This is a genomic window from Nocardia amamiensis (genome assembly GCF_015477605.1).
GTDB classification, from domain to species: Bacteria; Actinomycetota; Actinomycetes; order Mycobacteriales; family Mycobacteriaceae; genus Nocardia; species Nocardia amamiensis_A.
On sequence record NZ_JADLQX010000045.1, the window covers coordinates 1 to 44,056 of the forward strand.

The following is a 44,056-nucleotide window of genomic DNA, read 5'->3' on the forward strand; positions in this document are numbered from 1 at the left end:
AGCCGGAAAATTAGCTGACAAAAAATGCCCGACCCTCCACACGGGGAGCGGAAGGCCGGAACCAAAAAATATTTGGCACTGACATTCATCGACACACTATTGAGTTCTCAAAGAACACACGCACACACATTCACTCCGGATTTCACCGGACTTTCAGTGAGGCAACCTATCCAGGTTAGCCCAGCCGTTCACCCGATCAAAATCGGGGTCCCGATCAAGCTAGTGTGATCGCCAGGCGCTCCTCGTCCTACCTCGTTTCCCGGTCCCTCCACTCGGCGTTTCCGCTTCGCTTCTCGGCTCCGGGTCGGTGTCCGTGTCGCTCTGACTTGGAATAAGTTACGCGGCGGATTTCACTTCGTCAAATCGCCTGCGCAGCGCGAAATTTCGCAGGTCAGAGAGGTGCGATCGCCGGAACGACGGGCTGGATGGCACGAATGTGATCCAAGCCACCACAAGATCGTTCCGGAGCGCTCGCGGCACTCGCTCAGTTCGCGAGGGCGTGGGCGGCGCCGCGGTGCAGCGGTACGGGAGCGGTATCCCTCGCGGTCTGCCTGCTGATACCTTTCGCGGCCGAATTGGCCTGTTCCAGTTGGGTTTTGCGGTCGAACAAGGTCTTGGTCAGCACGCACGCGAGATCGGCGTCCAGGTCGTCGCGGACGAGCAGGACGTTCGGGACGACGATCGTCCTCACCTCGGCGGGCAGGCCGTACGCGGCGGCGGGAATGGTTCCCGCTTCGTAGACGGGATTGATCTTGCGCAGGCTGTTCAGCTGATCGGTGACGTCGAGGAATCGCATGCGGTCCCCCGCCACGGTGAACAGATCGGTGATTCCCGGCGTTGGCAGGCCGCCGGAGAAGAACATGGCGTCGATCGACCCGTCCTTCATGCCGTCCACGGTCTTGGTCAGATCCAGCCGCTGGGCGGAGATGTCGCGATCGGGGTCCAGACCGGCGGCTTGCAGTATCCGCTGCGCGATCACCTCGGTGCCCGACTTCGGCGAGCCCGTGGAGACCCGCTTGCCACGCAGGTCGGCCACCGAGCTGATGCCCGCGTCCCGGCGCACGACCACCTGGGTGTAGTTCGGATACAGCCGCGCGAGCGCCTGCACCGGCTGTTTCTTGCCCTCGAAACTTCCGGTGCCGAGCACGGCGTCGGCGGCGCTGTCGGCCAAGGAGAACGCCACCTGATAGCTGCCCGCGACGACCTGCTGGATGTTCTGCACCGATGCACCGGTCTCGGCGGCGGTCGCCTTCACCTTGCCGTCGGTGGCCTGGGCGACCTGGTCGGCGTAGGCGTTGCCGAGCGCGAAGTAGACCCCGGTGGCGTTGCCGGTCGCGATGCCGACCCGGGTTTCTCGCTCGAGCGCGCAGGTGACCGCCGCGCCCGAGTCCGTCTGCGGAGCGTCCCTGCGGCCACCGCAGCCCGCGAGCAGTGCCGCCGCGATCGTAATGACGGCGAATACCATTGCGGCTCTTCTCATGTCGTTCTCCTTCGCGACAGCAGAGTGATCCCGGCGGCCGCCAGCAGGGCGCACGCCCCGATGATCAGCGCGGCGGGCGCCAAGTACAGCAGCGTCAACCCGCCGAGGGCGGCCAACGCGCGGGCCGCGAGCGGCGCGGGTCCGATGCCGGGGAACCAGCCGCCGGTGGCCGCTGCCAGCGCGGCGACACCGACGCACGCGACCACCGTGGTCCAGAGGATGCCGAGGATCGGCCCGCGCCCGAGCAGGTATTCGCCCGGACCGGTGAGGACGAACACGATCGGCACCAGGAATGCGGGCAGGGCGTACTTCAGGGCCTGCCACATGGTGGGCACGGTGCGGGCTCCGGTGATCGCGGCGGCGCCCACCGCCGCGAGTGCGGTCGGCGGCGTCACCTCCGAGAGCACCGAGTAGTAGAAGACGAACATCGCGGCCGCGGGCGCGGGCACGTCGAGGGCCAGCAGCGCCGGGCCGATGATCGCCCAGCCGATGATGAACGACGCCGTGACCGGCACCGCGAGGCCGAGCAGCGCGAGCGCGACGGCGGCGAGCGCGACGGTGCACGCCAGCACGACGGTGTGGTTGTCCGACAGCGCCTTCGCTGCGCGCACCAGCAATGCCGCGAGCTGTGCGCCGAGGCCGGTCTTGGTCGTCATCGCGGTGATGACGCCCGCGGCCGCGCACACCGCGACCACCGGCAGCGCCGAACGAACGCCGCTGCCGACCGTGGCGAAAACCAGGCGCGGCGACCGGGCGGCGGCTCTGGTCCGCGCGTCGAAGAACGCCAGGACGAACGCCAGCGCGGTCGCGTAGACCACCGCTCGCGTCGCGCTCATCCCGATGAGCAGCAGCACGACAATCGCGATCAGCGAGAGGAAGTGATAGCCGAACCGCAGCAGGAGCCGACCCGCCGAAGCGCCGCCGATCTCGACCGGTTCGGTGCCCAGCCTGCGCGCATCGATCTCGACGGCGAGCAGGATGCCCAGGTAGTAGAGGAGGGTCGGGATCAGCGCCCAGCCGAGCACGGTGACATACGAGACCTCGAGGTATTCGGCGACGATGAACGCCGCGACCCCCAGCGTGGGCGGCGACAGAATCGCGCCAACGCCCGCCGCCGCGAGCATGCCGCCCGCCTGTTCCGGCGGATACCCCGCGCGCCGCAGGATCGGCCAGGTCACCGCGCCCACGCTCACCGCGGTAGCGGTTCCGGAGCCGGATACCGTGCCGAGCAGGAAACCCGAGGCCACGGCGGTGCGTCCGGCGGCACTGCGCGAGCGCCGGAACGCCGCGACCGACAGATCCACGAAGAACTGCGCCGCACCGGAGAACTCGAGCACCGCGCCGTACAGGGTGAACAGCACGATGTAGGTGGCCGCGACATCGAGCGGGGTGCCGTAGAAGCCGCTGCCGGAATTGAACAGGGCATCGATGATCTGGCCGAAGTCCAGACCGGCGTGCGCGATGCTCCATTCCTGCGGCAGCAGCCCTCCGTAATACCCGTAGGCGAGGAAGACCAGGCACACGGCAGGCAACACCCAACCCGTCGTGCGCCGGCATGCTTCCAGGACGAGCACCAGCAACACCGTGCCGACCGCGACGTCGACGGGATCGAGCAGTCCTTGCCGATCGAGGAATGCGTCGTATCCGCCGCCACCCGAACCGATCGTCATCGGGGCTACGGGATACAGACAGACCGCCAGCGCCACCATCGCCAGCAACCAGTCGACGATGCCTGGGTGGTTGCGCCGATCCAGGAAGCGAAAGCCCGACCCGTAGGCGAGAAAGACCGTGGGCAACGTGCCGGCCAGGAAGATGACCAGGTAGTACTGGCTACCCTGCGGCAACGGCCGGAACACCTGCCACAGCACGAGAATCGCGACAGCGAACGCGGCGGCGGCGACCAATCGCTCCGCCCAGCCGCTCAGTACCCGCGCGGGCCGCTCCTCGTCGTCGAACTCCACGACCGGCGGGCGCTTCTGCTCGTCCACCCGAGCGCCCAGCGTGTCCGACATGGCGAGACGATAGCAACACACGCACGCCTGTGTACCGGCTTTGACGTTGTGCTACCGATATTCTCGCGGGTCGTCCGTCGGCAGCAGCAGCGCGGCTTCGGCCTGTCCAGCGGGTGGATCGTTTGTTCGGTGATGGTCGGTCGGCTCCATCACCTTTGATCGACAGCGCCGGTTCGACGCCGTACCGGGCGGGGATTTCCGGCCGCGCGAAGTAGTTTGGCGCCGAGTGTGCTCAGCAGGTCTTTCATTTCCTGGGGTTCGACGACCTCGAACTCGAGGTCCAAGTGCGCGATGCGGAGGGCGGTCCACTCCAAAGAATCCGCCGATGTGCGCAGCAGGCAGGTCCGCGCGTCCACCGCCTCGATCTCCTCTGCACGAACCCGGAACGATTCGATGAGCATGTCGGCGGAGGCGTGGACGCGCAGGACCACGTGGCGGGCCGGGCGGGAGCGGGCCAGCTGGCTGGTGACAAAGCTTGCCGCGTCTGCGGTGGGCAATGTTCTTGGCGTGCAACGTATTCCGGTGGGATGCGGGGAGGTCACGCGGTCCACGCGGAAGGTGCGCCAGTCGGTGCGGTCCACGTCCCAAGCCACCAGATACCAGCGGCGGCCCGCGGAGACCAGGCTGTGCGGCTCGGCGAGGCGGCTGGTTTCGGCGTCGGCCTTGTCCCGGTAGCGGAAGCGGATCCGCTCGCCGTCGCGCGCGGCGGCGGCCAGGACGACGAGGATCTCGGGGTCGATCACCGGCCCGGCGGCGGGACCGGCGAGCGACACGGTGGCGGAGTCGATCGCGTCGACCCGGCGCCGTAACCGCGACGGCAGCACCTGCTGCAGTTTCACCAAGGCGCGGGCGGCCGATTCCTCGATACCCGCGACCGCGCCTTGGGCCGCCCCGCGCAGGCCGAGCGTGATCGCCACCGCCTCCTCGTCGTCGAGCAGCAGCGGAGGCAGCGCGGCACCCGCTTGCAGCCGGTATCCGCCGACCGCGCCGAGGCTCGCGACCACCGGATACTCCAGCTCGCGCAAGCGCTCGACATCGCGGCGCACCGTCCGCACCGTGACTCCGAGCCGTGCGGCCAGTTCCGGACCGCTCCATTCGCGGCGGGTCTGCAGCAGCGACAGCAGCTGCAGCAGGCGCGCGGCGGTCTGGGTCACGCGATCCAGTATGGCCGCGAACGAGGACAGAAACCGACCTCATGGCCTCCTAGCCTGGGGGCCGTGCATGCAGATCGAGACACCATCAGGATCATCGGGGCCCGCGAGAACAATCTCCGCGACGTCTCGCTGACCATTCCCAAGGGCAGGATCGTGGTCTTCACCGGCGTCTCCGGTTCGGGGAAATCGTCGGTGGTCTTCGGGACCGTCGCGGTCGAATCACAGCGGCAACTCAACGAGACCTTCACCTGGTTCATCCGCAATCGGCTGCCCAAATACGAGCGGCCCGAAGCCGACGTGATCGACAACCTGGCGCCCGCCGTCGTCGTCGACCAGAAGCCGATCGGCGGCAATTCGCGTTCCACGGTCGGGACCATGACCGACATCCAGTCGGTCATTCGCGTGCTGTTCTCCCGGCACGGTGTGCCCAGCGCGGGCGAGGCCACGCGCTATTCGTTCAACGACCCGCTGGGCATGTGCCCGGCCTGCGGCGGGCTGGGCCACGTGGTGCGTCCGGATCTGGACAAGCTCGTCGACCCCGGCAAGTCGCTCAACGAGGGCGCTATCACCTTCGCTCCCTTCGCGATCGGCACCTTCCAATGGCAGCTCTACGCCGAGTCCGGATTGTTCGATCCGGACAAGCCGCTCCGTGAGTTCACCCCGGAGGAGTGGCATTTGTTCTTGCACGGCAACGGTTTCCGGGTACCACGGCGGAACAGGAACGGGTCGGCGGGCAACAATGCCTACGAGGGACTGCTGGAGCGAGTCGAACGGCTCTACATCAAGCGCGATCTCACCGCGCTGTCGGACAAGAACCGTGCGGCCGCGCAGGCGGTGGTCACCGAGGAGATATGCCCGGACTGCGGCGGCGCGCGGCTCAACGCCGCCGCGCTCGCGAGCCGGATCGATGGGCTCGGCATCGCCGACTACGGCCGGCTGGAGATCACCGACCTCATCGAGGTGCTGGCCGCCATCGACGATCCGGTCGCCGAGCCGATCGCGAGCGCCGCGATCGCCCGGTTGCGCCGGATCGAGGAGGTCGGCCTCGGGTATCTCTCGCTCGATCGGGAGACGTCGACGCTGTCGGGCGGCGAGGCGCAGCGTCTCAAGGTCGTGCGGCACCTCGGCTCCAGCCTGACCGGGATGACCTACATCTTCGACGAACCGAGCGTCGGCATGCATCCGCGTGACGTGGGCCGATTGAACAATCTGCTGATCCGATTGCGGGACAAGGGAAATACTGTGCTGGTGGTGGAACACTCCCCCGATGTGATCGCCGTCGCCGATCACGTCATCGACATGGGTCCCGGCGCGGGCTCGCACGGCGGGCGGGTGGTATTCGAGGGCACGGTCGAGGCGTTGCGCCGCGCCGGCACGTCCACCGGCGAGCGATTGCGCCGGGTGCGCCGGGTCAAGGAGCACCCACGGCGGCCGACCGGATGGTTGACCGTCACCGATGTCGACACCCACAACCTGAAGAATCTCACCGCGCGGTTTCCCACGGGCGTGCTCACCGCGGTGACCGGCGTCGCGGGCTCCGGAAAGAGCACGCTGGTCTCCGGCGCGTTCGTCGCGGCGCATCCGCAGGTCATCGCGGTCGACCAAGCGGCGATCGCCGCTTCCCGGCGCTCCAGCCCGGCCACCTATCTCGGCATGATGGATCCGCTGCGTCAGCTGTTCGCCAAGCGGCACGGCGTGCGACCGGGCATGTTCAGCTTCAACTCCGACGGCGCGTGCGACGAATGCGGTGGCGCCGGCGTGATCTTCACCGACCTGGCCTACATGGACCCGGTCACCACCGTGTGCCAGATCTGCCACGGACGCCGGTACCGGCCGGAGGTGCTCGCATACGAGATCCGCGGCGCGTCCATCGCCGACGTGCTGGAGATGACCGCCGAGGAGGCGCTAGATTTCTGGGACGAGCGGGATGACCAGCGGATTCGCATGCCGTTGCGGTCGCTGCTCGATGTCGGGCTCGGCTATCTCACCCTCGGCAGATCGCTCAGCTCCCTTTCCGGAGGGGAGCGCCAGCGTATCAAACTGGCCGATCACCTCCATCGCCGCGGCGAAGTCTACGTCCTGGACGAACCGACCACCGGGCTGCACATGGCCGACGTGGACATCCTTGTCGCGCTGCTGGACCGGCTGGTCGACGCGGGCAACACGGTGATAGTCATCGAGCACGACCTGGACGTCGTCGCCCGCGCGGACTGGGTGATCGATCTCGGGCCGGACGGTGGAAAGCACGGTGGGGAGATAGTTTTCGCGGGAACGCCCTCGGCGTTGCTGGCGGACGGCCGATCCATCACCGCGGACTATCTGCGGCGCAGCGTGGGTGCGTGTGCTGAAATCCGCGAGACCGCAGGTCCCGCGGCGGCATCATGAAGGTATGACGACGCGCGAGGTGGTCCGGGCGGGGGCATTCGCGCGGATCTACGACCCGAGCGTCGGGGAGCCGGATGCGTGGTACATCAACGACCACACGCTGGTTCGCGACCAGGCTGGGCGATGGCACCTGTTCGGGATCACCCATCGGGAGCCTGCGGACCCGTTCGACGAAATCGAGTTCGCGCACGCCTGCGCCGACCGGTTGCACGGGCCGTGGGCCAAGCACCCGTCGGCTTTACGGGTCGATCGAGACTACGGGGAGACACATCTGTGGGCGCCGTACGTGGTCGGCGCGCACGGCCAGTACTACATGTTCTACGCCGCGGGCGGCGCCGACCGCACCGCCGCGGCCATGAACCTGGCCACCTCGACCGACCTGTTCCAGTGGACGAGACTTCCTACCGGTCCACTGTTTCACGACGGCTACGACGCTCGCGACCCGATGGTGGCGCGTGTGGGCGACCAGTGGGTGATGTACTACTGCGCCACCAGCGCCGCCACCGGCGGTCATCACGTCGTCGCCTATCGCACCAGCACCGACCTCGTGCACTGGGGTGAACGCCACATCGCCTACACCGACCCGGCCAAAGGCACCGAAGCGGGCAACACCGAGTCTCCGTACGTCCTGCGGCACGACGGCTGGTGGTATCTGTTCATCGGCCCCCGCCCGGATTACGTCGGCACCGACGTCTTCCGCAGCGACAGCCCATTTCGCTTCCGCATCGGGGACAAGGTCGGCCATATCGCCGCGCACGCGGCCGAAGTGGTCCGCGAGGACGGCCGCTGGTGGATCACGAGTGCGGGCTGGGGTCAGGGTGGTGTCCAGCTGGCGCCACTCGCCTTCCCGCAGTCGTACGTCATCAAAGCTGTTCCGCGATAGTCGCTCCGACGTACCGATCTCCTTCGGAGTCGATGTGCGTGGTATCGGTGCCGGTCCGCAGCGGCGCGAGCGCAGCGCTCCAGGCGACGAGCTGATCCAGCGTCTTGTTCAGGCCGGTGACATGGTGGTCACGTGGTGTGAAGGTGGTGTAGTTTTCGAAATCGGTGAGCAGCGAGATCGCGACCTGATAGCCCACGTCGGCCATGCCCAGCGTGCCGCATACCGTCCGCAGCTGTACTACGGCGCGGGCGCCGCCGCCAGCGCCGTAGGAGACGAATCCGACCGCCTTGTCGCTCCATTCCGCGCACAGGTGGTCGATGGCGTTCTTCAGAACTCCCGGGGCGCCGCCGTTGTATTCCGGGGTTACGATCACGAAGCCGTCGAATGGGGCGATCCGCTCGGCCCAGGCGCGGGTGTGCTCATGGATGGAGGGGCCGAACATCGGCGGCGCGGGCTCGTCCAGATGCGGTAGCGGGTGATCGCGCAGATCGATCAGTTCGAACTCGGCGTCGCCGCGCTGCGATGCCGTGGCCAGAACCCACTGGGCGACCTGCGGACCGTTACGGTTGGGCCGGGTACTGCCGAGGATGATGCCGATTCTGATCATTTTCCCAACTCCTGCTCTGCTGACAGTGTCACGACCTACCGACGACACAGCCGTCCGGAATGTCAGGCCTCCGCACAACTCGGGTCGCTGATTCTTCGATCTCGGTGAGGGACACTGCGGTGTCGAAGAGGTTCCGCGGTAAGCGGTCCGAAGCACCGGCGAGGGACTCGATTTCCGCAAACGCGCCAACGAGCCCGGCCGTGGCTGGTATCTGTTGATCGAGTCGAACTCTCCGACCATCCCCAACGGGAGGGACCGGCATGGCCCGTATCGGCGTTATCAGTGTTTCCGATGGCCGCGACTATGTGCATGCGGGCATCGCCGATTTCATCATCTCGACCGAGGACCGTCTGGTGGCCGCACTCACCGCGGCGGGACACGACGTGGTCCGCGGCGCGGCACCGATCAGCGACAATGCATCGGCGAGCTCGGTGGCGCGCACGGTCGCCGCGGCGGGCGTGGATCTGACCGTGCTGCACTACGCGGTATGGGCGTTCCCGCATTTCACCATGCTGGCGGCGGGCGCGACCCCAGGTCCGCTGCTGCTGCTGTCGAACATCGATCCCGTGCAGCCAGGCATGGTGGGGATGCTCGCGGCTGGTGGCGCACTGGACCAGATCGGGCGCAAGCACAGCAGGTTGTGGGGCGATCCGTCCGATCCGGAGCTGGTCGAAGCCATCGGCGTGCGGGCGCGGGCCGCGGCGGCCGTATCCGGTTTGCGCGGTGCGACATTCGGCCGCTTCGGTGGGCGGCCGATGGGCATGAACACCGCGGTCGCCAACACCGATCAGTGGCAGCGGCGCTTCGGCATCGATGTCGAGGAGATCGATCAGTGGGAGATCGTGCGCCGCGCCGAGCTCGCCGACGCCGGGGAGGCGAAGGCGGCGCGCGAGTGGCTGGAGCGGCACACCGCGGGCGTGCACTACGACGGCGCGAAGCTCACGCCGGAGCTGCTGGAACGCCAGATCCGGTCGTACCTGGCCGTGCGCGAGCTGATCGCGGAATGGCGACTGGATTTCTCCGGCATCAAGGGGCAACCCGAACTCACCCAGTACTTCGCCACCATGGACGTGACGGAGGCGTTCCTCAACGATCCCTACGACTGGAACGGTCCGAAAGAGCCGCACGTCTGCGCCACCGAGGCGGACATGGACGGCGCGCTGACGATGCAACTGCTCAAGCGGATCGCGGGAACCCCGGTGCTGTTCGCCGACGTCCGGCACTATCACGCGGACCGGGACATCTGGGATCTGTGCAATTCCGGTCAGCACGCCACCTGGTTCGCCGCGCGCAGCGCCGACCCCGCGGAGAACCTGGCGAAAGTGCACCTGTATCCGGAGGTGTTCTTCTTCCCGGCGGGCGGCGCCTCGGTGCACCATCTGGCCGCGCCGGGCCGGATGACCCTCGCACGACTCACCCGGCTCGACGGCGAGTACCGCATGCAGCTGATGCTCGGCGACTTCGAAGCCTACGACCAGCAGACCAACGACGCGCTGATGAAGCAGTCGACCTGGGAGTGGCCGCACGCTTTCGCCCGGCTCGACGCGCGAGCCGACGATTTCTTGAACCGCTTCGGCGCCAACCACATCCACGCGATACCCGGCGATCACCGGGCCGCGGTCCGAGCCGCCTGCGAACTGCTGGACGTCACGCTGGACGAGTTCACGCGGTGACGATGTTTCTCGGCATCGATATCGGGACCTCGAGTTCCAAGGGTGTGCTGGCCGACGCCGACGGGACGATCGTCGCCAGAGCCGAACGCGCGCACGACGTCTCCATGCCCTATCCCGGGTGGGTGGAGCACGACGCGGAGACCGTGTGGTGGGCCGACTTCGTCACGCTCGCCCGGGAGTTGGTGCGCGCGGCCGAGGGCGCTGCGCTCGACGGGCTGGCGGTGTCGGGGATCGGCCCGTGCCTGCTGGCCGCCGACGCGGAGGGCAATCCGCTGCGCCCGGCCATCCTGTACGGCGTCGACACCCGGGCCGCCGTCGAAATCGCCGAACTCGCCGAGGAATTCGGGGCGCAAGCGGTGCTCGACCGCGCGGGGTCGCCGCTGACCAGCCAGGCCGTCGGCCCCAAGGCCAGGTGGCTGGCCCGGCACGAGCCGGAAGTCGCCGCGCGCACCGCCATGCTGCTGATGGCGAGTTCCTTCCTGGTGCACCGGCTGACCGGCCGGTACGTTCTCGACCATCAGTCGGCCAGTCAATGCGTGCCCCTGTACGACCTGCGTGCGCGCGCGTGGGCGACCGACTGGGCCGAGCAGGTCGTGCCCGGATGGTCGCTGCCGGACCTGGCTTGGCCGACCGAGATCGTGGGCCGGGTAACCGCCGACGCGGCGGCGGTCACCGGACTACCGACGGGACTGCCGGTCACCGCTGGGACCATCGACGCATGGGCCGAGGCAGCCAGTGTGGGCGTTCGCGCCCCGGGCGATGCGATGATCATGTACGGCACCACGTTGTTCCTGGTGCAGGTGCTCGCCGATCCGCGCCCGCATCCCGGCCTCTGGGGCACCTGCGGCGCCTGGCCGGGCACGTACACACTCGCCGCGGGCATGGCCACCTCCGGGGCGGTCACCGACTGGCTGCGCAAGCTCGTCGGCGGCGAGTTCACCGACTTGGTCGCGGCGGCCGCCGACGTACCGGTCGGCAGCGAAGGGTTGCTCGCGCTGCCGTACTTCGCCGGCGAGCGCACTCCCCTGTTCGATCCCGACGCCCGGGGCATCATCGCCGGATTGACGCTGCGGCACGGGCGCGCCGAACTGTATCGGGCGGTGCTGGAAGGTACCGCCTACGGCGTGCGGCACAACCTGACGGCCATGACCGAGGCAGGCGGCCGGGCGGCGCGTCTGGTCGCGGTGGGCGGCGGCACCAAGGGCGGATTGTGGACGCAGATCGTCTCCGATGTCACTGGCTTGGAGCAGCAACTACCCGCCGACACCGTGGGCGCCTGTCTGGGCGACGCTTTGCTCGCGGCCGAAGCCGCCGGTGTCGACACCGCGGGGTGGAATCCTGTCGTCGATACGGTGCGGCCTCATCCCGACCGCACCGCGAAATACGAGGAGTACTACCGGCACTACCGCGAACTGTATGAATGCACGACGAATATCGCGCATTTCCTCGCGGCCGAACACCACCGCACCGGCACATCTTCCTGATCGCGAATATCCATGCGACGATGCAGGGTCAACGCGCAGAACCACTCGAGGATTCCATGCCGACAATCACCTTGACCCAGCACAATTTCGATTCCGTAGTCGCGTCCAACCCGATCGTGCTGGTCGATTGGTGGGCGGGCTGGTGTGGGCCGTGTCATCGTTTCGCGCCCGTGTACGAGGCGTCCTCGGACCGGCACCCGGAGATCGTGCACGGCAAAGTCGACACCGAGGCCGAAGTCGCGTTGAGCGCCGGCGCACAGGTCACCCAGTACCCCACGCTGATGGCGTTCCGGGAAGGGTTGCTGGTGTATTCCGAGGCGGGCGCGTTGACGCCGGACGCGCTGGAAGACCTGGTGCAGCAGATTCTCTGGCTGGACATGGACCAGATTCGCCGTCGACTGGCCGAGCAGGACGCGCGAGAACTCGCCACCACAGGAGCCTCCGCCACCGCACGCCGGGCCGGACCCGCGCCCGTCTCGCCCCGATACGGCTGGCCAGGGCTGTGACCACGCCGGGCGCGGATCTGTGGCGGCTGGACGGCGCGCGAACGCGGTCGGTCAGCGCCGAGAACCCGACCGGCGCCCGGGGCGCAGGCGCACGTGCGATCGATGGCACCGGCGCGCACGCGGCTCGATTGCTGGGCGCCGGGTGGAAGGTCTCGCCCTCGATCGCGCTCGCCGACGGCGAAAACGCCACGCTGGCCGATGTTTCCGGCCCGGGAGTGATCCGGCACTTCTGGTTGACCACCGAACGCTCCGTGTTGTGCTCGCTGACGCTGCGCATGTACTGGGACGACGAGCCGCGGCCCGCGATCGAGCTGCCGCTCGGTGATTTCTTCTGCAACGGATGGGGCGAGCTGGCGCTGCTGGCCTCGGAGATGGTAGTGGTCGCCCCCGCGGGAGGACTGAACAGTTACTGGCCCATGCCGTTTCGGCACCGGGCGCGGATCACGCTGGAGAACCGCTGCGGCCGGGAAGTTCCGGTCTACTACCAAGCGACCTACACCGAGGAGGATGTTCCGAACGCCGCCGGTTGTCTGCATACCCGGTGGTCGCGTACGGCTCGCTTGGGCAATCCGGCCGTGCACACGATTCTGGACACGGTCCCGGGGCCCGGCCGCTACGTCGGCACCTACCTCGCCATTCGCCCCAGCGCGCCGGGATGGTGGGGCGAAGGCGAAGTCAAGTTCTATCTCGACGGCGACGCCGAGCACCCCACTATTTGCGGCACAGGCACCGAGGACTATTTCGGCGGCGCCTGGAATTTCGACCTCGACGGGACATATCGGACATATTGCACCCCGTATCTGGGGTTGCATCAGATCCTGCCGCCGGACGAAATCTATCAACCGGACCAGCGCTTCGGAATGTACCGCTGGCATGTGCGCGATCCGATCTGTTTCGAGCGCGATGTGCGCGTCACCGTGCAGGCACTCGGGTGGCGGGACGCGGAAACCTATCTGCCACTGGAAGAGGCCGAGATCGCGACGACCGCGTGGTGGTATCAGTCGTGAGCCGATGATTCCGGCGGATCGGGTTCCAGCGCCAGCAGCTCGTCGGCGCGGGCCAGTGCCGCGTCCATGCCCGCGGTCAGATCGCCCATCGCGGTGAGGCCGTCCAGCAGTCCGGTGAGTTCGTCCCGCATGGCACGCAGTTCCGCGATCGCCGGATCGACCGGGTACCACGCGACCGCCTCGTGCCACCACGGATCGTCGGACAGCCAGGCCCACAGCACGTCGCGCACCAGCACCGGGTCGGAGGTGTACATCTGGAAGGACTCGGTCGCCGACCCGGCCCGGTGCTCCAGTTCGTAGAGGCCGTCGGGCAGGCGCGTGGCCCGGATGTCGTGTAGGTCGGCGCGGCTGAGCTCGAGAATGGCCTGGTCCTCGCGGGGCGGTTCGTCCAGCATGTTGCCGAGCGCGTCCTCGGTGAGTTCCGGCAGCGGTGTCCCGTCTCCCGCGCAAATGCGCACGTCGGTGGGGTCGATGCTCATCGCGACAGTCTGCACGATGGCGCGGCCGTTTCCGCGAAATGCTGCGTGGCGCGGCGATTCGGGTGCAGGGTGTGGAGATGTCTGTGCTGCGAACGGTCGGCAGGTTTCCCGTCGGGATCGGCGATATCGGCCGAAACGGATCAAGGCTGGACGCATGACGACGGTCGCGGGAGTGGACAGCTCCACCCAAGCGTGCAAAGTGGTCGTCTGCGACGCCGAAACGGGTACCATCCTGCGCCAGGCGCAGGCGCCGCACCCCGCCGGGACCGAGGTCGACCCCACCGCTTGGTGGGACGCCTTGCGCAGCGCCGGGGCTGGATTACTCGACAGCGTCGACGCGATCGCCGTCGCGGGGCAGCAGCACGGCATGGTCGCCTTGGATGCGACGGGCATCCCGGTGCGTGCCGCGTTGTTGTGGAACGATGTCCGCTCCGCCGAGGCGGCCCAGGAATTGATCGCGGAGCTGGGCGGACCGCGGGCCTGGGCAGACGCGGTCGGCAACGTACCGGTCGCGGCGTTGACCGTCGCCAAGCTGCGCTGGATGGCCGATCATGAGCCCGAACTCGCCGACCGCTCCGCGCGGGTCCTCCTGCCGCACGACTACTTGACTTGGCGGCTGCGCGGCGGGGAGCCGGGACGCATGCCGGAGCCGACCACCGACCGCGGTGACGCTTCCGGCACCGGGTACTGGTCACCCAGCGACGGCGCTTACCGCGAAGACCTGCTCGCCATGGCCTTTCGCGGACGCACGCCCGCGCTCCCCCGAGTGCTCGATCCGGCCGAACCGGCGGGCAGGACGCCATCGGGTGCGCTGGTCGCGGCGGGAACAGGGGACAACGCCGGGGCCGCACTGGGTTTGGACATCGCCGAAGGTGACGTAGTGGTCTCCCTCGGCACCAGTGGTACGGCCTACGCCCGCACCACTCGCGCGAGCGCGGACCCGAGTGGCGCGGTCGCCGGATTCGCGGACGCTACCGGCGCATTCCTCCCGCTGGTCTGCACGCTCAACGCGGCCCGCATCCTGACCTCGACCGCGGATCTGCTCGGCGTGGACCTTCCCACCCTCGAATCGCTTGCCGCACAGGCCCCGGCCGGCGCGGATGGCGCGGTCCTCGTGCCCTATCTGGCAGGTGAACGTACACCCAACTTGCCGCACGCCACGGGCAGCCTGCACGGATTGCGCCCGGACGCCATGCGTCCCGCCACCGTCGCCCGCGCCGCCTACGAAGGCATGCTCTGCCATCTCGCCGACGCGCTGGACCATCTCACCGGCATCGGCGTGACGCCACGACGCGTGCTGCTCATCGGCGGCGCGGCTCGCTCGCCACTGGTCGCTGCGATCGCCGCCCAGGTTTTCGGCGTCACGGTGACGGTGCCGGAACCGGCCGAGTACGTCGCACTCGGCGCCGCCCGGCAAGCGGCGTGGGCGCTCAGTGGTGCGCCCCGACCGCCGACCTGGAAGGCGCGCAAGGCCGCGGAGATACCCGCTCCCGCCGACGCCGCGGTCGGGCAGCGAATCCGCGCACAGTACCAGCAGGCACGCCAGGCGCTCTACGACTGACGCGCCGGCCGGATCATCGACGCCAGTCTCTGAATCTCTCGCTACACGCGGCTTTCGGCTTCCTGCGCGACGGAGGCAGTGCGAACGATCGAGGAGTGCGCCAGCCACAACGGCCACGCCGACCTGCTGCGCGAGCGGATCGATGGATTCACCGGCGACCGACGGCCCGGCCTCGTGATCGCGGCGCCATCGATGCCAGGGGCCGATTCACCAGATCCGCACGAGAGCGGCCTGGTGGTTCCGCGGCCGTCTGATTCGATGCGACAGTAGTGAACTGCACGCCACCGCCCCGGCCTCGCGTGGACATAGGAACCGCCGCCAGCTCGCGCAGATATGCCTCGGTTTTGTCGTCGGCGGGAAAGTAAGCCTCCACCGCGACCTCGTCGAGCGTGATGTCGAAGACCGCTCCGAACGTGGTGACCGTGCTGAAGAAGGACAGTTCGGCGTCGCGGTGGCACAACCGGATCGGCAGCATGATGGCGCCGGGTTCGATGTCGGCGCTGCCCGGGACGCCGTAGCACCGCAGCTCCTCGTGCAGCGCGGTGAGCTCGGGATCGCCGGTGGCCATGACTTGGCGGGCGAGCCGGGGCAGCAGGAAGCCGCGCACCTGCTCCAGGTTGCGGAGCCGGGATGCGAATCCCCTGGGGTGCAGACCGAGTCGCATCATGTTGATCGGCGGTTCGAGCAGGCCGGGATCGACGTCGTCGAAGAAGACTTGCACGCAGTCGTTGGCTTGCACGAGGTTCCAGTGCCGGTCGACAGCCAGCGCCGGATACGGCTCGTGCAGGTGCAGCACTCGCTGGACCGCGTCGCGGGCGCGCCGCAGTGCGGGAGCGGTCCAGTCGCGGCCGTGGAACTCGGGAGCGTATCCGGCGGCGATCAGTAGGCGATTGCGTTCGCGGAGTGGAACATTCATCTGCTCGGCCAGGTGCAGCACCATGGAGCGGCTGGGCGTCGTCCGCCCCGTCTCGACGAAACTGACATGCCGGGCGGACACATCCGCCTGAATAGCCAGATCCAGCTGGCTCAACTTCCGCCGATGCCGCCACTCCCGCAGCAGCTCGCCGACTCCCCGATCACCGGTCATCGGCCCAGTATCGCGGCGGTGTTGTCGCGTCCGCCATTACATGGCTGGTAATCGACGCCGCCACCGGCCGCTGCGAGTCTCGTCGCCATGACGGACAACAACCTGGCAGTACGCAACAAAGAACTGGCTCTGCGCGGATTCACGGAGTTCGCGGCCGGCGACATCGAGATGCTCCGCGACCTCCTGCACGACGACTTCATCGAGCACAGTCCCGGAAATCCCTCCGGCAAGGATGCTTTCCTCGAGTTCATCGCGCAGGCTCCCGTCGCCGGTTCGCGGCTCGAGCTGGCCAGGGTGATCGCCGACGACGAGTACGTGGTCATGCACTACCGCATGGTTCCGCCCGGCGACGTACGTGGCATGGCCGTCGCCGACATCTGGCGATTCGCCGACGGGAAGATCGTGGAGCATTGGGACGTCGTTCAGCCGGTGCCCGAACCCGCGGAGGTACCACACGGCATGTTCTGAGGCCTGTGTGCTCTGGACACGATCAGAAGCCGCACCACGGTGGTAACGCCGCTGTAATCGCCACACCGCAAACGCGTGTGAGCATGCAACGAAATCGCCTACCACCGAAGGGAATCCGGCTCCGTGTGGCAGCTCTATCGAGCGGTACTCTGCACCGAAGACCATCGCCTGCTCGGCTATGTCGAGGCGGGCGCGAAACTCATGGAACACGCCAGGATCGGTCACCATGTCGTCCAAGGAGTCGAGCGGCTGCTCGATACGCCCGCCCGGGTGGTGTGGGCGGGTCAGGCCGCGCCGCGAGGTCAACCGGACAGCGAAAACCTTTACCTAGCCGCGAATTCCGTCGCGGCACTGGCGGCACCCGAGCACGGTGCCGTCGGCCGGTACCTGCTCAATCACGACCTGCGAGTCTTCGTGGACAAGGCGACCGTGCTGGAAAACGACGCACGCCATCGCATCCATCCGCTGCCTGTGCTCACCGCGGAACCCGCACCGGACACCAGCCGCACTGCCGGCGACCACACCCTCCTCGGCTCTTGGGCGTATGCGTTGGTGTCGGTGCGCGACATCGTGCCGGATGGATTCGAACAACTGAAGTTCGACCTGGTCGAACGGCGCAACTGATCGTTCAGTGCCGAGCCGTGTCCTCCGGCGAGCTGGAGCGGTATTCGGCCTCGGCGAGCTCCTTCAGGTTCAGCAACTGCTTGCGCATCATGATGACGTCACCGAGCGCCAGCGCGACGGCGATGGGTTTCGGTCCGCCGAAGCGAATCCGCGCCACCAACCTGGTCCCCGTTCCTTCGGGACGCACCGCATAGGTGACGCAGATCTTGCCGGTGATCAGCGTGATATGCCGCCCGAGGACGAAGGAGTCCAGATCGAACTGGGACATGAACCGCTGTCCCACTGCCAATTCGGTCAGCTGCGGATCGCGCAGGCGCGGGCTGGGCTTGCCGAAATTGTCCAGCAGATCGTAGCTGTAGGGAGCGATGCGCAATTGGCACAGCCAGGCGAAAACGAGCGCGGGCGGCGCGGCGATGCTGATCGCGCGATCGGCCTGAAAGCCGCCCGGCTGCCGGTCGTCGCACGGTAGCGGGGCCTCGCGCTCGGCTTCGGTCGCGCCCCATACCGCCCCGGGAATCATGCCGCCGCCGCGATTCGGCGCAGCATCCAGCGCACGGTCATCCGGTGGCCGCCGGTGCCGATGACCAGCGCGCGATAGATCTTGCCGGGCAGCCCGGGGAACTCGGCGAAGCTACGCGCGCGGACACGCGTCCGGCTCGGACCCTCCTCGTCCAACTCGAAGACCAACTGATACTTCGAGAACCAGTGCTCGCCCCGAATCGCCAAACGATGCGGCTCCTCCGCGGATTCCAGGGCGAATCCATTTCCCACCGATGATGGATCGTGCGGATCTTTGCAGACCACTTTCAGCACCGCTTTCCACGCCCGATCCCGGTTCGCGTCGACCGATCTGGCATGCTCATCTATATAGGGCAACCGCTCCATATAGAAGGAACGTACTAGTACATGGCCCCACCACGCAAGCACGACACCGACGTGATCCTCGACGCAGCACGCTCCCTGGTGCTCGCCGACGGACCCCGCGCGGCCAGCGTGTCGGCGATCGCCGAGGCCAGCGGCGCTCCAGTGGGCACGCTGTATCACCGCTTCGGCAACCGCAACGGTGTGCTCACCGCCGCGTGGTTGCGCGCGCTGCGGCGTTTCCAGGACCGCACCCTGGCCGCGGCCGAGGAGTCCGACCCGGTCGATGCCGGTGTCGCGATGGCGCGGGCCGCCCTGCGGTTCGGGCGCGAATTGCCCCAGGACGCGCGGCTTCTGCTCAACCTGCGGCCGAGCGATCTGCTCGACGGCGGCCCCGACGTGGAGTTCAACGCCACCTTGGCCGAGATGAACGCACCCTTGATCGAGCATCTGCGTCGCATCACGGACGCGTTGTTCGGCCGCGCAGGCGAGCGCGAGATCGACGCGGTCACCCGTGCGATAGTCGACCTTCCTTACGCGGCGCTGCGTCGCCACGCCCACGCCCCGTCGCTGCCCGGCTGGCTGGAAGACGACGTGACCGCCGCCGCTCGCACCCTGCTGACCTCCTACCGGGGCTGACCCCAGCTACTCCGGCGGCTCAACCGGTGATCAGCGCGGGCGTGAGTTCGTCGAGACCGGAGATCACCCGGCAGGCCAATCGCATGGCGTCGGGGGCAGGCGGGTATTCCGGTCGCGGGGCCGCGATGACGCGCATCCCCGCCGCATGCGCCGAGCGCAGCCCGTTGCTCGAATCCTCCACGGCCACACAGTCGGTGGGCCGCTGACGCAGGAACGTCGCGACCGTCAGGTACACGTCCGGCGCGGGCTTGCCCCGATCGACCTCCTCGGTGGAGAACGTGACGGTGAAGAACTCGATCAGACCGGTGCGGCCGAGCACGCTGTCGATCAGGGCACGCGGCGACGAGCTGGCCAGCCCGAGCGGCCAGTGCTCGCTGATCCGCTGCACGGCCTCGACGGCGCCCGGCAGCAGCGGGACGGCCTCGCCGTAGCGTTCGGCCATCCGCTCGACGACCTCACGGGCGACGGTCTCCGGCGACTCCCCGACGCCGAGTTCGCCGCTGAGGTACTCCGACCATTCACCGGTGCTCATCCCCATCAGCCGCCGCTGGGTGTCGGGCAGCCACTGACCACCCTTCTCCGCGACGTACGCCCGCCGCACCCGCTCCCACACCGGCTCGGAGTCGATCAGGACGCCGTCCAAGTCGAAGACGACCGCCGTAATTCCCATGCACACAAAGCCTTTCACCAGACGAAGACGTCGATCGACGCCGAATCCCGTACTCGACCGCCGGAACCACACCGGGTCACCAGCAGGTACGCGATAGCCGATCGCGTTCCAGCCTAGGCGGCTGCCTCTCCTTCGTTCGGCTGGCACGCGGTGACGACGGACCAGGTCCTGTCTCCCAATAGCCCGAGCTGTCCGGCCCCGCCGCGTGGGGCTGGTCGCGAATCATGTTCCCCGTGGCGACGCCGGCGAGTGATCGGTATCAGGCGTTGACAGACAAGCAGCGGGCTCCTACCCGATATCGACTACTCGGGCCCATGCGGGCGGCGCGTCCGGAACGTAATCGGGATCGTGTTCGCGCCAGGAAGCGGCGTGCTGCCGACGAAACAGGCCAAACCACCGTCCGGCACGGTGGCCGTCTGGTCGGCCAAGGTGTCTGGCCGTCGGTCAGGATCACGAGCACATCGGGGCGGTGTTGGGCTCGCAACGCCTTGGCGATGTCCGTGCGCAGGTCCGTGCCGCCGCCGCCAACCAGCGGAATTCGCCCGGCGCGACACAGCGGGTGCACGATCCTGGCCGCCGCGTCGCACGGCGGCACGGTGACCAGGTCGCGGCGGCCGCCCACGGCACGGGAGCGCGACTCGACCACGCACAGGGCGTACACGGCAGTCGCCAGATAGGGCCGGGCCCTGGCGGCGTGCGATCGGGCGGCGAAGAGCTTGTCGCGGTCCAGTGTCCCCGGCACATTCGCGGTCATCGGCCTGCCTTCGCGGCGACACGCCCGGGGTGCCTGATCCGCTTCCCGAGACACCGATACCACTCCGGCGAGTTCCTCGTGGACGGCGATCGATTCGGCGCGCCGCGGGCGCATTTCCCCACACTCATCCCCCGCCCAGCGAGCATTCACCGGGCAACCGATAACGTGTTCTCATGAACGAACCGCAGACCGGCGACGCGCTGCCGAGCAAGGAGCACCACGAGGGCGGTTTCCGCCCGATGCCGGAGCTCATCGCCGCCCACGAGGCCGCCAAGGACGACATCTCCCGCGGCGGGCCGCACTACGGCCAGTTCATCGAACAGGTCCGCGGCCTGATGGACCGGGTCCGCCTGGCCAGCCCCTCCGACGACCTGGCAGTAGAGGCGATCGGCCTGCTCAAGCAGCTGAACGACAAACTCGACGACGCCCTCGTGGACGAATGGTCGACCCCGAACTGGACCCGCTTCGACCTGCCCGCCCGCGGCAACATCACCCTGCCACCGTTCGTCATCGACCATGTCGGCGAACGCGGCGTCGACGCCCGCGTCACCTTCCGCACCTACCACCTCGGCGGCAACACCGCCGCCCACGGCGGCCAGATCGCCATCGCCTTCGACGACCTGCTCGGCATGGCCGCCGCCGTCCACGCCGGCGCGGTAACCAGAACCGCCTCCCTCACCGTCGACTACCGCTCCATCACCCCGCTGAACACCGAACTGAAGGTGCGCACATGGGCCGAACGCCAAGAGGGACGCAAAGTCTACGTTCGCGCCACCTTGCACGACGGCGAGCGCCTGTGCGCCGAGGCGAACGGCCTGTTCATCGTCCTCAAACCTGGTCAACCCTGACTGGTCTCGGAGGACCATTTCGTCGGATGACCGCCGGTTAGGAGTCTCCCACCTACTTCATCAGTCTCAGCAGGCCGAGTTGCGGTTCGAGTGCGCCGTCCTGGCCGAGCGCCAGGAAATCTGCCTCTACAGCCGAGCGCTCGAGCTTCCCAGCGCGTACCGCGCCGTAGCGGACGAACGACCAGAGGAAGACATCGAGATTGTCGAAGCGGGTGCCGCCTTCGAGCACCTCCTCCTCGTGAAACCACACCGCCACTTGTCCATTGGTGAGTACGACATACAGATTGCCGCCCCCGTCCGCACCGATCGAGTAGACATCCTCGTCGGTGAGCTCTGTCGTGTAATCCGAATCGACGATGCCGCAGTCGTTTCCGGCGAAATCGAACCCATAGGACCAGTCGAAGATGTCCAAGAACTGCGGCAACCGGCCCGAGCGCACCCGGCGGTCCAGCGCGGCCAGCGCCGCAGCGTCCGCGGGAGCCAGACGCGCGAGAAACGGCGCCACCGGCCGGGTCTGCTCGGGAAGCTGGACGGGTGCGGTATCAGGGAACCAACGCGCCAGGTCGGTGTCGAGGTCGCGATCGGTGTAGCCAACCAGGTCGGCGAGGGTGAGCGTCACGCGAAGATTGTAGAAGTAGCTCAGCACATGCCGTACTGCCGATAGACGAGAACCTCCGCTGCGCAAAACATCCGGAAAGCGGTATACCACTCTGTCAGCAATGTTCACCCGGCACTGGCCGTGAGACGAGAGCCGATGCGGCCCAGGGCATCCTGTAATACCGAATACCGTGCATGGCGGTGCTTCGTTTGTCACCCGATGTTGGCGCAGTGACTGCTGGTATCGGGCAGGTTACTGGCCCTGAAGCGAGGTACGCGGGCGCATGGCCTTGGATCGACCGTGGCTGCCCAGTCTTCTGGTGATTCACTTCATGGGCCGAGACGACCTCCGTCCGGCCGCCTCGACCACCGCGTCCGCGGCTCGCTCCGCTCTCTCGCGGTGCTTCGGGCCGGCCCGGAACGCGATGATCGAGAACATGGCCAACAGGAACCCGATCAGGATGAATTCGAGCACGTACACCGTCCGATCCAGGCCAGTCCATGTGCTGGTGGCGTCCTCGTTCCACACGCCATCGATCCCTAGTCCCACGACCGCGGAGCTGAAGCCGAAAACTACCGCGGCAGCCAACACGTAATAGCCCTTCAGGAACCAGCTGTGCCATTTGTTCGCCCGGTCGGTGTTGTAGAGCAGTTCAGTGGAATGCAGCCCCAAAGCCACATGGCGCAGGTCGACGCCCTTGCCCTCGCGGAAGTGCCGGGGATCCAGCTCAGGCTTACCGCCATCGGGATGGTGGGCCGGAACGTAGGCCGACAGCGCTGGGTAGAGAAGCCGCTCCAACGTCCTGCCCGAGGTGGCGCGAAGCCCCTGGTTGTAGCCATGGATGGTGTAGGTGAGCAGCAACAGCAGCGCGGGAATCGGGAGTGCTGTGAGGATGATTGGTGCATCGACCTCGTTCTTGCCGATCAAGGTCGTCACCACACCTAGGTAAGCCATGAGTGCAACGACCTGTGCGAAACCAGAATTCATCATGGCCGCCGAATCGGAACGCTCTGCGGCATACATCCCCAGCAACACCTTCAGCGCATCCTCATCTGGTTGCGCCGCAGACGATTTCCACTCCGCCATGAGCAAAGTATTCACCGTCGTTGAGCCTGCGGGGTGGCAATCGGGTGTCGCCGGTCGAGCGAAGCCGGTCAGCAGTGAGATCAGCGATCGGTCCGCAGGGCCTCCCCCAGGCAAGTCGCTGCCCACCGAATCGATCCGGTAACGGCGCGAGGCGCGCGCCGTTCGAAGCGGCCACGGAGCACCCTCGAACCTCCACGGCGAAGTCCATCTCGGCATCGGCAACGCTCTGCAATGCCGCATAGCGCGCTGCTCGAACCAGCCGGCGCGGGGGCGACCTTCAGGTGGCTGAATCTATTCGAGGCCGACCCGAACACACCGCTGCATGACGATGACCGTGCAGCGGCCCCTTGCTCGGAGACCGACTTGGCTACTCTGCGGCTTTGTCGGTGCTCGATTGTGTAATGAGCCATCGACCAGGCGTTTCGAGGTTGTTGGCAGTCATCTCGTCGAGAGAACCACGTCCAGGATCCCGGTCGCCGACTGGCCCGCGACCTGTGGGTTCGTGCTGAAACCTGGGATCGGTAGGTGGCGCGGGCGGCATCTACTTACCCCATGACATCTTCTCAACCTCCTAGAACCAACCGCGGTCCGCCGGCTTGGACAAAAAGACCAGCGCGATCCTGTCGTACGCGCTGGGGTGGCTCACCGGAATCATCTTCCTATTTGTCGGAAAGAACGATCCCGATGTGAAATTTCATGCCTCGCAATCGATCGTCTTCTTCGGGGCGGTCTCGGTGGTCAATATTGTTCTGAGCATCGTCGGCTCGCTACTCGGAGTCCTGGGGATCATCTTCAGCCTCGCCGGACTCGCGGTAGCGGTCTTCGCAGTCGTCGTCTGGATCATGGCCATGGTCCAGGCGAATAACACCGGCGGTGTACGCACAGAGCTTCCCATTGTCGGAAAATTCACTGCCCCATATGCCGATCAGCTGGCCAACTCGGTCAAGTAGCGGCACGTTCGAAGTCCCCGGCGGGATTTCGTAATCGCGGATGCTGTCGGCACCCCAGCCGGCGGCCAGATGCGACAGTCCGAAGACCAACGGCCCGAGGCTATCTCGGGCCGTTGGCGTCCGCGCGGTACGTCCGATAATGGCGATGTGCGAGCAATACCGGGCAACCTCCGGTGACAATGTCATCAGCCGCGCTGGTTGGCAACAGGATCTGGGGCGAAATGCAATCGATGGTGGTCCCGGCCGATGATGGGGCTTTGCTGCACGTCGGTGTCACGGGGCGTGGACCGGATGTCGTCGTCTTGTCCGGTGGACCAGGCTGCGTGCACTACCTCGAGCATGAGCGGTTGGCGCCTCGCGGGATGCGGTCCTGGTATCCCGAACCCCGGGGTGTCGGACGCTCCCAGGGCGGCCCGCACGACCTCGGCCAGGCAGTGGCCGATCTCGAGGCGGTGCGGCGCGCCGCAGGTGCCGACAGTTGGGTGGTGCTGGGCCATTCCTGGGGTTCGGATCTGGCGGTGCGCTACGCGCTGGACCATCCTGACCGTGTTCGATCCGTGGTCGGCGTCGCCGGGCACGGATTGCACAAAGACCGCACTTGGTCCCAGGCATACGAGTCCGCGCGGCATCTGGAAGCCGACCTCGGGATCCACTGGGAGCCAGGCGTTCACGCGGCACTGAACGAGTCGTTCGTGCAGTGGATCCACGAACCCGACCTGCTCCGGCGACTGGCCGACACCACCGTCCCCATGACATTCATCGCCGCGCAGCACGACATCCGCCCCTCATGGCCGCTGCGGCAACTCGCCACCCTGGTCCCACACGGCGAGTTCGACGAGCTGCCCGGCGTCGCCCACAACTTTTGGTCAACCGATCCACATCTATGGGTCGACGTCGTCACCGACACCTGTGTGGCACCGAGCGCAACCTCCGCGGCACCGCCGAGGTCTTAATCTCTGTGTCTCTTCGCAGGGAAGCCGCGTCCGCTCATGCCGCTGGTCGAAGCGGCCAGCACGGGGTGCCGGAAGATCGACGGGCAGAGCGCCGGACAGCCGCCTGGCAGTGCACGCTGATGCCAAGGAGCGGGCACCAGCTCACCGCTGTTGCGCTGAGCTCGGGCACGGTCGGCATCGGCGCATGGTACGAGTCAGCTCGTGATCGCCTCGTACGCGGCCAGCAGCACGCCGAGCGACCGGTCGTAGCCGCGGTTCCAGAGCATCTGGTTCGTCACATACGACACCGTCATTCGATGGTCGAAGTCGACGAGCACCAGCGAGCCGCCCCATCCACCCCACGAACACGTGCGGTTCTCCAACCGGTACCCCAGACCCCACCGGATCGGATAGTCCAGGATGCAGTCGGTGCCGCGGAACTGTTCGTCGAACACGCGCTCGCACCCGTCCGCTGACAGCAGCCGCACCCCGCCGACGGTGCCACCGCAGGCCAGCAGCGACTGCACAGCGGCGACCGAGCGGGCATTGCCGTGACCGTTCACGGCGGGGATCTCGGCGCGCCGCCAATGCACCGTGTTCGCGTCGGACACCCCGACCGTGAATCCCGGCGGTTTGTCCCCTTCGGGCGCGGGGAGCAGCGTGGCGACGCGCCGGTCGTGCTCGGCGGCGAGCCCGATATGGAAGTCGGCGCCCAGCGGCCCGGCCACCTCATCGGCGAAGAACGTGCCGACACTGCGCCCGGTCACCCGGGCGATGACCTCACCAACCAGGAACCCGAAGGTGACCGCGTGATATCCGCCCGCGGCGCCCGGTGCCCACCGCGGTGGCTGCGCGGCCAGCCGTGCAGTGACCATCGGCCACTCGTACAAGTCAGCGGCCGTCACCGGATCGTCCCAGACCGCCAGGCCCGCCGTATGACCCAGCAAATGCCGAACCCGCACATCCTGTTTTCCTGCGGCCGCGAACTCCGGCCAGTAGACCGCGACCGGCGCGTCCAGATCGATGTCGCCGCGATCGGCCAGGATCAGCGCACACAGCGCCACCATCGTCTTGGTCGTCGACCACACGGTGACGATGGTGTCGCGCTCCCACGCGACGGTGCCGGCGGCGTCGGCGTATCCGCCCCAGATATCGACCACCGGCGCACCGTCCACGAACACCGCCGCCGCCGCGCCGCCAGCGTCGGAGTCCAGCGAGGCCGCCAGCGCCTCGGCGACCGCGCCGAATCGGTCATCACACCAGCCTTCGATCTGCGCCACCGACGTAACCTAGCCGGACCACGAACATCCGAACCACCCATTTTCCGGCCGAATAGGTTGGCTACCGCAGCGTGCCGTGCTCACGGCCCTGAGTGCCTGTGACGCAACGGATGCAGACCCCATACGTCAGCCGATGTCTTCGGGAACCAGCCGCGGCGACGTCCACATCGGCGAGATCACCTGTGATCGCACGTATTTCCGGAAGCCGAGTTCATCGACGATGCGGATAGGCAATCTGCAGGTTTGCTCACTCGCCGCCAACGACCTTGTCCGACCATGGGACGCGGTCCTCCGCCACCTGTCGAGCGAGTCAGTCGACGTGCGACGGATTGGTTCGGCCTTATCGAATGGATCAGCGGAACAACCTGGCACTGTTGCGTGTTGTGCCTAGTGCCGCTACCGTAGGTGCGGTCTCCATCTTGTGGATGTAGGTGACAATTCCCTCCCACAAGACTCCACCTTCGCCACGACGGTCTCATATGCCGTGCACCGTGTTCGGAGTGGACGGATTCCAGCCACACATCACATCGGCGCGTGCAGCGAGCGTCATTCCAGCAGGCGGCATTCACGGCGACCCGCCGCGTCCACCAACGCATCCCAGGAGAAAAACCATGCAGAACAACACTATTCACCCACGAGACAACGCGACTGGAAAGAGTGCGACGACGTCGGTCACCGGCATTCTCGACTTCAACCACAACCACGCCTCACTGCACGTCGACGGCTATCTGCCCGGACCGCGAGACGCACATGTGCCGACGCGTTTGGTCCGCGAGCACGGACTCCGCCGCGGCGATACCCTCACCGGTGCAGTCGGACCCAAACGTGACGGCGTCGAACTCGCACCACTGGTCCGAGTCGACCGCATCAACGGCCTGCCACCTGGCAATGCCAGGCAGCGACCGCACTTCCCCGACTTGGTCCCGATCTATCCGCAGGACCGCCTGCGGCTGGAGACCGAGCCGCATGAGCTGACCACACGCGCCACTGACCTGCTCATGCCGATCGGCAAAGGCCAGCGCGCCTTGATCGTCGCACCGCCCAAGGCTGGCAAAACATCTGTGCTGCAATCCATTGCACACGGCATCGCCAAGAATCATCCCGAATGCCAGCTGATGCTGGTACTGGTCGGCGAACGCCCGGAAGAAGTGACCGACCTGTCCCGCGCGGTGCCGGCAGAGGTCGCCGCCGCGACCTTCGACCAGCCCGCCCACGAACACATCGCCCTCGCCGAATTGGCCATCGAACATGCCAAACGTCTCGTCGAAACGGGCCACGACGTGGTCGTTCTGCTGGACTCGCTGACCCGGCTTGCCCGCGCCTACAACCTGGCGGCCGCCGGGTCCGGCCGCATCCTCTCCGGTGGCGTCGACGCCGGCGCACTCGCGCCACCGAAGAAATTCCTCGGCGCCGCTCGCAATATCGAGAACGGCGGCTCGCTCACCATCATCGCCACGGCCCTGGTCGAGACCGGCTCACTCGCGGACACCCTGATCTTCGAGGAGTACAAGGGAACCGGAAACGCCGAACTGAAGCTCGATCGGCACCTCGCCGACCGCCGCCTGTTCCCCGCGATCGACATCAACCGATCGAGCACGCGCAAAGAGGAACTGCTGCTCTCCGCCGATGAGCTGACCGCCACTCGATCCCTGCGAAAGACCCTCTCGGGCCGCAACCCGCAGCAAGCGCTCGAGCTGCTGTTGACCGGCCTCGGACAAACCCGAACCAACCCCGAATTCCTGACCCAGATCCGCACCGCAGGCTGAGACGGTGCCCTGTTCGGCACGGCGGGACCAGCTCGCCCACCGCACGTACAAGTCGGCTCGGGCCGACCCACAACCAACGTCCAGCTCATCGCGGATGCAGTCATCCAGCCCGGTGGCGTGTCACGCCTCCAGTCCGGCCGCGGTCAGGGTGAGGTGCCGAGCCAGCGTTTCGGCCGCGACATCGGCGTCGCGGGCCAGTGCCGCCTCTTCCAGGCGCCGGTGTTCCTCGGAGAAGTCGCGGCCGGGGTTGCGGTGGGCCGACCAGCGGCGGGCCAGCTCGCTTGCGGTCCACAGTCGGTCGCAGGTCTCCAGTAGGACCGCGTTGCCGCAGCCCTCGAGCAGGGCGCGGTGGAAGAGCCGGTGGGCTTCGGACCATGCGTCGCTGTAGTACTCGCTCTCCTCGGGCACCCACGCCGGGGTACGGGCCAGACGGTGATGGGCGGCTCGTACACGGGCCTCCCAGTCGACGTCCCCACGCTGGATGGACATGCGCAGCAGGACCGGTTCGATGGTCCGGCGGGCCTCCGCGATTTCCTGCCAGCGGCGATCGGTGAAGGCTGGCACGGCAAAGCCGCGGTTGGGCAGCCGGTCGGCCAAGCCCTCGCCGACCACCCGCACGAGCGCCTCGCGGACGACGGCCAAGCTCACGCCGTGTTCCTTGGCGAGGTCTTGCGGTTTGAGGGCGTCGCCGGGGGCATAGCCCCCGCGCATGATCGCGTCCCGCAGGTGGGTGTAGACCTGCTCGGAGAGCATCTGCTTTCCCGACGAGGGCGAGATAGGAGCGGTCCGGATCATGACCGAAGCATAGACGATCGGAACAATAATCGATTATTCTCGTTATCATCGATTAATGGCGGTGATGTTCGAAGTCATGCCCCCTCCGCGGCGGCATCACCTGCAACCCTCACAGCACGGCCTGAAAGGAACGACGACGAGATGAGCGCCAACGACCCCTTCGCTCGCCTCCCCGAGGCGGCCTCCTTCACCGTCACCAGCACCACCGTCACCGACGGCGCCGCGTGGTCGCCAGAGCAGTTCTCCTCCGGCGTCCCTGGCGGGAAGGACGTGTCTCCACAGCTGTCCTGGAGCGGCGCGCCGGAAGGCACCAAGAGCTACGCCGTCACCGTCTACGATCCCGACGCCCCCACCGGGTCGGGGTTCTGGCACTGGGCGGTCGCCGACATCCCCGCCACCGTCACCGAACTGCCCGAAGGCGCTGGCGACGACACCGGCTCGGGCCTGCCCGAGGGCGCCTTCCAGCTGCCCAACGACGCCCGCGCAGCCCGCTTCCTCGGCGCCGCACCACCAGCCGGACACGGCCGGCACCGCTACTTCATCGTGGTGCACGCCTTGGACATCGAGTCCATCGGTGTCCCGGCCGACGCCACCCCGGCCGTTCTCGGCTTCACCATGGCCGGCCACACCCTCGGCCGCGCGGTCCTGACCGCCACGGCGGAAACGCCGCACGTGGGCGAGCACCCTGCGGGCGAGGGCATCGAACGGATCGAGGTCTCCCGGCTCATCCCCGCGTCCGCCAGCGCGATCTTCGCGGTGCTGACCGACCCGATGGGCCACGTCGACATCGACGCGTCCGGAATGCTGCTCGACGCCGAAGGCGAACCGGTCGAACGGCCCGGCGACCGGTTCCTGGTTCATATGGACCGGGAAGCCCTCGGGGATCTTCCGCTGGGTAAATACGACGTCGAGGTTGTCATCACCAAGCTCACCCCGGACAAGGAAATCGCCTGGACCGTCGAAGGACGGACCCGGCCTCATGTCCGCCACATCTACGGCTACCGGTTGGAACCGACCGCAAGCGGCACCCTCGTCACCTCGTATTACGACTGGTCGGAGATTGATGAGGAGTGGAAGAAGCGCCTTACCTTCCCGGTGGTTCCCGAGTCCGCACTCAAGGCGACCCTCGGGATCCTCGAGCGCACCGTCCGCCGGAGAGCCGCGGCCTGACCAGCCGCCGAGGTCGATTGGGGATTCACGTGCGGGCCCCGCTGCCGACTTCGCCTGCAAGCGCTCCACCCCGTCAAGCGTCGAAGCGGCGACGGGAGGCTTCGATGTGGCCCAGGTGTTCATGGGTCCAATCGCACATGCGGTGGACCGTCTCGCGAAGGGCTTGACCCGGCTCGGTGAGGGTGTAGTCGACTCGCGGCGGCACGGTGGGGTGCACGGTTCGCTCGACCAGCCCGTTGCGCTCGAGCATGCGCAGGTTCTGGGTGAGCATCTTGTGGCTGATGCCCTCGATTTCGTTCCGCAATTCGCCGAAGCGCAAGGTGCGTTCGCCCAAGGCCTCGATGATCAGGAGCGCCCACTTGTTGGCGACGTCGGAGAAGATTTCTCGCGCCAAAGAGTCCGCGCGTGTGAGGTCGGCTTCGTTGAGCGAGCCGCTGAACTGCTTGGTCACCATGTGGTTCCCCAGTCACTGAAAAGTGCGTTCTTCCATGTCATCGAACACTCTCCTACGGTTCCCGAGTAACCACAAGAGAGCGTCAGCGCGCTCTCGCGACAAAGGAGGCAGGCAATGGCCATCACCCTGGTGAACCCGCGCGGATTGCCGCAGATCGATGCGTACCGGCAGGTGTCGATCGCGACCGGGTCGAAGCTGGTCTTCGTCGCCGGCCAGGTTGCCTGGGATGCCGATGGCGTCACGGTCGGCGTGGGTGACCTCGCCGCTCAGGTCGAGCAGTGCTACCTCAACATCGCCACGGCCCTGGCCGAGGTCGGTGGTTCATTCGATGACGTGGCCAAGCTGACCGTCTACGTCGTCGACTGGAATCCCGGCAGAATGCCCCTGCTCCTCGAAGGAATCACTCGCGCGGCCGCGAAGCTGGGGGTCACCCCGGTACCGCCGGGCACGCTGCTGGGCGTTGCGGCCCTGGACATTCCCGAACATCTGGTCGAGATCGAAGCTACCGCGATCATCGACTGAACAATGTTCGTCGCGTCGAGCTTGCGCTCGGCTGCCCCGTCAATTGTCTTTCGAGCGGGTCAGTGGCATGCCGAAAGCGGCGAATAGCGTCGGTTCGAGAAAGACGGTGATGGCGGCGACCCCGTCCACGGCCGTGGTGATGACGTGTATCGAATGGGCTTCCAGGATGCCGTCTGCGCCCCGGCGGTATTCGGCGACAGCGGGTTGTCCGTTCGCAGCCGTCGGGATCAGCATGAGATCGCCCGGCTTGGTGAAGGCGCGCTTGGCAAGGAACCGAGTCACCGCGTCGCGTCCGGTGAACCACAATGGCACCGGCGGCATTTCGAGCCTGACGTCGGCCGCCAGTAGCTCGGTGAGGGCTGCGAGGTCGGCGTTCTCGAATGCCGCGCAGTAGCGGTCGAGCAGTTCGCGACGTTCGGCGTCTTCCGGTTCGGCCACGTTTTCGTCCGTTGGGGCGGCCTCGGCGAGATGGGCACGTGCCCGGTGCAAAGCGCTGTTGACCGCGGCGGGGGTGGTCTCCAGCAGTTCCGCCACTTCGGCGGCGCTGAACTGTGCGACGTCGCGCAGGATCAACACAGCCCGCTGACGCGCGGGCAGCTCCTGCATGGCCGTCACCACCGCCAGCCGGACGCTTTCCCTGGCGACAAGTACCGTTTCCGGTGTCAACGCGTCGGGCAGCGGCTGCATCCATCGGTAAGCACCGGCGTCGCCGTCGAGACCCGAATCGGGATCATCCGAGCCTGCGCCCAGCCCAGCCGGCAGTACCCGGCGAGCGCGGTTCTCCAGTGCGCGCAGGCACGCGGTCGTCGCGATGCGGTACAGCCAGGTACGCAGCGCCGCGCGTTCCTCGAACGCCGCATAGCCTCGCCAACCACGCAGGTAGGTCTCCTGGACCAGATCCTCGGCGTCATGCACCGAACCGAGCATCCGATAACAGTGCGCGATCAGTTCGGCACGGAACGGCGCCGCCTGCTCGATGAAATCCTCCTGGACCGGCACGGTCGTACTCCTAGGTCTCGACGTGGCGGGGATGGGCACCCCTACCAGTACAGATACGTCCGGCGGCGGAAATTCATCGGTCGGTTCGCCAGGGAAAGCGATCGGCTGGCGCCGCACCGATGAATCACGGCGGCGCGACGTATCTGAATTGGTGGGGCCTCGAGCACATCACCAACGAAAGCGAATACGACCGTGAACGAACTACTCGAGCCAAGCGGCCTCGAAGGCACGACCTCGATCGTGACCGGAGCCGGCCGCGGATTCGGCCGCGCCATCGCCAGGGCGCTGTCCGCTGCCGGTGCACATGTCGTCGGCGTCGCCCGGACCAGCGCGCAGCTCGACGCTGTGCGCGACGAACTCGGCGCTACCTTCACCGCGGTGGCCGCCGACGCCGCCGATCCCGCGACGGCCAGGCGACTCCTCGACGAGCATCGACCGCGCACGGTGGTCCTGTGCGCGGGAGCGACTCCGCAGATGAGCCCGTTGCAGGATCAGACGTGGGAGACCTTCAGCCGGAACTGGAATGTCGACGTAGCCCAGGCGTTCCACTGGATTCGCGAAGCGCTGCGGCGCCCGCTGGCACCGGGTAGCTCGGTGATCGCGATCTCCAGCGGCGCCGCGATCAACGGATCGCCGCTGAGCGGAGGCTACGCAGGGGCAAAGGCCACCGTCAGGCTCATCACGAGCTATGCCGCCGTCGAGTCGGAGCGGGCCGGGCTGGGGATCAGGTTCGTGTCCGTCCTCCCCCAGTTGACACCCGCCACCGACCTCGGGGCCGCGGCGGTGGCAGCCTACGCGCAGCGGCAAGGTGTCGATGTCGACACGTTCGTGCGCTCCATGGGACCTGCGCTTACCCCGGAGCAGGTGGGTAAATCGGTGCTCGGGATCGCGACTGCCGAACACCCGGTCCACCACGCGAACACGCTCACCTCCGCGGGCATATCACCGCTGGCCTGAGCGACCGAAACCGAAAGGATAGGACAGCACAATGCAGACACCGTCGATCGTCTCGGCACAAGAGTGGCAGGCAGCGTGGCAACAGCTGCTCGTGAAAGAGAAGGAGCTGACCCGCGCACGTGACGCGCTGGCCGCCTTGCGACGGCGGATGCCGTGGCAGGCCGTGGACAAGCAGTACGTGTTCGAGGGACCGGAGGGCAAGGCGAGCCTGCTCGACCTGTTCCAGGGCCGCCGTCAGCTGATCGTCTACCGTGCCTTCTTCGAGCCCGGCGTGCACGGCTGGCCCGACCATGCCTGCCGCGGATGCTCCATGATGGCCGATCATGTCCCCAACCTCGCCCACCTCGACGCCCGCGACACCAGACTCGTGTACGCCTCCCGCGCGCCGCAGGCGGACATCGAGCGTGTGAAGGCGCGCATGGGCTGGGAGATGCCGTGGTACACGATCACCGACGACTTCGACGCCGACTTCGGCGTGGACGAATGGCACGGCACGAACGCATTCATCCGCGACGGCGATCGCGTGTTCCGCACCTACTTCATCAACAACCGCGGCGACGAGGCACTGGGGACCACGTGGAGCTACCTCGACATGACGGCGCTGGGACGCCAGGAGCAGTGGGAGGACTCCCCAGAGGGCTACCCGCAGACCCCGCCCTACGAATGGTGGGACTGGCACGACGCATACGGCCAGCACACGCCGTCGCGGTGGTTCGGCGACCCGGAGCCGGACAACCCAGATGACCCGCGGCCGCCGCGAACCGACTCGAAGGGCGGCGCCGCCACATAATCGACGACACGGCCCTTCGGTTGGCGTTTTTCGAAGCAGTCGCTGTCACGACCACGTACTGCCCCGTGCAGGTCGTGACAGCGATACCGGCGACCCCTTCGACGGCGTCACCGAAGTCTGGTTTCCCTCGGAGCGAGCGCTGATCACAGCGCTCGCCACACCAGCAGGGATACAGGCCAACCAACGGCTCGCCGAAGACGAGAAGAACTTCATCGACCTGCCACGGTCCTCGTACTTCCTGACCGAAGAGCATGTGATGCTCGGCTAGACGATCGTGCCGATAGATGAACTGACGTCATCGTCGACAGGTGACGACAGCGGTTGCGAAGGGGTCGAGTGTCACGACTGGATCGGCGATCGGCGTCGCATGCAGACCTCGTGTTCCGATCTGCTCCAGGACGGATCCGGAATCGACGGCGATCGCTATCGGAAGGTCGGTCTTGTTGATCAACACGAGCTTTCGTTCACCGGCCGCGGTGACGAAGGCTTGCGCGTGCATCCGCGGGTCCGGGAATCCGGTGGTGGTGACGGCGAGCGAGTCTCCCGGGCGGAAGTGTCGCAGCAGTAGATCCAGTGCCTGGTATCGGGGGTTCGGTACGCCGGTTTCCCAGTCGATGAGCGATGTGCCGGGGATCATGCCGGGGTAGTCCATGAACTCGGCGATCCCGACCAGATCGATTCCCAATGCGACGAGTTCGGCCCACAGGTAGGACTGGACCGAGGCACTCAATGCCCAGTATTCGTCAGGAATCTCAGGGGTCGGATTCATCACATCCGGGGGGAAGGTACCGAGTTCGTTGATGAACGTTTTGGTGTTCGGGGCCAGTCTGCGCCGGATCGAGTCGATGAACCGCACCTGTTCCAGGAACGCGTCGGCTCGCGCGAAGAAGATGTCGCGCCAGTGCGCGGACGGCGCGTTGCCCTCCGGACCGAACGGGTTGACAATCTCCGGTGACGCGTAGAAGTGGTATGAGAATGCGTCGACCGGCACACCAGCCCGATGGTTGGCCGGATCCAGGAAATCCCAGTAGTACTCGGGTTCGCGGTGCATGTGGCTCAGCGACAGCCCGATGAACTTCATATCCGGGTCCAGCGGGCGGAGGCGCTCGACGATCGCGTCGTAGAGCCTGGTGTAGAGCTCCGGCGCGATCCGGTGCCCCAGATCCGGTTCGCACAGCACTTCCCAGTAGGCGAAGCGATAGTGATGGCCGGACTCGTGCCTGCGCCCCAGTTCGTCGGTGAACCCACCGGCGATATACCAGCTGGCGACCCGATAGAAATAGTCCGCGACCTCGGCAAGTGTCAAATCGCGGAATTCGGTGCCCTGCTCGTACTCCCAATGGATCTGATCGGGGTCCTCCGCTACGGCAACCGGTTCGTCGGTGCGGAACATCCAGGCCGGGATTGTCGCGAAGTTCGCGACGACTCGCCGACCACCCGCGGCGTCCATGAAGTCCTCGACCAGGGGATCGAGCAACTCGAAGTTCCACGACGTCTCGGTCGCAGTGGGCGCAGTCAGCTCCGCGACCGCGATACGCGGGTGGGAATACCAGGGCAGGAACCGAACGAGGTCGGCGTCGAGCGCGCGCAAGGCGTCGAATGCCTTGTCGTGGATTGGTGAACCGCGCCGCAGTGGGGGCGCGGTCCATAGGTGCGTGGTCAGGGTAGTGCGCGAGATGCCGGTGGTCGCAGTCCAGTCCACATGGACAGAACTAGGTGGGGCGCTTGTCATTTCGCTTTTCCTTTAGTTGTCGAAGGCGGGAATCCGAGTGCCGGCAACAGGGCTTCGTCGACGATGGCCGACCTGATGCGCTCGTCGGGCCACTGCCCGGTGTCGATGTGATGCTTGATCACCAACGCCTCACCGATGTCGCTCACAATCGGCGTGACCAGTGCGGCGTCGATTTCACCGAGCGCCGCGTAATGATCGAGAACCGTCCGGGTGAACCGTCCGCCGCGCAGGTCGAATACGTTGCGATACAACGACTCGACCAACTCCGGCCGCCGCTGCCGCTCGCTCAATATCGCGGCGGTCGCAGATCCGGTCGGGCCGGACAGCCACTCCGTCAATTGCTCGAGCGCCCGTAGCAGGTCACCGCGCAGATTGCCGCCCGCGGGGGACGGCACTTCGACGGGATACGCCTGCGCCAGCGCCTCGATCAGCAGTTCCTCAACCGTCGACCAGTGCCGATAGAGCGAGGTCTTGGCGACACCCGCCCGGCGTGCTACACCCTCCATCGCCAGTCGGCCGATGCCGGTCTCGGCCGCCTCCGCGATCACGGCCCCATGACAGTCGGCGCGTAATTGGAGCTGGGTGCGACGGCCTTTCTCCGGGTTGTTCAACGCGTTCACAGGGACAAATATAGCTACTACACCGTAGCTAATCAACCGTAGCTACAAGTTAGTAGCGACAGGCGCGACTTCCTGACCCATCGGTGGGGCCGCCCTCGTCGATCGGCCGGATTCGGCCATCCAGCCGCGCCTCGAGGTACGGCGGTCGCCGACCTCGCCTTCCTTCGACGGAGGGTCAGCGCCCTGGGAAGTGCGCCTCCCGATATCCCCCGAACCGAGCGTCCACCTGCTCGGCGGTCAGCCCGAAATGGTCGAGGGTGTAGCGGTGGGCCGGACGTGCGGCGCCCGAGGTGCTTTCGGCGTGCAGCGCGGTCATCGCGGCGGTCGCTTCCTCTGTCAGCGGCAGATCGAAATGACGATAGATCGACTCGACCGTGCCGATCGGGTCGGCGACGAACTCGCCGTAATCGACATCGCAGAACTGTGCCGCGTCGTGCCGCTTGCGGTCGGTGAGAAAACGTTCCGCGCCTCGCGCCCAGAGATCCAGTTGCGCCGCGCCGACCACCGGCCCGCGGAATTTCTCCGACCAGCCCGCGGACGCTTGTTCGTTGAGGCTGCACACCGACGCGATGATCGTGCGCGGGTCACGGTGCATTTGGATGATGAGCGCATCCGGATAGACCTCGAAAATGGCGTCCAGGGCGAACAGATGGCTGGGATTCTTGAGCACCCAGCGCTTTTCGGCGTCCGGCAGCCCGATCAGCTGGAGGTTGCGCCGGTGCCTGCGGTATGCGGTGGTCCAATCGCGGTCCCGCAGCCATTCGGAGTAGCGAGGCAGGTAGGCCAGGCACTCGTAGGACACCGACATGGCCGATTGCCGCAACAGCTGCCAGCACTCCTCGACCTGGTCGGCGGAAATGTGGTGCACGCCCATGAATTCCGGGTGCTCCACGTGGTGCTTCTCATAGGCCGCCGCGAGGCGCTGGTACACCGGGTTGCTCGCCCACGTCTCCCGCGGCGGGCGTGGCTGCGGCATCTCGGTCAGCCACATCTCCAGACCCTGGTGCGCCGGGTCGGCGTTGAGCAAGCGGTGCACCGCCGTCGTGCCCGAGCGCGGCAGCCCGGTGACGAAGATCGGCCGCTCGATCGCCACCTCCGCGTGTTCGGGAAAACGGTGCCAGGCCGCCTCGCTGAGCAGCCGGGCGATCAATGCGCCGCGCAGGAAAGCGCGATTGACCTTGTTGCCGAACGGGGTTAGCTCGGCGTCCTTGGCATAGGACTCGAGCAGCACCTCGAGCCCTTCGCGATAGTCGTCGGTACCGAAATCATCCAGCCCGACCACCTTGGTGGCCGAGGCGTGCAGATCGTCGATGGTCCCGACGTCGTCCCTACCGATCACGGTCATCTCCTAGTGGTGGTATTCGCCGCCGTTGACGTCCAGGCACGCGCCGGTTATCGCGCGCGACAGAGCGGACGCGAAGAACACGACCGCGTCGGCGATCTCGTCGGGTTCGGGTAGCTTGCGCAGGTCGATGGTCTTCGCGGTCTCGGCGTAGACCTCCTCGGCGGTGATCCCCCGCTGCTGCGCCAGGTAATTGAAGTACCACTTCAGGTTGTCAGCCCAGATATAGCCCGGCGCAACGGAATTCACCCGGATACCCCGCGGGCCGAGTTCGGTGGCCAAGCTCTGCGCCAGCGCGAGCAGGCTGGACTTCGCCATCTTGTACGGTCCGAAGGTGCGCCGCGAATGGCGCAGCACCGCCGAGTTGATCATCACCACCGAACCCTTGGTCTCGGTGAGCGCGGGCACGAAGAGCCTGGTCAGCCGCAGGGCAGCCAGCACGTTGGTCTCGAAGCCCGCCCGCACCTGGTCCAGGTCGACGTCGAGGAGGTCGACGATCGGCGGGATGGCGAAAGCATTGTTGACCAGCGTGTCGACCTTGCCGAACGCGCTGAGCGTGGTCTCGACCAGGTTCGACGCCGCGGCCTCGTCGTTGATATCCGTCGGCACGACCACGGCGCGCCTGCCGAGTTCGGTGATCTCTTTGGCCACCTCGGTCAGGCGGGACTCCGTCCGCGAGGCGAGCACCACGTCCGCGCCCGCCTTCGCGCTCTGCACGGCGATGGCGCGGCCCAGTCCAGGCCCGACACCCGAGACCACAACAACCTTGTCTTGCAACAACATCAGCCGAGCATCCTCTCCGCGACGGCCACCTGCCGCGCCGCGATCCGCTCGCGCCACTGCTCCGGCGTGACGCGCGCCCGGTCGTAGAAGGGCAGCCGTTCGGGCAGGTCAGCGACCGAAACGACCTCCACGGTCGGCCCGTCGTCGGGTTTCATATCCCTGGACAGCCGCTGCCAGCGGAACTGCAGATATCCCCGGGCGTGGCCGGTGCGTTCGATCCAGTTGGCCAGGCCGGGATCGCGCTCGCTGACCACCAGCCGGATCATCCCGTCCGGGTCCACGCGCGCCTGATCGGCGGTGAGGCTGGTCTGGTGGTTGATGTAGTCCAGCGACAGGTACCACATGCTGCCGAGCTGGAATCCCTGATACGGCGCGTCCGATTTCGGCACCGTGATGATCATGGCCTGGTCGTCGTCCAGGTCGTAGTGGCCGACCGAGGAGAACTGAGTGGTGAGCCCGCCGGGCGTCGAGCGCGGCTCCGTCAAGGTGTTCACCGGAAGGTTCAAATAGAACCACTCCGGGAAGGCGAGGAAGGTCTTCAGTCGCGACACCAGCATCTTGCCCGCCACGCCGTACCGCTTGGTCAGCACGTCCCTGGTCAGCGGCGGCGGAGCGTCGCCGATCCGGTCGACCCGCTGGATGCGGATCGTTCCCGCCGTCTCGCTCGACCAATCGCTGTAGACCTCGCGCACCACCAGCATCGCCGCGTCGGGGCTCAGGTGCACGTAGCCGGGGCGCGCCTCGGCCGGACCGAACCGGATCTCGTAGGACCCGTCCGCGCCGATCTCGAGCTCGCGGTCATCGAAAGCGGTGAGGCTGTCGGGCACGTCCACGGGCGAATAGTCGCCGTTGAGGACCTGGAAGCTCAGGTCGCAGGTGGTTCCGCGGGAGCCGGTCACCACGTATTCCGCCTCCGGCCGCAAGTAGGAGTGGAAGTAGAGGGTGTCCGGGTTGTCCAAGCCCATCTTGGTGTACGGCCCGGTGGACTGCACGAAGAACGGGAAGTCCCGCTCGTAGGCCCACGCCATCTGCAGCGACGCGCGGATGCTGCCCGCCAGATAGTCGTAGCCCTCCACGAGGTCCTGTTCGGTTCGGATGTGCGCGGCTCCGGTGATGATCTGCTCGGCGGCGGCGATGGCGTCCGCGAACGGCTGGGTCAGCAAGAGGCTCTCTCCAGTGTTCCAAATATGTACCACTCTGGTACATTTCGATACGAGAAAGATTAGAACGTGTTCTAGGAGTGGTCAATGGTCGGCCGTCGGTCCGCGCCCACCGCACGGGTGGTTCAGGTGCTGGATTTCTTCGTCGAGCAGCGCGGCAAACGCTTCGGGCTCTCCGAACTCGCCCGCGAGCTCGACTTGGCCAAGCCGACCTGCCTGGGCATCCTCACCGAACTGACCGCAGGCGGCTACCTGATGCGCGACGGGGACACCCGCACGTACGGACTCGGACCAGCGCTGATCGCCGCAGGCCGGGTGGCGCAGGACAGTTTCGCGATCTCCGCGCTGGCTCGCGTCGAGCTGGAGAAACTCACCGCGCGCTATCGCACGACCTGCACCGCGTCGGCCATTGTCGGCGAGCAGATCATGGTGCTGGAAAGCACCGGACCCGGCCTGGTCAAGGTGGGCGCGGCCTACCATTTCGCGCCGCCGGTCGGCCTGATGTACGTGCTGTGGGACACCGACGCCGCCTTCGACGCCTGGCTCGCCAAGCCGCCGGCGGTGCCGCTACGGCAGGACGAGGCGCGCCTGCGCCAGGTGGTCGCCGAGTGCCGCGAGCGCGGGTTCCTGGTGGAGAGCATGACCGCCGCGGGTCGGCGGCTGTACTCGCTCCTGGCCGGGGTCGCCGATCGCGATCTGCCTCCTGAACTGCGCGAACTGGTCGCCGAGCTGGTGACGAGTCTCGGTGAGCGGGTCTATCTGGGGTCGGATCTGCGGCCGCGCAAGGAGCACGCGGTCAGCCTGCTCGCCGCACCCACCTACGACGGCGACGGCAGGCAGAACATGGTGCTCACGATGTACGTCGGCGCCTCGATCACCGGCGCCGAGATCACCCGGCGCGGCGCGGCGCTGATTGCCGCCGCCGACGCGGTGACCGCCAGCTCCGGTGGTCGCAAACCATTGACCGATAACCGAAACGTGTTCTAGTTTTGCGATGTGAGCCAGTACGCGAAGTCGACGGCGAGCACCTACGAGCTGCCTCATCTGGACGCGCTCGAGGCCGAGTCGGCGCACATATTCCGTGAAGTGGCAGCGACATTCGAACGCCCGGTGTTGCTGTTCTCCGGCGGCAAGGATTCGGTGGTGATGCTGCACCTGGCGGCCAAGGCCTTCTGGCCCGCGCCGCTGCCGTTCCCGGTGCTGCATATCGACACCGGGCACAACTTCGACGAGGTGATCGCCTACCGCGATGCCACGGTGGCGCGCTTGGGGCTGCGCCTGGTGGTCGGGCGGGTCCAGGACGACATCAATGCGGGGCGCGTGGTCGAGGAGACGGGTCCGCGCGCCTCGCGCAATCGGTTGCAGACCACGACGTTGCTGCGCGCGATCCAGGAGGGATCTTTCGACGCCGTGTTCGGCGGCGCGCGCCGCGACGAGGAGAAGGCCCGCGCCAAGGAGCGGGTGTTCAGCTTCCGCGACGAGTACGGGCAGTGGGATCCGCGCAGGCAGCGCCCCGAGCTGTGGAACCTCTACAACGGCAGGCACCGGCCGGGCGAGCACATCCGGGTGTTTCCGCTGTCGAACTGGACCGAGCTGGACATCTGGAGCTACATCGCCGCCGAGGGCATCGAGCTGCCCGCGCTGTACTACGCGCACCGCAGGCCAGTTGTGCAACGCGACGGAATGTTGTTGGCGCACACCCGTTTCATCGAACTCCTCGACGGCGAGCAGCCCTACGAGGCCACCGTGCGATTCCGCACCGTCGGCGACGCCACCTGCACCGGCTGCGTCGAATCGACCGCGGTCACCCCGGCGCAAGTGGTGGCCGAAGTCGCCGCCGCGCGGGTCACCGAGCGCGGCGCCACCCGCGCCGACGACCGCATCTCCGAGGCAGGCATGGAAGACCGCAAACGCGAAGGCTACTTCTGATGACGACCACCACCTTGTTGCGCCTCGCGACCGCGGGCAGCGTCGACGACGGCAAGTCGACCCTGATCGGACGACTGCTGTTCGACTCCAAGACCCTCTTCACCGATCAGCTCGCCGCGGTGGAGCGCACCAGCCGCGACCGCGGCGACGACTACCCGAACCTGGCCCTGCTCACCGACGGCCTGCGCGCCGAACGGGAGCAGGGCATCACCATCGACGTGGCGCACCGCTATTTCGCCACGCCCAGAAGGAAATTCATCATCGCCGACACCCCAGGGCACGTGCAGTACACCCGCAATATGGTGACCGGCGCCTCCACCGCCGATTTGGCGTTGATCCTGGTGGACGCTCGTAAAGGCGTGGTGGAGCAGACCCGCCGCCACGCCTTCCTCGCCAGCCTGCTCGGCATCCCGCACCTGGTGCTGTGCGTGAACAAGATGGATCTGGTCGGCTGGTCCCAGGATCGGTTCGAGGAGATCCGCGAGGACTTCGCGCGGTTCGCCTCCAAACTCGACGTCTCCGACCTCACGTTCGTGCCGGTGTCGGCGCTGCACGGCGACAATATCGTGCACCGCGGCGCCAGCATGCCGTGGTACGAGGGCACTCCCCTGCTGCACCACCTCGAAGAGGTGCACATCGCATCGGACCGCAACCTGATCGACGCGCGGTTCCCCGTGCAGTACGTCACGCGCAGGCACGCGGAAGATTTTCGCGGCTACGCGGGCACGGTGGCAGGCGGGGTGTTCAAGCCGGGCGACGAAGTCGCGGTGCTGCCTTCCGGATTCACCACCACGGTCACCGCGATCTGGGGCCCGGGCGGCACACCGGTCGCGGAAGCCTTTCCGCCGCAAGCGGTCACCATCCAGTTCGCCGACGAGCTGGACATCTCCCGCGGCGACCTGATCTGCCGTCCCAACAACCGCCCACACGCGGGCCGTGATCTGGACGCGATGGTGTGCTGGTTCGCCGAGGACACTCAGCTCACCCCCGGCGCCACCTATACGATCCGGCACACCACCCGCGCCGCCACCGCCGAGGTCCGCTCCCTGGACTACCGGCTGGACGTCAACACGCTGCATCGCGACGAGGACGCGCAGTCGCTGTCGCTCAACGAGATCGGCCGCGTCCAGCTGCGCACCCGCCATCCCTTGCTGTTCGACCCGTATCGGCGCAACCGCGCCACCGGCAGCTTCATCCTGGTCGACGAAACCACCAACAACACCGTCGCTGCGGGCATGATCACCGGCCCGACCCTGCCGTCGGCCAGGGTGGTCTGGCATTCCACCGCGGTCGGGCGCGACGAGCGCGCCACCCGCGGCCTCACCGTCTGGTTGACCGGCCTGTCCGGCTCCGGAAAGTCCACCGTCGCGGTGGAACTGGAACGCCGGTTGGTGGCCGCGGGCCGCCCGGCATTCCTCCTCGACGGCGACAACCTGCGCCACGGGCTCAACTCCGACCTCGGATTCAGCGCGGCCGACCGCGTGGAGAACGTCCGCCGCGTCGGTGAGGTGGCCAGGCTGTTCGCCGAAGCGGGAGTGGTAGCGGTCGTTTCGCTGATCAGCCCGTACCGTGCCGACCGCGACCAGGTGCGGGCCATGCACGAGGCGGCAGGCATTCCGTTCCTCGAGGTGTTCGTCGACACGCCGCTCGCGGTCTGCGAAGCGCGCGACCCCAAGGGAATGTACGCCAAGGCACGAGCAGGCGAGATCCGCGGCTTCACCGGCATCGACGATCCCTATGAGGCGCCGGTGAACGCGGACATCGTCCTGCGACCCGACCACGGCGATCCCGCAGCGATGGCCGCGACCATCATCGCGCGACTGACCCGGATGGATTGAACTCGGCCTGGCCGGCCGACGATGGACGCACCCGCAACCAGACGAGCACAACAAAACGTTCGGCCGCGGCGCCGGACGACACGCGCTCGCTGACTACGGTGCGACTTCGCGAATCCGGCGAGACGACCCGCGCCGGTTGCAGCCGCGCGTGCGGAGCTCGCCGTCGCGCTCGGATATGCGCGGGCCTCCGTCCGGGGCGCATTCGCTTGCCGGTCAGCCGCACCCGCGGTCGTCCCGCAGCTGCCGCGCACCGGGGATCCGGTGCGCGGCAGTTCCACCCCGGATCAGCTCGTGAGGTCGTCGACCGATGCGGATTCGTTGCGGGACAGCGTGATTCCGAGATTTGCGGCAGTGCGATCGAGTTCGTCCTCATCGCCCCGGTGCAATTCGATGGCGGAGCCTGCGGAGAGGACCTCGACGTTGAGGCACAGCGACTGGAGTTCCTTGAGCAAGACCTTGAACGACTCCGGAATGCCCGGCTCCGGAATGTTCTCGCCCTTGACGATCGCCTCGTAGACCTTCACCCGACCGACCACGTCGTCGGACTTGATGGTCAGCAGCTCCTGCAGCGTGTACGCCGCACCGTAGGCCTGCATGGCCCAGCACTCCATCTCACCGAAACGCTGACCACCGAACTGCGCCTTACCACCCAGCGGCTGCTGGGTGATCATCGAGTACGGACCGGTCGAACGCGCGTGGATCTTGTCGTCGACCAAGTGGTGCAGCTTCAGGATGTACATGTAGCCGACCGCCACCGGGTACGGGAACGGTTCACCGGTGCGGCCGTCGAACAATGTCGCCTTACCGTCCGCCCCGACCATGACATCACCGTCGCGGTTGGGCAGCGTGGACGCCAGCAATCCGGCGAGTTCTTCCTCGCGGGCACCGTCGAAGACCGGTGTCGCGAGATCGGTATCCGGGCTCGCCGACAACAACTCCTCGGGCAATCGCTTCGCCCAGTCCGGACGGATACCGTCGGCGAGCTGAATATTCCAGCCTGCCTTGCCGACCCAGCCCAGGTGGGTCTCCAGGATCTGGCCGATGTTCATACGACGCGGCACACCATGGGTGTTCAGGATGATGTCGACCGGAGTGCCGTCCGGCAGGAACGGCATGTCCTCGGTCGGCAGGATCTTGCCGATCACACCCTTGTTCCCGTGCCGGCCGGCCA

General features: G+C 66.9%; 41 protein-coding genes and 4 pseudogenes. 23 read left to right on the top strand and 22 right to left on the bottom strand.

Annotated elements, in window-relative coordinates; all coding sequences use genetic code 11:
* Positions 1-484: 484 nt before the first annotated feature.
* The 3 genes from IU459_RS33785 to IU459_RS33795 all read right to left on the bottom strand — a co-directional run bounded on the left by IU459_RS33785 (position 485) and on the right by IU459_RS33795 (position 4,646).
* Positions 485-1,480, bottom strand: a complete 996-nt coding sequence (locus IU459_RS33785; RefSeq protein WP_195133665.1) for a TAXI family TRAP transporter solute-binding subunit — start codon at positions 1,478-1,480, stop codon at positions 485-487.
* Positions 1,477-3,492 (bottom strand): TRAP transporter permease, encoded by a 2,016-nt coding sequence (locus tag IU459_RS33790; RefSeq protein WP_195133666.1) that lies wholly within the window; start codon positions 3,490-3,492, stop codon positions 1,477-1,479. The genes IU459_RS33785 and IU459_RS33790 overlap by 4 nt, the downstream gene beginning before the upstream one ends.
* A gap of 149 nt (positions 3,493-3,641) precedes the next feature.
* On the bottom strand, positions 3,642-4,646 hold the full coding sequence (locus IU459_RS33795) for a helix-turn-helix transcriptional regulator (protein WP_195133667.1): 1,005 nt from the start codon (positions 4,644-4,646) through the stop codon (positions 3,642-3,644).
* Positions 4,647-4,709: 63 nt separating this feature from the next.
* Here IU459_RS33795 and IU459_RS33800 point away from each other — a divergent pair, with 63 nt between their 5' ends.
* Complete coding sequence (locus IU459_RS33800) at positions 4,710-7,031, top strand: ATP-binding cassette domain-containing protein (protein ID WP_195133668.1); 2,322 nt, start codon at positions 4,710-4,712, stop codon at positions 7,029-7,031.
* Between the two features lie 4 nt (positions 7,032-7,035).
* A complete protein-coding gene (locus IU459_RS33805) occupies positions 7,036-7,914 on the top strand; it encodes a glycosyl hydrolase family 32 (protein ID WP_195133669.1) in 879 nt (292 codons plus the stop codon).
* On the opposite strand, the gene IU459_RS33810 is transcribed toward IU459_RS33805, so the two are convergent.
* Positions 7,895-8,521, bottom strand: coding sequence for an NADPH-dependent FMN reductase (locus IU459_RS33810; RefSeq protein WP_195133670.1), 627 nt, complete (start codon positions 8,519-8,521; stop codon positions 7,895-7,897). The two genes, IU459_RS33805 and IU459_RS33810, sit on opposite strands and share 20 nt — an antisense overlap.
* Before the next feature lie 260 nt (positions 8,522-8,781).
* Between IU459_RS33810 and IU459_RS33815 the strand changes: the two genes are divergently transcribed.
* From IU459_RS33815 to IU459_RS33830, 4 genes are read left to right on the top strand one after another with little or no spacing between them, the layout of a single operon-like run.
* Positions 8,782-10,194 (top strand): L-fucose/L-arabinose isomerase family protein, encoded by a 1,413-nt coding sequence (locus tag IU459_RS33815; protein ID WP_195133671.1) that lies wholly within the window; start codon positions 8,782-8,784, stop codon positions 10,192-10,194.
* Between the two features lie 2 nt (positions 10,195-10,196).
* Positions 10,197-11,678, top strand: coding sequence for an FGGY-family carbohydrate kinase (locus IU459_RS33820; RefSeq protein WP_195133705.1), 1,482 nt, complete (start codon positions 10,197-10,199; stop codon positions 11,676-11,678).
* A 56-nt stretch (positions 11,679-11,734) separates the two neighbouring features.
* Positions 11,735-12,184, top strand: coding sequence for a thioredoxin family protein (locus tag IU459_RS33825; RefSeq protein ID WP_195133672.1), 450 nt, complete (start codon positions 11,735-11,737; stop codon positions 12,182-12,184).
* Positions 12,181-13,191: a glycoside hydrolase family 172 protein gene (locus IU459_RS33830; protein ID WP_195133673.1), complete on the top strand. Its 1,011-nt coding sequence runs from the start codon at positions 12,181-12,183 to the stop codon at positions 13,189-13,191. The genes IU459_RS33825 and IU459_RS33830 overlap by 4 nt, the downstream gene beginning before the upstream one ends.
* Here IU459_RS33830 and IU459_RS33835 read toward each other — a convergent pair.
* Positions 13,182-13,670, bottom strand: a complete 489-nt coding sequence (locus tag IU459_RS33835; protein ID WP_195133674.1) for a hypothetical protein — start codon at positions 13,668-13,670, stop codon at positions 13,182-13,184. The genes IU459_RS33830 and IU459_RS33835 overlap by 10 nt on opposite strands.
* Before the next feature lie 154 nt (positions 13,671-13,824).
* On the opposite strand from IU459_RS33835, the gene xylB reads away from it, so the two are divergent.
* Both xylB and IU459_RS39875 read left to right on the top strand, forming a co-directional pair.
* The gene (xylB, locus tag IU459_RS33840) at positions 13,825-15,231 is read left to right on the top strand and encodes a xylulokinase (protein ID WP_195133675.1); all 1,407 of its coding nucleotides are present in this window, start codon (positions 13,825-13,827) and stop codon (positions 15,229-15,231) included.
* Between the two features lie 78 nt (positions 15,232-15,309).
* Positions 15,310-15,369: pseudogene (locus tag IU459_RS39875) on the top strand (mycothiol transferase); the annotation flags it as partial.
* Between the two features lie 10 nt (positions 15,370-15,379).
* Here IU459_RS39875 and IU459_RS33845 read toward each other — a convergent pair.
* On the bottom strand, positions 15,380-16,318 hold the full coding sequence (locus tag IU459_RS33845; protein WP_195133676.1) for a helix-turn-helix domain-containing protein: 939 nt from the start codon (positions 16,316-16,318) through the stop codon (positions 15,380-15,382).
* 87 nt (positions 16,319-16,405) lie between these two features.
* Between IU459_RS33845 and IU459_RS33850 the strand changes: the two genes are divergently transcribed.
* Complete coding sequence (locus IU459_RS33850; RefSeq protein ID WP_195133677.1) at positions 16,406-16,786, top strand: nuclear transport factor 2 family protein; 381 nt, start codon at positions 16,406-16,408, stop codon at positions 16,784-16,786.
* Positions 16,787-16,909: 123 nt separating this feature from the next.
* Positions 16,910-17,410 (top strand): hypothetical protein, encoded by a 501-nt coding sequence (locus IU459_RS33855; protein ID WP_195133678.1) that lies wholly within the window; start codon positions 16,910-16,912, stop codon positions 17,408-17,410.
* Between the two features lie 4 nt (positions 17,411-17,414).
* Here IU459_RS33855 and IU459_RS33860 read toward each other — a convergent pair whose 3' ends face one another.
* Together IU459_RS33860 and IU459_RS33865 are read right to left on the bottom strand one after the other, a co-directional pair.
* Entirely contained in the window at positions 17,415-17,930 is a 516-nt protein-coding gene (locus IU459_RS33860; RefSeq protein WP_195133679.1) for a hypothetical protein, read from the bottom strand.
* Positions 17,927-18,295 (bottom strand): hypothetical protein, encoded by a 369-nt coding sequence (locus tag IU459_RS33865; RefSeq protein ID WP_195133680.1) that lies wholly within the window; start codon positions 18,293-18,295, stop codon positions 17,927-17,929. The genes IU459_RS33860 and IU459_RS33865 overlap by 4 nt, the downstream gene beginning before the upstream one ends.
* Before the next feature lie 21 nt (positions 18,296-18,316).
* Here IU459_RS33865 and IU459_RS33870 point away from each other — a divergent pair, with 21 nt between their 5' ends.
* The gene (locus IU459_RS33870) at positions 18,317-18,910 is read left to right on the top strand and encodes a TetR/AcrR family transcriptional regulator (protein ID WP_195133681.1); all 594 of its coding nucleotides are present in this window, start codon (positions 18,317-18,319) and stop codon (positions 18,908-18,910) included.
* Positions 18,911-18,929: 19 nt separating this feature from the next.
* Here IU459_RS33870 and IU459_RS33875 read toward each other — a convergent pair whose 3' ends face one another.
* Together IU459_RS33875 and IU459_RS38930 are read right to left on the bottom strand one after the other, a co-directional pair.
* A complete protein-coding gene (locus IU459_RS33875; protein ID WP_195133682.1) occupies positions 18,930-19,580 on the bottom strand; it encodes an HAD family hydrolase in 651 nt (216 codons plus the stop codon).
* Between the two features lie 259 nt (positions 19,581-19,839).
* A complete protein-coding gene (locus IU459_RS38930) occupies positions 19,840-20,334 on the bottom strand; it encodes a VWA-like domain-containing protein (RefSeq protein WP_324199130.1) in 495 nt (164 codons plus the stop codon).
* A gap of 173 nt (positions 20,335-20,507) precedes the next feature.
* Between IU459_RS38930 and IU459_RS33885 the strand changes: the two genes are divergently transcribed.
* Positions 20,508-21,182, top strand: a complete 675-nt coding sequence (locus IU459_RS33885; protein WP_195133683.1) for a PaaI family thioesterase — start codon at positions 20,508-20,510, stop codon at positions 21,180-21,182.
* Positions 21,183-21,234: 52 nt separating this feature from the next.
* Here IU459_RS33885 and IU459_RS33890 read toward each other — a convergent pair whose 3' ends face one another.
* A complete protein-coding gene (locus tag IU459_RS33890; RefSeq protein WP_195133684.1) occupies positions 21,235-21,801 on the bottom strand; it encodes a hypothetical protein in 567 nt (188 codons plus the stop codon).
* A 303-nt stretch (positions 21,802-22,104) separates the two neighbouring features.
* A complete protein-coding gene (locus tag IU459_RS33895) occupies positions 22,105-22,866 on the bottom strand; it encodes a hypothetical protein (protein WP_195133685.1) in 762 nt (253 codons plus the stop codon).
* A 596-nt stretch (positions 22,867-23,462) separates the two neighbouring features.
* Here IU459_RS33895 and IU459_RS33900 point away from each other — a divergent pair.
* Together IU459_RS33900 and IU459_RS33905 are read left to right on the top strand one after the other, a co-directional pair.
* Positions 23,463-23,816, top strand: a complete 354-nt coding sequence (locus IU459_RS33900; protein ID WP_195133686.1) for a DUF4870 domain-containing protein — start codon at positions 23,463-23,465, stop codon at positions 23,814-23,816.
* A 221-nt stretch (positions 23,817-24,037) separates the two neighbouring features.
* Entirely contained in the window at positions 24,038-24,769 is a 732-nt protein-coding gene (locus IU459_RS33905; protein ID WP_195133687.1) for an alpha/beta fold hydrolase, read from the top strand.
* A 194-nt stretch (positions 24,770-24,963) separates the two neighbouring features.
* Here the strand turns inward: IU459_RS33905 and IU459_RS33910 are convergent, their stop codons facing one another.
* Positions 24,964-26,028, bottom strand: coding sequence for a serine hydrolase domain-containing protein (locus IU459_RS33910; RefSeq protein ID WP_195133688.1), 1,065 nt, complete (start codon positions 26,026-26,028; stop codon positions 24,964-24,966).
* Between the two features lie 635 nt (positions 26,029-26,663).
* Here IU459_RS33910 and IU459_RS33915 point away from each other — a divergent pair.
* A pseudogene (locus IU459_RS33915) lies at positions 26,664-27,794 on the top strand (transcription termination factor Rho, short form); the annotation flags it as partial.
* 120 nt (positions 27,795-27,914) lie between these two features.
* On the opposite strand, the gene IU459_RS33920 reads toward IU459_RS33915, so the two are convergent.
* Positions 27,915-28,589 carry a GntR family transcriptional regulator gene (locus tag IU459_RS33920; RefSeq protein WP_195133690.1) on the bottom strand — a complete coding sequence of 225 codons (675 nt, stop codon included), beginning with the start codon at positions 28,587-28,589 and terminating at the stop codon, positions 27,915-27,917.
* A 141-nt stretch (positions 28,590-28,730) separates the two neighbouring features.
* Between IU459_RS33920 and IU459_RS38935 the strand changes: the two are divergent.
* Positions 28,731-29,258, top strand: a pseudogene (locus IU459_RS38935) (YbhB/YbcL family Raf kinase inhibitor-like protein); the annotation flags it as partial.
* 574 nt (positions 29,259-29,832) lie between these two features.
* On the opposite strand, the gene IU459_RS33930 reads toward IU459_RS38935, so the two are convergent.
* Complete coding sequence (locus tag IU459_RS33930) at positions 29,833-30,213, bottom strand: winged helix-turn-helix transcriptional regulator (protein ID WP_195133692.1); 381 nt, start codon at positions 30,211-30,213, stop codon at positions 29,833-29,835.
* A gap of 114 nt (positions 30,214-30,327) precedes the next feature.
* Between IU459_RS33930 and IU459_RS33935 the strand changes: the two genes are divergently transcribed.
* Positions 30,328-30,735 (top strand): RidA family protein, encoded by a 408-nt coding sequence (locus tag IU459_RS33935; RefSeq protein ID WP_195133693.1) that lies wholly within the window; start codon positions 30,328-30,330, stop codon positions 30,733-30,735.
* A gap of 39 nt (positions 30,736-30,774) precedes the next feature.
* On the opposite strand, the gene IU459_RS33940 is transcribed toward IU459_RS33935, so the two are convergent.
* A complete protein-coding gene (locus tag IU459_RS33940) occupies positions 30,775-31,734 on the bottom strand; it encodes an RNA polymerase subunit sigma-70 (protein WP_195133694.1) in 960 nt (319 codons plus the stop codon).
* A gap of 192 nt (positions 31,735-31,926) precedes the next feature.
* Between IU459_RS33940 and IU459_RS33945 the strand changes: the two genes are divergently transcribed.
* Genes IU459_RS33945 through IU459_RS40220 form a run of 3 tightly spaced genes read left to right on the top strand, consistent with a single transcriptional unit; the run spans position 31,927 to position 33,749 of the window.
* On the top strand, positions 31,927-32,691 hold the full coding sequence (locus tag IU459_RS33945) for an SDR family NAD(P)-dependent oxidoreductase (RefSeq protein WP_195133695.1): 765 nt from the start codon (positions 31,927-31,929) through the stop codon (positions 32,689-32,691).
* A 31-nt stretch (positions 32,692-32,722) separates the two neighbouring features.
* A complete protein-coding gene (locus IU459_RS33950) occupies positions 32,723-33,481 on the top strand; it encodes a DUF899 domain-containing protein (protein ID WP_195133696.1) in 759 nt (252 codons plus the stop codon).
* Positions 33,432-33,749, top strand: coding sequence for an EthD domain-containing protein (locus tag IU459_RS40220; RefSeq protein ID WP_195133697.1), 318 nt, complete (start codon positions 33,432-33,434; stop codon positions 33,747-33,749). The genes IU459_RS33950 and IU459_RS40220 overlap by 50 nt, the downstream gene beginning before the upstream one ends.
* Positions 33,750-33,776: 27 nt before the next feature.
* Here IU459_RS40220 and IU459_RS33960 read toward each other — a convergent pair whose 3' ends face one another.
* The 5 genes from IU459_RS33960 to IU459_RS33980 all read right to left on the bottom strand — a co-directional run bounded on the left by IU459_RS33960 (position 33,777) and on the right by IU459_RS33980 (position 39,121).
* Complete coding sequence (locus IU459_RS33960) at positions 33,777-35,213, bottom strand: hypothetical protein (protein WP_195133698.1); 1,437 nt, start codon at positions 35,211-35,213, stop codon at positions 33,777-33,779.
* Complete coding sequence (locus tag IU459_RS33965) at positions 35,210-35,833, bottom strand: TetR/AcrR family transcriptional regulator (protein WP_324199131.1); 624 nt, start codon at positions 35,831-35,833, stop codon at positions 35,210-35,212. The genes IU459_RS33960 and IU459_RS33965 overlap by 4 nt, the downstream gene beginning before the upstream one ends.
* 175 nt (positions 35,834-36,008) lie before the next feature.
* The gene (locus tag IU459_RS33970) at positions 36,009-37,172 is read right to left on the bottom strand and encodes a sulfotransferase family protein (protein ID WP_324199132.1); all 1,164 of its coding nucleotides are present in this window, start codon (positions 37,170-37,172) and stop codon (positions 36,009-36,011) included.
* Positions 37,173-37,181: 9 nt separating this feature from the next.
* Positions 37,182-37,958: an SDR family oxidoreductase gene (locus tag IU459_RS33975; RefSeq protein WP_195133700.1), complete on the bottom strand. Its 777-nt coding sequence runs from the start codon at positions 37,956-37,958 to the stop codon at positions 37,182-37,184.
* Entirely contained in the window at positions 37,958-39,121 is a 1,164-nt protein-coding gene (locus IU459_RS33980) for a hypothetical protein (RefSeq protein WP_195133701.1), read from the bottom strand. The genes IU459_RS33975 and IU459_RS33980 overlap by 1 nt, the downstream gene beginning before the upstream one ends.
* Positions 39,122-39,205: 84 nt before the next feature.
* Here IU459_RS33980 and IU459_RS33985 point away from each other — a divergent pair, with 84 nt between their 5' ends.
* Genes IU459_RS33985 through cysC form a run of 3 tightly spaced genes read left to right on the top strand, consistent with a single transcriptional unit; the run spans position 39,206 to position 42,885 of the window.
* Positions 39,206-40,105 (top strand): helix-turn-helix domain-containing protein, encoded by a 900-nt coding sequence (locus IU459_RS33985; RefSeq protein ID WP_195133702.1) that lies wholly within the window; start codon positions 39,206-39,208, stop codon positions 40,103-40,105.
* A gap of 9 nt (positions 40,106-40,114) precedes the next feature.
* A complete protein-coding gene (cysD, locus tag IU459_RS33990) occupies positions 40,115-41,047 on the top strand; it encodes a sulfate adenylyltransferase subunit CysD (RefSeq protein WP_195133703.1) in 933 nt (310 codons plus the stop codon).
* Complete coding sequence (gene cysC / locus IU459_RS33995; protein ID WP_195133704.1) at positions 41,047-42,885, top strand: adenylyl-sulfate kinase; 1,839 nt, start codon at positions 41,047-41,049, stop codon at positions 42,883-42,885. Before cysD ends, cysC begins: the two co-directional genes overlap by 1 nt.
* 284 nt (positions 42,886-43,169) lie before the next feature.
* Here the strand turns inward: cysC and IU459_RS34000 are convergent.
* Positions 43,170-44,056, bottom strand: a pseudogene (locus IU459_RS34000) (DNA-directed RNA polymerase subunit beta); the annotation flags it as partial.

Bases quoted from the DNA above. Each gene is read 5' to 3' on its own strand.
- IU459_RS33785 (WP_195133665.1), bottom strand. From the start codon at position 1,480: ATGAGAAGAGCCGCAATGGTATTCGCCGTCATTACGATCGCGGCGGCA.
- IU459_RS33790 (WP_195133666.1), bottom strand. From the start codon at position 3,492: ATGTCGGACACGCTGGGCGCTCGGGTGGACGAGCAGAAGCGCCCGCCG.
- IU459_RS33805 (WP_195133669.1), top strand. From the start codon at position 7,036: ATGACGACGCGCGAGGTGGTCCGGGCGGGGGCATTCGCGCGGATCTAC.
- IU459_RS33810 (WP_195133670.1), bottom strand. From the start codon at position 8,521: ATGATCAGAATCGGCATCATCCTCGGCAGTACCCGGCCCAACCGTAAC.
- IU459_RS33815 (WP_195133671.1), top strand. From the start codon at position 8,782: ATGGCCCGTATCGGCGTTATCAGTGTTTCCGATGGCCGCGACTATGTG.
- IU459_RS33820 (WP_195133705.1), top strand. From the start codon at position 10,197: ATGTTTCTCGGCATCGATATCGGGACCTCGAGTTCCAAGGGTGTGCTG.
- IU459_RS33825 (WP_195133672.1), top strand. From the start codon at position 11,735: ATGCCGACAATCACCTTGACCCAGCACAATTTCGATTCCGTAGTCGCG.
- IU459_RS33835 (WP_195133674.1), bottom strand. From the start codon at position 13,670: ATGAGCATCGACCCCACCGACGTGCGCATTTGCGCGGGAGACGGGACA.
- xylB (WP_195133675.1), top strand. From the start codon at position 13,825: ATGACGACGGTCGCGGGAGTGGACAGCTCCACCCAAGCGTGCAAAGTG.
- IU459_RS33845 (WP_195133676.1), bottom strand. From the start codon at position 16,318: ATGACCGGTGATCGGGGAGTCGGCGAGCTGCTGCGGGAGTGGCGGCAT.
- IU459_RS33850 (WP_195133677.1), top strand. From the start codon at position 16,406: ATGACGGACAACAACCTGGCAGTACGCAACAAAGAACTGGCTCTGCGC.
- IU459_RS33860 (WP_195133679.1), bottom strand. From the start codon at position 17,930: ATGATTCCCGGGGCGGTATGGGGCGCGACCGAAGCCGAGCGCGAGGCC.
- IU459_RS33865 (WP_195133680.1), bottom strand. From the start codon at position 18,295: ATGGAGCGGTTGCCCTATATAGATGAGCATGCCAGATCGGTCGACGCG.
- IU459_RS33870 (WP_195133681.1), top strand. From the start codon at position 18,317: ATGGCCCCACCACGCAAGCACGACACCGACGTGATCCTCGACGCAGCA.
- IU459_RS33875 (WP_195133682.1), bottom strand. From the start codon at position 19,580: ATGGGAATTACGGCGGTCGTCTTCGACTTGGACGGCGTCCTGATCGAC.
- IU459_RS38930 (WP_324199130.1), bottom strand. From the start codon at position 20,334: ATGACCGCGAATGTGCCGGGGACACTGGACCGCGACAAGCTCTTCGCC.
- IU459_RS33885 (WP_195133683.1), top strand. From the start codon at position 20,508: ATGAACGAACCGCAGACCGGCGACGCGCTGCCGAGCAAGGAGCACCAC.
- IU459_RS33895 (WP_195133685.1), bottom strand. From the start codon at position 22,866: ATGGCGGAGTGGAAATCGTCTGCGGCGCAACCAGATGAGGATGCGCTG.
- IU459_RS33905 (WP_195133687.1), top strand. From the start codon at position 24,038: ATGCAATCGATGGTGGTCCCGGCCGATGATGGGGCTTTGCTGCACGTC.
- IU459_RS33920 (WP_195133690.1), bottom strand. From the start codon at position 28,589: ATGATCCGGACCGCTCCTATCTCGCCCTCGTCGGGAAAGCAGATGCTC.
- IU459_RS33930 (WP_195133692.1), bottom strand. From the start codon at position 30,213: ATGGTGACCAAGCAGTTCAGCGGCTCGCTCAACGAAGCCGACCTCACA.
- IU459_RS33935 (WP_195133693.1), top strand. From the start codon at position 30,328: ATGGCCATCACCCTGGTGAACCCGCGCGGATTGCCGCAGATCGATGCG.
- IU459_RS33950 (WP_195133696.1), top strand. From the start codon at position 32,723: ATGCAGACACCGTCGATCGTCTCGGCACAAGAGTGGCAGGCAGCGTGG.
- IU459_RS40220 (WP_195133697.1), top strand. From the start codon at position 33,432: ATGACCCGCGGCCGCCGCGAACCGACTCGAAGGGCGGCGCCGCCACAT.
- IU459_RS33960 (WP_195133698.1), bottom strand. From the start codon at position 35,213: ATGACAAGCGCCCCACCTAGTTCTGTCCATGTGGACTGGACTGCGACC.
- IU459_RS33975 (WP_195133700.1), bottom strand. From the start codon at position 37,958: ATGTTGTTGCAAGACAAGGTTGTTGTGGTCTCGGGTGTCGGGCCTGGA.
- IU459_RS33985 (WP_195133702.1), top strand. From the start codon at position 39,206: ATGGTCGGCCGTCGGTCCGCGCCCACCGCACGGGTGGTTCAGGTGCTG.
- cysC (WP_195133704.1), top strand. From the start codon at position 41,047: ATGACGACCACCACCTTGTTGCGCCTCGCGACCGCGGGCAGCGTCGAC.